Source organism: Chryseosolibacter indicum (genome assembly GCF_018598585.1).
GTDB lineage: Bacteria > Bacteroidota > Bacteroidia > Cytophagales > Cyclobacteriaceae > Chryseosolibacter > Chryseosolibacter indicus.
The window spans coordinates 1-57,671 of the sequence record NZ_JAHESD010000004.1 but is presented as its reverse complement, the minus strand read 5'-3'; the positions used below and the strand labels follow the sequence as shown (position 1 = coordinate 57,671).

Here is a 57,671-nt window from a genome sequence, read left to right as displayed (position 1 = left end):
ACCGGCACCAACTACAGTTACTTTCATAGGTTTACTGGATTTTTGTTAATAAAATCGAAGAATTGGAGATGGTTTATTTTAAAACCGGGCGTGAATTTATCAATATCAACGGATTTTGAAAAAAAAATCGTTAGTAGTTATATAGTTTCGACTTTAAGTAACAGAACACGTTTGGTGGTCCCGGTAACTTTAAACCTGTCATGAATCCGCATTCCCACAACCCAAACAATTTCCCCTCTTGATTCGATCACTGTTATTTTCTCTTTGTCAGGAAGCGCAATCTTAGAATCTATTAATAGATCACTGATCTTTTTACTGTTTTCCATACCTAGTGGAATCAATGCATCGCCTGGTTTCCAGGGTCTCCAAACTAAAGGAAAGGTTACTTTCTCAGCATCAAGCTGGGCTATTGCAGCATTCTTAATCAAAGTAAAATCGGCAAAATCTATTTGTTTTAACACCAGGGTGTCACCAGCTCTATACACGCTTGTACTTTGCGCGTTTACGATTATCTCTTCCTTTACAGCATCGGCATGGCGATCAAGCAAAAAAGAATCCCTGTCTACTGTTATCCTGTAATCAGCGCTCCAAAACCTTTTCCCCGAAGTCTCACAGGTAGCAAGATCTTTACATTGCGTGTAGTTGAATCCATAATCCTTCAACAACTCCCATAAAACTACCTCCGAGCTTCCCACCCCGCTGAGTTTCCTTTTATCGATAGCTATCCTGTTACCAGATTTCAGGAAAATATCATTTTGAATACTTTCCAATTGCTTCTTAGCCAATGCCTGGGCCGAAACAATTCTTTCATGGGTGTCTTTAAACGTTTCTTCAAGGGCAGGATTTACTTTTTTCAGTAGTGGTACAACATGATGTCTTATGAAGTTTCTCTGGTAATCATCTTTCTGGTTACTGGAATCTTCTCGCCATAACAGATTATTTTTTTTAGCGTAGGCTTTCAAATTATCTCTCGAAGCAAAGAGCATGGGCCTTATAATATTCTGTGTTTTTACAGGGATACCTGCAAGACCGTCAATACCCGTGCCCCTGGTAATATTGAGAAGTACGGTTTCAAGAACATCGTTTAAATGATGTGCAGTAGCTATAGCAAAGAAATTATTTTCTTTAAGAACCTGCTGAAAGAACGCATACCGAAGTTCTCTTGCTACTACCTGAATGGATTGCTTTTTTTCAGAAGCAATGGCTGCTGTATCGAAAACTTTTGTAAAAAGTGGGATGTTAAGAGCAGAACATACTTGTGATGCGAACTCCTGGTCGCCTGCCGACTCTTCACCCCTTAATTGAAAGTTGCAGTGTGCTACAGCAATATTGAAGCCTTGTTGGTGAAAGAGATGGAGCATAACCATAGAATCGAGGCCCCCACTAACCGCAAGAAGTATTTTATCACTAGTTTTGCAAAGGTTATGGTGCTGAATATGGTTTAAGAATTGCTGTATCACGCCCAAATTTACAATTTATAATGGTTGATTATCGAGATTCTTTTTTAAAGACGGCCACTGGTGTTTTTAGCCTTATTCTCATTTTCCTTTTCATGGCAGTAGGTTCAGCCAGCTATGGGCAGAAAAAAGTAAAACTTCAGAAAGCAGATTTCGCGAAAGGTGGAAGAATGAAGGGCGAACGGTACGAGAGATTACTTGGTAATGTTGTTTTCACGCAAAACAAAACAACAATATATTGTGACTCAGCCCATTTTTTCAAAAAGCAAAACTCACTTGATGCTTATGGACAGGTGCGGGTAACTGAAGGCGATTCTGTTACCATAACAGGAAAAAAACTCGAGTACGATGGTGACGAGAAGTTGGCAAAAATGAGGAACAATGTTGTTTTCACGAAGCTCAATTCTGCAACCTTATATACTGATAACCTCGATTACAGGCGCAATACCAACACGGCTTACTATTTTAACGGAGGTAAATTGGTAGATAGTGCTAACGTACTCACCAGTAGAACGGGATACTACAACGTAAACAACAACATAGCAACCTTCAAGAAAGACGTAAAAGTGGTTAATCCTGATTATACCATGTATGCGGACAGCTTACGGTATAATTCGCGAACGAAGATTATCTATTTCATTACGAAAACAAAAGTAATCAGGAAAGACAGCGTTAACTCTATTTTTGAAAGTGGTATATATAACACTGTTACACGCGTATCAGATTTAAAACAAGGAACTGGCGAATCACAGGACTATTCTATTAAAAGTAAATCTTATGATCTTGATGCTGTACAAAATGTGGGTAAGGCACGGGGTGATGTTGTAATGACACATAAGAAAGAGAACCTTCTCATTTACGGACAAGCTTCAGATTTCTTTAAGAACGCTGGCATTACCAAAGTATATAACAACGCCTACATGGCGAAAATAACAGATGACAATGATACGTTGTTTATGCGGGCTGATACCCTTGTATCTATTGATAATCCCGATCCGAAGAAACGAAAGTTGTTAGCCTACAATAATGTAAGGATATTTAAAAAAGATCTTCAGGGAATAGCCGATTCTTTAGAGTACCGATCAGCAGACTCTATGATTTTCTTTTACAACAAGCCTATACTATGGGCAGAAGGAAATCAACTAACAGCTGACTCCATCAGCATGCTTATCAAGAATAACTCCATCAACAAGATCTTCCTGAAAGTAAATGCATTCGTAATCTCTACTGATACGCTATTGAACTTTAATCAGATAAAGGGACGGAAGATGACTGCCAACATTGCTCAGAGCAAGATAAGCCAGGTGTACGTTGAAGGTAACGGAGAGAGTTTGTACTTTGCACTTGATGATAAAAACAAGATTATGATGGGTATGAATAAAATCATATGCAGTAACATTATGATCAGGTTTAAAGAGGGTCGCGTAAACAACTTAAGCTTTTACGTAAGGCCGGAAGCCGACTTCATCCCGCCGCACGAATTGCAGAAGGATCAGCTTACTTTAAAAGGATTTGCATGGAAGGGAGATGATAAACCAACCAGGGATGAAGTAGTAAAGGGCATCAGTAAAGAAAAGAAGGAACAGGAAAAGAAACCTGAAATAAAAAGATCTCCATCCAAGCCCTCAACACCTAAGAGTGGTGGCACCAAGAAAAAAGCTGCATAAATAGTGCTTCCTGTTTACAAGCAGTTCGATTGATATAAAAAGTAAAAGTTGTCCATTGGACAACTTTTACTTTTTAAAGGGAGAGAATGTTTATTTCTTTCCTCCGCCTATAGCTACACCAATTCTCACACCTATGTAACTATTTTTAAACTCAAATTTTTCAGGCACAAACTCGTTAGCTACTTCATCATAAGCAAGCCCATCAACTTTAGTTTTAGGGATAAGATTATAATCCAACGAAAGCTGGAAATGGCCTGCGTCAAAACCGATACGCGGATAAACTCCGAATTTAGATTCTGCGGCAGCTGCCTCTCCGTCACCCTCAACTTTAATTGCGGCTAAAGAGTAAAGTCCAAAACCTAAACCTACAAAGGGTCTAAAACCACTGCTCTTTAAATAATATTGTCCGTTAAAGGTATAAGAACCGATAGCAGCAATGTCAAGACTAGCATCATCTTCTAAATCTTGAGAAAGGCCACGAGTAACTAAAGCAGTTTCAATACGAAGACCTACCTGAATAGCATCTGTTACTCTATACGCAGGTTCTAAATATAGGAGTACGCCGCCACTTGCTCCGCTACCGCTTGCAGATGCGTATCCAAGGCCAAGGCCTACTTTAAATTTCTTATACTGCTGGGCCTGTGCACCATAAGAAATAGCTACCATTAAGAGAGCTAGAAATAAAAATTGTTTTTTCATGGGGTTTAAAAAATTAGTTTATTTATAATGCAAGATCGCCAATCGCTTTCTTACATAACCAGCTATTATTCCCCTATTCATACACCTATAATGCTACTCCAAAAGTGCGGGCATTCAAGACAGAACATACATTTACACTATCTACTTAAAGTATCTCCGGATGAATGGGCTAGTAATAAAATTTAAAGCTGGAAAAATCATACAACGTTTTCCATTTTAAGTAATAAAGTTTATATTGTCGTTAATAACTCGTTTTCCTGGGCCTCAACCGAATAAAGTGGTGCAAAGAAAGGCTACCCTACCCTAGGATATACTGACAGTACAGGCAGGATACAGTTAGGGTACAGCTAGAGTCAGGCTCCAAATCATACCAGCCATTTTGTCATAAATTTAATGCGGTATGGAAACTAAGACCTTGCAGCCGTATTATTCAGGAGAAAATACATACGTACCTTCCCCTAAAGGATGAATGACAGAGCTTACAAAATTTTTGCAAGCCCTGTCTTATACAATTCCTTGATAAAAAGCACGTTTTAATGCGGTGTTATATTATATTTGCGGGCTTATGCGAAAAGTACCTGATTTTATCGTTTACGTGATCCTGATCCTGGTTGCGGCATCCTGCAGTAAATTCAGGAAAATTGAAAAAAGCGAGGATTGGCGGGTAAAGTACGAGGCCGGATTAAATTATTATAACAAAAAGGACTACTACAGGGCTTCCGTTCTTTTTGAACAAATACTACCGATTGTTCGCGGTTTGCCTGAAGGTGAGAAAGTGCAGTTTTACCTGGCTTACTGCCAGTATCATGATAGACTTTATTTATTGGCCTCTGAACAGTTCAAGACGTTTTTTGAAACCTATGGCAGAAGTCAGTTTGCCGAAGAAGCAAGATACATGTACGCATACTCGCTCTTCGCATCATCCCCAGGACCTAATCTTGATCAAACCAGCAGCGTCAATGCAATGACAGCCATGCAGGAGTTTTTAAACCGGTATCCGAACAGCAAGTTCAGAGACCAGTCTATTGAGGTTATAAATACCTGTCAGGTTAAGCTGGAGAAAAAAGGATTTGAGAATGCGTATCAGTATTATCACATGCGAATGTATAAGGCAGCTATAGCCGCTCTTAATAATTTTAAGAATAACTTCCCTGACTCAAAATACCTTGAAGAAGCTTACTTCCTGGTAATTGATGCGGAGTATCGCTTGGCTAATCAAAGTATATCATCAAAACAAAATGACCGCTATAAAGAAGTGGTAGAACTTTACAAAGAATTTTTGGATCGTTATCCGGATAGTAATTTCCTTAAAGAAGCAGAGAAATTATATTCAGAGAGTCTTGAAAAAATAAATAAATCGAAGAACTCAAATTCATAAAATATATGGCAGTACAATCATCAGTTATCACACGCGACTTGGATAAAATTGCTGAACAAACAGGCAATGTTTACGAATCTGTTGTGGTAATCTCTAAACGTGCAAGACAAATTGCAGTTAATATCAAAGAAGAGTTAAATAACAAACTTGCCGAATTTGCCACAACGGTTGACAATCTTGAAGAGGTTTTTGAAAACCGTGAACAAATAGAAATTTCTAGATTTTATGAGCGTTTGCCTAAGCCTACTACTACAGCAACTGAAGAGTTTCTGGAAGGTAAGCTCTCACACCGCTTACGCTCTGAAGTAGAAGAAAAGCAGGATTAATACCTGCTTTTTCTTTTTTCTGAATGTCTATTCAGAAGAATCAATTACTACCTTTACTGTCATGCTCAATGGCAAAAAAATAATACTAGGTGTTTGTAGTAGTATCGCGGCGTATAAAGCTGCTTTTTTAACCAGGCTTCTTGTAAAAGAAGGTGCTGAAGTAAAAATTATCATGAGTTCTGCTGCTCATGATTTTATCACTCCCCTTACGCTTTCTACCCTGTCTAAGAATCCGGTTTATTCTGATTTTATTAAAGACAAATCAGGCCAATGGAACAACCATGTCGACTTGGGATTATGGGCCGATGTCATGGTTATTGCTCCTGCATCAGCCAATACAATTGCAAAGATGGCAAATGGTTTATGCGACAACCTCTTGTTAGCCGTTTACCTTTCTGCCCGATGCCCGGTATGGCTGGCCCCTGCTATGGACCTTGATATGTTGCAGCATCCTTCAACACAGGCCAACTTACATCGTTTAAAATCTTACAGTAACCACATTATAGAACCAGGGTATGGAGAGCTTGCCAGTGGTTTAGTTGGTTCTGGCCGAATGGCTGAACCTGAAGAAATAGTACAGAGACTTATATCTCATTTTAAGACTCAGCAAAGATTGAAAGGTAAAAAGGTACTGGTAACTGCAGGCCCTACGCACGAGGCTATTGATCCTGTTCGTTTTATTGGAAACCACAGCAGCGGCAAAATGGGATTTGCAATTGCTGAAGCGCTTGCCCACGAAGGCGCCAGCGTAAATTTAATAACAGGACCTACGCAGCAACATACTTCGCATCCTAACATCAGCGTTAAACCTGTAGTATCAGCAGAAGAGATGTTTAACGCCTGCAACGAATTCTTTTCAACATCAGACATAACAGTATTGTCCGCAGCTGTTGCTGATTACAAACCCGCAGTTAAGGCGGAGCAAAAGATCAAAAAAACCAATGAGAACCTTGTATTGGAGCTCACTAAAACCCATGATATAGCCGCCTCTCTAGGGAAGCTTAAGCATAATGGCCAGGTAATTGTCGGCTTTGCGCTTGAAACGGAAAATGAACAGAATAATGCGTTAAAGAAATTAGAAACGAAAAACTTCGATCTTATTGTACTTAACTCCTTAAACGACAAAGGCGCAGGCTTTGGACATGATACTAATAAAATCACCATTATAGATAAAAGCCTCCAACGAAAGACATTTAACTTAAAGAGTAAAACTGAAGTTGCGAGAGATATTGTTGAAGCTATTATAGAGAAAGTGCATGCGTAAAATCTATCTTCTTTTGGTTTTTGTAAGTCTGGTGATATCCACCCAGGCACAGGAGCTGAATTGTTCTGTAAGCATTAATGCCACACAAATAGCCACTTCTGAACAAGGGGTATTTAAGGATATGAAAAACGCCATTGAGCAATTTATGAATGGGCGTAAATGGACTAATGATGGGTTTAAAACGCATGAGAAGATCCGGTGTAATTTATTGCTTACAATATCAAGTATGCCAACCATAGGAAGGTTTATAGCTTCAGTGCAAATACAATCAGCAAGACCTATTTATAATACGAACTACACAAGCCTACTCTTTAATTTTGCTGATCGCGAGTGGGACTTTGAGTACCTTGAATCACAGCCATTACAGTATAACGATAATACATATACCAGCAATCTCACCTCGATGCTTGCCGCTTATGCATACCTGATTATAGGGCTCGATTATGACTCATTTAGTGAACTGGGAGGAACACCCTACTTTCAAAGAGCTTTAAATGTTGTTAACAATGCACAACAAACAGCTTTGCCGGGATGGCAGCCTATGGGCAGCAACCGAAGCCGTTACTGGTTGGTAGAAAACTTTAACAACCCACAGATGGTTGATTTAAGAAAAGCAATATACGCTTATCATCGATTAGGTTTGGATACTTTTGAAAAGACACCAGATAAAAGCAGAGAGGTTATTTTGAAAGGACTTCGCGACATTAAAAAGGTAAGAGATGTAAATCCTAATGCCGTTCTTGTTGTGAGCTTCTTAGATGCAAAGGGTAAAGAACTCGCAAATATCTTTTCTGATGGAAATATTCAGGTAAGACGCGAAGCCTACGATATCATTACTGCTATTGATCCATCGAACAGAAGTGCTTACGAAAAGATAATTAAGAACTAACGTGATTACATGTCCGTCTTCTGAAAAAGCTATTTATCCCTAACATCGTAAATCTTAATGAACTGAATGAGTACCCGGCAATTACGACTGACCAGTCAAGATCAGATACGCCAAAGAATGAAAGATTTTACAGGTAAAAAAATTAATATTGTACTTAATGATGGTACCGCTGTGCTCGTAATCATAAAACACTATGACGATAATGGTATATCCGCGCTGAATATGCGCTTAAAGGACATAACAATTCCTTTTGAGAAAATTAACGAGGTTTACTTCGACACTAAAGAATAATGCTTAAGCATCTTACTATAAAAAATTACGCACTCATTAAGCACCTTGAGCTTCAACCGTCGTCACACCTGAACGTTATTACAGGAGAAACCGGCGCAGGAAAATCAATTATGCTCGGCGCAATTGGTTTACTGATGGGAAACAGAGCAGATACAAAAGTGCTTTGGAATGAGGATGAGAAATGTATTATTGAAGGCTCTTTCGATATAAGAGATTATAAATTGAAACCGGTTTTTAAATCAGAAGACCTGGATTATGAAGATGTGTCAGTCATAAGAAGAGAGATAAGTCCTGGAGGTAAATCCCGTGCTTTCATTAATGATACGCCTGTTACGTTAGAAGTAATGCGTAGAATAGGCACCCTTCTCATGGATATACACTCGCAACATGAAACACTGGAATTAGGCAATCAAAATTTCCAGCTTAATCTTATAGATGCTTTTGCCGGAAACGCCTCTATTCGGGAAGATTATGCAGAAGCATGGACCTCTTACACCAAAGCAAAAAGGGACTATGACAAGCTAACAAAAGAAGCTGCAAGCCTTCGCGAGGAGTCTGATTACATCAAATTTCAGCTTGAAGAACTCGTTAAAGCAAACCTAAACGAGAATGAACAAGAATCTCTTGAGTCGGAATTAAAAATGATGGAGCATTCCGAGGAGATAAAGAACCGATTTAATACCGCCCTTCAGTTATTATCTCTTTCAGAATACAACGTTCAGAGTGCTTTATCAGACGTTAAAAATGAACTACAGCACCTTGCCGGATTTTCAAATACTTATGAAGCATTATATCAACGCCTTGAAAGCAGCCGGATAGAACTAGAAGATATTATAAGTGAAATTGAAAAGGAAGAAAGCAACATCGATTTTGATGCCGAGCGAATCGAGTTTGTAAAGGAGAGGTTGAGTAACATTTACAGACTTGAGAAGAAGCATCGGGTAAACAGCGTTAAAGAACTCATCACAATACAAGAATCACTACAAGAAAAAGCGGATCTCACCTCAAACCTGGATGAAGAATTGGAGAACAGCAGAAAGGCTTTCAAAGAAAGCTTTGAGAAAGTTCAATCAATTGCTTCTAAGTTAAGTGAGTCGAGGAAGAAAACCTTTAATCCGCTTACAAAACAAATTACCAGACTATTGCATGAATTAGGAATGCCCAATGCTTCATTGGCAATAGACATAAAACATATAGAACCCACACCATCAGGTATTGATCAGATTGACATTTTATTCAGTGCAAATAAAGGTATAGCCCCAAGATCGCTTGTACAAGTAGCTTCCGGTGGCGAATTCTCCCGATTGATGTTTTCAGTTAAATACGTAATGGCGGAGAAAACAGCAATGCCTACCCTTATTTTAGATGAAATAGATAATGGAATCTCTGGTGAAATTGCTATAAAGCTGGGAGCACTTATGCAGGAGATGTCGCGTCAACACCAACTCATCACTATTACGCACTTGCCGCAAATTGCAGCGAAAGGTGATGCGCACTTCTATGTATTTAAAGACAATACAGAAAAGAAAACGGTGAGCAGCATCAAGAAATTAGGTGAGACGGAGCGTGTAGAAGAAATTGCAAAAATGATTGGCGGTGCAAACCCTTCAAAAATAGCATTAGAGAATGCCCAAGAACTTCTTGCGAAGTGATTGTGCGGTAAAATAGAAGCAAAAGGATATTAATTATTTTGGAGTAGCTATGTTCAACCTCCATAAGCTATCATAAGCAATTACGCCTTCATCAACAAGCTCTCTTACTACATCCACAAACAGTTCGCTGTCTTTGTAGGCAATACGTTGCTCAAGTTCTTCAATAGGCATTGCCTGCAATTTTAAAGTATTTAATATCTCCCGTCTTAGGCCTTCAAAAGCTTCCATGTTATTTTTCTTTCGTTTAGATATGCACACATCGCAGATCATACAATTCTCTAAGGTTATCTCACCAAAGTACTCCTGGATCATCTGCATTCGGCATCTATGCTCATTTCGAACATAACCAATCATAGAATTTACCTTTCCGATTATCAGCTCCCTTCTGTCTTTTAGCCTTTGAATATTCAATGGAAGACGATCCGCATCCTGCCTGGACAAAACAAATGTTACCTGCGGTTGGTCTTTAACAGGAGCATAGATAAGAACTTTCAAAGCGTGAAGATGATTAAGTATCGAAACCACTTCACTTTCGTTCAGATTTAATGCTTTGGCGATAAGGGATTCCGAAATCTTAACAAATCCACTGTAAAGTTCGCCACCATAAAGGCGCTGTAGCATCTTTATTGGTTCATCAAACTTGGCATTGGCAATCTGGAATTTATAGATGTTGGTATGATCAAGTAGAAAATACAACTGTGATGGCGCATAAAAACTTTCTGTAAACTGTATGAGTCCCTCCTCCTCCAGCTTTTTTAACGCATTATAAACTTCAACAGGGTTTAAACTGAAACGGTCAGAAAAAGTGTGCAGATCAAAATTATAACTTACGCCACCATTACTACCCAGTGCCAGTTGATAATAGTTAGCAAGGCATTGATAAACCTTTTTCAGATAGTCTACTCCGGGTTGAGACTGCTCTACTTTTGTAAGCGCGTTATCAATATCAATATTCTGATAAAGAATTACAGCATATGCTCTTAGTCCATCACGCCCTGCCCTACCTGCCTCCTGATAATAAGATTCAAGGTTTTCCGGTAGATCAATATGAATAACGATTCTTACGTCCGGCTTATCGATACCCATGCCAAACGCATTTGTCGCTACCATAATGCGCGTCTTATTCTTAATCCATTCATCCTGCCGTTGTGATCGCTCGTCAAATGTCAACCCTGCATGATAGTAAGATGCCTTAATCCCTCTTTTCATTAATACCTTTGTCAGATCCAAGGTTGCCTTTCGCGACCGAACATAAACTATTGCTGATCCTTTTACCTTTTGCAATATTTCAAGAAGGGCTTTCTCCTTGTTTTCTGTTTTACGTACAACAAAAGAAAGATTATCTCTCGAAAAAGATTTTCTGAATACAGAATATCCTTCTCTGAATTTTAACTTCTCTGCAATATCATGTTGTACTTCTTTCGTAGCGGATGCAGTCAGTGCTATAATGAGCACATTAGGCTTTATTTCTCTAAGTGAGGCAATCTCCAGGTACGGTGGACGAAAATCGTATCCCCATTGCGAAATGCAATGCGCTTCATCTACAGCAATTAGACCAACATTCATTAGCCTAAAGCGCTCGATAAATATTTCTGTTTTTAATCTCTCAGGAGAGAGATACAGGAATTTTACATTACCATATACCGCGTTGTCTAACTGAACATCTATTTGCTCGCGACTCATACCTGAATGGATGGCTACGGCATTTATTTGTCGGTACCTCAATTGCTCTACCTGGTCTTTCATGAGAGCAATAAGCGGTGTAATGACAATACAAACTCCCTCTTTTATTAAGGCGGGCACCTGGAAACAAATGGATTTACCTCCCCCCGTAGGTAATAGCGCTAGCGTATCTTTACTTTCAAGAACGGAGGAAATAATATCCTCCTGCATCGGCCTAAAGGTGGCGTGCTTCCAGTATTTCTGAAGTATGGAGAGCGGTGTTTCCAAAATAGCAACCTACAAAAGCTAAATATAATGCTTCTGACTACTAGGTTACTAAAAATCCCGTAATGATTCACAGCGAGGAATGGTAATATTCGAAAAGATCGCTGAAAAGAATAAAGGGTGAACTATCCTATTAATAGTCCACCCTTAAATTTAACCCCTTATACTTTTAGTCTTTTGCAAACTCTATATTTGCTTCAATAGCCACCTCATCACTTAACATTACAGATGGTGTATCTTTCGAGATACCGAAGTCCGTACGCTTAATTGTACCTGTAATCTTAAATCCGGCTATGGTTTTCTTGCTCATTGGATTTGTACCAATATTAACTTTTGCGTCTAATTCAACGGGCTTTGTCACACCATGAAGCGTTAAATTACCTTTAACCTTATAAGTCTTTTCACCTGTTTTTTTGAAGGACGTGCTTTCAAAGGTTATGGTAGGATACTTTTCAGCATCAAAGAAATCAGGCTTCTTTAGGTGTGCATCACGATCTTCATTATCAGTATCAATTGAGTTTACATCAGCAGTCATTGTAACTTTTGCATCAGAAAAATCATCTTTAGTCGCTACAATTGTTGCATCAACTTTCTTAAATGATCCTTCAACTTCTGATACTGAAAGGTGAGTGATGGAAAAACCCAGTTTAGAATGTGCAGCATCCAACTTCCATGTGGATGGAGGAATTGTATTAAACGAGAATAGCGCAAGCGTTGCCGCTAATGCAATAACTGACATGTTTTTCATATGTTGGCTTTATTTGTATATATTACAAACTTAGGTATATTTACTTTACAAAAGATAGTACTATCCAAAAGTATAGCACTATCCAAAAGTATAGCTAACTACCAAGTTTATGGTAAAAGAAAAAAAGAAAGAGAGTTGCTTTAAGGGAGAAGAACTTGAGCACGGTAAGTGTATGGGCATGATTATGCCTGTAAGGGATGCACTGGACATTTTAAGTGGCAAATGGAAATTACCAATAATCATATCGCTAACCTTCGGTAACAAGCGCTTTAGCCAGATAGCGAAAGAAATTCCTGGAATTACTGATAAAATGTTATCCAAAGAATTGCGCGATCTCGAGATGAATGAGCTTGTTAAAAGAACTGTATACGATTCGGTGCCAGTAGTGGTAGAGTATTCCATGACAGCTTATGGCAAAAGCTTGAATAAAGTTATTGAAGAACTAAGAAAATGGGGCGCTCAGCACCGGCAGCGAATAATGAAGAAATAAGTTTCAAGGAACGGATTTAGTTATATACCACAAAAAACGAATGCTATGCTAGACCAACTCATAAAACTTGTACAACGAAACGCGGAAAATGATATTAATAACAACTCCGCTATTCCTGATCAATATAATAAAGAGGCAGTGAATATTGTTGGTCACGAAATTTTTACAGGCCTGCAAAACGAAGGAAAAAAGGGTAATCTAACAGGGTTAACTGATCTCTTTAAAGGGAACAATATAACAGGAAACAACCCAATTATTTCTGCCATAATATCAGGCGTTACCACAAAATTCGCCTCAAAGTTCGGTATCTCACCACAAATAGCAACACAGGTGGCATCTGTATTAATCCCTAAAGTGATGAACCAATTTGTTAACAAGGCTAAAGATCCCAATGACAAAGAATTTGATTTGCAGGATATATTAAAAGACCTTGGCGGAGCAGGTAATATCGGGAACCTTATCGGTCAGTTTACGGGTGGTGGAAAAGGCGGAGGATTGGGAAGTCTTGGAGGTCTTTTTGGTAAATAGTAAACTTAAAATATTATCTTAGTAAGAGCTTTAGAACCGTTTGCCTACCTCCCCGGTCATCATATTCTATGGAAAAAATTAAGCTCTTACTATTACTTACTTTAGTAATTAACGCTTGCAACAACACCAAAGAAGCAGCAATTGATTACTCAAATGAAGTTTACGAGCGCTCTATTGTAAATGCAGTATATGAAGGACGTATTCCCGTAGGCGAGGACCGCTTTTTATATTTAGAGCTGGCGCTTTTTCCTGGAAGCGTGGATGGAGAAGGGACATATTCACTTGAAGAAGTACTGGAAGACAAGGCGCTGCGAGACCAACCCCTTCATTTAAGTAAAGGTATGTATACCATTTCTTATGGATACGGTGAGAAAAAAGAAGACTATATCATTCAATTACATAACTCGAGCCATAGTGCGGGCCTTAAGAGAGTTTACAGCGCCTCAAACAAGATTTACGAGGAGACTTTCAGGAAGACAGATTTAGTACTGCTAAGTGAAGGAAACAAAAGGCTACTAGTACTCGACAAAGAGTCTAATCCCATTACCAGAGAACGTGAATATAACTTAACCCAACGCGCTTCTAAACTATTTACCGTCGAGGGATATTTTACTTACAAAAGTGACACCGCAGATTTTTACGAAGTCAACACAAGAGAAAATATGGCCATAACTAGGCTGGGCGCATATTACGAAGCATGCAGACAATACCATGAGCTGACAGAAAAGAAAGCAGAGCCGATATATCTGAAAGCCGTTGGATTTATGATAAAAACCGTTGACGCAAAAGGAAAAGAAACGGAAGCGCTTGTACTTAAAAGAATCATTCAAACGTCATCAGTGGCACCATCACCATAAAACGTAACCTCTTATTCCCGTGACTTTATTTTCAATAACACTCGATCCGGTCTTAAGGTAACAAGAGGTTTCAACTGCGGTGTCTGGCCTGTAGCCCAGATGTCAAACATATGGATGAAAGAATGAAGAAACAGAGTCATTTCTGCTAAAGCAAAATTATTCCCAATGCACAGCCTTGGTCCTGATCCAAATGGATAAAAAGCTCTTATTTTATCTTTCTCTGTAGCGGCATTAAGAAATCTACCTGGCTTGAATTCAAGCGGATTGTTCCAATATCGAGGATCACGATGGAGACCGTAGTAAAACACCGCTATTATGGTATCTTTTGGAATTTTGAATTGGTCATATACATCATCATCTACTGCTACCCTATCGCTGATCCATGCAGGAGGATAAAGCCTCATGCTTTCGTTAATTGCTGCTAATATATTCGCATTCTTTATACTTTCATGAAAGCCAACATTCTTTGTAGTCTCTCTTAATCTTTCTAATTCATGTTGATGATTTGCCAAGAGGTACAATGTAAATGAAAGTGCATTTGCCGTAGTTTCATGTCCTGCAATTAACAATACCAGAATCTCATCAATGATTTGTTCCTCTTGCATGCCTAACCCCGAATCTTCATAACGTGCGTCAAGCAGCATATCCAGTAAATCGTTAAACTGCCTGCCAGCTGCCATCCTTTGGTCTATCATGTTTTTAATGATTGTTCGGACCTCTTGAGCATATATTAAATTCTTTTTCAATTCGCCATTTAATCTAAACCACCAGCTTTTATGAGGCTGCCTGATGTCTTTCATTACAAAACCCTGAGTTTCCGTAATGAACGTACTTAACTGTTTTCTAACCTGACCGGGAATTGTAACATTAAATAATGTATTAATAACAAGTTCAAAAGCGAGGGAATGCATTAATGGATAAACATCTACATTTAACCCTGTCTGCATCTTTGAAAGAAACTCATCAATAGTTCTTTTCATTATAAGATACAGGTCTTTTAATCGATCGATATGAAAACCAGGCTGTATTAATCTTCTTTGGCGAAGCCAATAATCACCATTGGAGGTCAAAAGACCTTTGCCCAAAAACCGGCCTAGATGCTCTGTCAGCATTTCGGATTTAAAATAATTCCTTTGATTCACTCTCAGCACATGCTCTATAAAACCTGGATTTTGTGTCGCAATTAAACGCTTAAGCCCAAGATTAACAGTATAAGTACCGTTATATATTCTCATACTTTCTTCCATCGTACCGATAGGGTCTTTTATTTGTTTTAGCGTACGACCTATTGATTGGAACACATTATAACCTGGAGGAAGTATTGTATTGTTCATTTTGAAACATTCGAGTTCGTTGACAAAACCTTTGTTTTATTGATTAGCCAATATTAATCCAACCAAGGATGCTTTTAATTACATTTAATAAAGCCGCTAGTTTTCATAGCCCTGGCATAAATTTTATTTAAGGTTTATGAACTAATCTTAATATATACCTTTAGCAAGATAATCTTACTAAAGCCAACAAAAAAAGAGGATAAGCCCGTAAGCCTATCCTCTTTTTTTAAAGATTTATCTCTATTGCTAAAAAGAGTATTTCTGAAATATCATGTCAATTTCAGAATAAAACAGTTCCTTCTCTTTCTCTGAAAGAACCGGGATGTTTGTTTCTTTAATGTGTGTAATAAGTTTAGAATAATGAACAAGATCAACCGGGGAAATGAGTAAATCTTTCAGGTCTCTTTTAAGAAATTCCTTTTTTACTGTTGTCACCTCTTTGCCGTATTTTTGTTTATAACTAAACATCAACACTTCGTCTTTAAGATATTCTTTGATAAGATCATTTCTTGTTGATCTTACAAGATCAATAATCTTTTCAACTGAAAGTATTACTGAATCTTTTTCTGAATCAGTGTTTTGCATGAAGCTTAATGGGTTAATACAAAGTAATTATCGATAGAAAAGAGAAAAAATTTTAATTGTTTATTTAAAATATTCTTAAGTAGATAATTTTCAGCAAGATATGTTATCCACAAGTCTAAAACTAATCAAAACCTTTATCAACCATTTACTATAGTTTATTGCTAATAGTTAAACCAAAGAAATATCTAAACAGATAATTCTGCAAATTCTCCAAATCCATCAGGCGTAGAATGAAGTTTTTCAAGGAATGCAGACATATCTTCTTCATGACTCATCCCTAATCTCTTTCTAAGCCTATAACGCGCAGTTTCAATGCCTCTAACTGACAAGTTCAAGATAGATGCTATTTCCTTGTTTGTTAAATTCATTCTTACAAAGGCGCAAAGCTGAAGCTCTTTCTGCGTAAGATCTGGAAAATTTGCTTTAAGCTTAGTAAAGAAATCGTGGTGAACGCGTTCAAAATTTGCCTCAAACACTTTAATATGTTCTTCATTTTGAAGGTTACCATTTATTTTCTTTAACAACTCCCTAACCGATTGCCTTGAAGATTCATTTTTAACTGCGTCTTTCAGCTCCTTAAGTTGGTCTTGCATTTCTATTAGCAGTTCCCTTTTTTTAACAAGAAGGGTGGTATAATTAACAAGCTCTTTACTTTTATAGATAACGTCCTCTTCCAATTGCTCCTTATCCTTAAGTATTTTTTCTTTTTCGCCTGCAAGCTTCATTCGTTCGATCTCAAGCTCCAACACACGCCTCTTTTCCCGTTCCTCTCTCAATGTCTTTTCCTTTTCCCTTCGTATCCTTCGTTTAACCAATAGAATAGTAAAGAAAATCGTTGCGCCACCTATTATAATATAAAAAGCAATAGCCCACGAACTCTGATACCATGCAGGCAAGATTTCAAATCTGTAAATAGCTTCTGTTCCTTTTTCACCTAAAAGACTTCTAGACTTTACATGAAAAATATAACTACCAGCGCTTAAAAGGTTGTATTCACGAAAAGAAGCTTCACTCCAATCTGACCATTTGTTATCAGCACCCTCCAGCCAATAGCTATATTGAACATTTAACTTATTTTGAAAAGCCGGAGTTGAAAAGTGAAATATAATATTGTTTGATTTATGTGGCAGCTTGGTTACGTGTGTAGTTGCAATATCTAACATGGAAGTATTTTCTGACTGATCTTCTTTAAAACTCGCCGAGGTAATCATTGTTTTCGCATTCCTCGCGGAAGCATTATAGGATAGATCAAATGCATATAGGCCCGTCGTAGTTCCTACAAGTATATTCTTTTGATTTAATGGAACAATACATTCCATACTTGGATTAAATGATCCCTTTAGTTGAAGAAAAAGATCTTTCTGAAGTTCCGGTTTCTCCTCATTTGTCTTGAAGTATCCTACTTCGTTATCATGCGCAAACCATGTTTTATCGCTATACTGAAATAACCTTCTTACGTTTAGTTCCTTTCCAAACAGGCTCGTCAGGAAATGATGTAGCAGGAACTTGTTTTTAGCGGCATCGTAAGTATAAATGCCTGCATTCGTAGTAAACACTATCTCATCATTCCACCGCGTAACATTAATATTAAACGGTGAAGGAAGACCATTTTGATCTTTAAAATGTTCAACACCAACAATACGTTTTAAAGCAGCATCAATTTTTATTTTAAATACTCCCTTATATCCATGGCAAACCCAAAACACACCAGGCGCTTCACTTTGTAAAATATCCCTACAAGACTCATCAAAACCTTCTATTTTATGAACGACTTTAAAGCCAGCTTTGCTATCGTAACTTAACAGGAAAAGGCCGTGATAGGAACATGCCAGGTACTGATTCGTTTCTCCTTTTATAGGAATAATTTTCCATATACCCTGTACACCTGGAAGTTTGCTCACTCCTTTGTCAGAAATTACAAAAATTCCTTTATCGTGACTACATAGTAATTGATCTTCAAACTTCTGTAGAGACCAAGCCTGCCCGCGCAAACTATTTAAATTTACAAAACGCTCTTTTGTAAGAACAGTTTTACCTGACACAGGAGTTGATACAAAGACGCCCTGGTTAGTCGCAATGTAGATTTTGTTCTTATAAGGAAGTACATCATAAATTGATGCATCCTCGAAAAGAAGTGAAACAGGTGACTTAACATCAATACAATCAATACCATTATTAAGAACAGCCCATATATTCCCTTCGCTACTTTCAAATAAATTATGAACAGTATTATCCTGAAGTCCACTAAACGTTGCCCCTGTGCTAATCCTATACCCATTCGCATCAAGCGAAATAACTTTTGATCGTAAAGTTCCTATATAAATGCTACCTGAAGAGGAACGGATTGCACAAGTAACGAGGTCATTAGATTTTTCTGTTAATAACTTTTGCCACAATGTGGTACTTCTATTGTTAAGATTAATCCGATAGAATGATCCTTGCTTAGTAATTGCTAACACTTCATCTAAAGCGACGCCCGGAATAAGCGTAATAAGTTCTTCACCATTAAACTGATCTTGATTAAATAGATGGGTAAATGATAAAGACCGAAGGTCCAACGACTTAATTCCTTCCTCATCCTGAACAAAAAGCTTATTATCAAAAGAAATTGAGAAGGTATATGAGCGGTTAGCAGGAAGTGTTTTTGCTGTATTGTTAGCAATCGCAATAAGCATTTTGAAGCTTCTGAATACCATGTGCCCCTGTGCTTCGTGAATCTGCCAAATGTTTTCAAAATTTCGATCTTCAATAGGAATTAGGTTTAATAGGGACTCGTAAAAGTATTTACCAAACGAATCTTTTTTTATAACACCTAATTCATTGAAGCCGCCTGCATAAACTATTCCCCTACTGCTTACTTTCAAACTCCTGATCGAGGAATTATTAGGTAACGACACTTTATGCCAAATCTGGCCGTCAAAGACAAGGGCACCGTCGTTGTTTCCAAAATACAACACTCCTTCTTCATCCTGACAGACAGTCCAGAATTGCGTACTACCCTGAAAGTCCTTTTTAGTGTAATGAATTACCCTTGGGATTCCTTTAATAAACAATGAATCAGTTTGGGCATTTAGATTATAAAAAGTGTTACTGAGTAAAAGTACCAGCAGCAATAACATGAATTTAAAACGCATTGGACTAGAACATTTCAAAGTCAACATAGTTCAATCAATTTCTCTAATCATTTGAAAGCCAACATCTCAAGACAAACTGAAGTATTGTAGACGTACTATTTTTTCCTTTTGAAGTATCAGAAATGTATACCATCCTGGAAATAATAGGATTTGAAAAAAGGATATTTAAATCGTTTTCTAAAATTACATAAAAGTAAAGAATTGCACTTAAAAAGTATGATGAACAACACCCTACGTGCCTTTTGTGGCTTCCTCCTTTTGTTTTTGATCATTATAAATGAAAGTTTTTCTCAATTTCTTCATCGCAGCGGGAAACAAATTGTTGATGCAAATGGCAAAGAAGTGATTTTAAGAGGTATGGGATTGGGCGGCTGGATGCTACAAGAAGGTTATATGCTCGAAACTAATGGATTTGCAAATCCTCAACATCAAATCAGGGCCAGAATTGCTGAATTAGTAGGAGAAGCAAGCACAAATGAATTTTATGAAGCATGGCTGAAAAACCATTGCACAAAAAGAGATATAGATTCATTAGCCTCCTGGGGGTTTAACTCAGTCAGATTGCCGATGCACTATAACCTTTTCACTTTACCAATTGAAAAAGAACCGGTAAAAGGACAACATACATGGCTGGAGAAGGGATTTCAATTAACCGATAATTTATTGGAATGGTGTAAAGCCAATAACATGTATCTGATCCTCGACCTACATGCAGCACCCGGAGGACAAGGAAATGATGCGGCCATTTCCGACTATGACGTTACAAAACCTTCATTATGGCAGAGCGAAGAAAACAAACAAAAGACAATAGCATTATGGCGCAAACTGGCAGAGCGCTACGCAAATGAAAAGTGGATAGGTGGCTATGATCTGATTAATGAAACCAACTGGCCCTTTGAAGGCAATAACAAAAATGGTTGCGATGAACAAAATAACGCTCCTCTAAAAAAATTGCTTATTGATATAACTACAGCGATTCGTGAAGTTGATAAGAACCATCTTATTTTTATTGAAGGCAATTGCTGGGCAAATAACCATAACGGACTTCTTCCTTACTGGGATGACAACATAGCACTTAGCTTCCATAAATATTGGAATTATAATGACCAAAACTCTTTACAGAATTTCATAAATCTCAGAGACCAGTACAATGTACCACTTTGGTTAGGTGAGTCCGGAGAGAATTCAAACGTATGGTTCAGAAACGCAATTGCGTTAATGGAAAACAACCATGTTGGCTGGGCCTGGTGGCCTATGAAAAAGGTAAACTCTGTTGTTAATCCGCTTACTATTGTAAAGAATGAGGGATATGAAAAGCTTTTAAACTATTGGAAAAACGGAGGCGTTAAACCCTCTCCTCAGGAAGCAAAAGGTGCTTTAATGCAATTAGCAGAAAACTTGAAAATTGAAAATAATATTTATCGTAAGGATGTAGTTGATGCGATGTTCAGACAAGTCCATGATAACAGCACGATTCCTTTTAAGCATCACAAAATTCCAGGAATTGTAAATGCTTCAGACTATGATTTAGGTCGTTACGGTAAAGCCTATGTTGACATTGACACTGCAACTTACCACGTCTCTACAGGTAGTGGCTATTCAAACTGGAATAATGGTTGGAGCTATCGAAATGATGGTGTCGACATTCAACCTACTTCTGATAATGGAGGAAATGGATTTCAGGTTGGATGGACCGCTGATGGCGAGTGGCTTCAATATACTGTTGACGTCGACTCCTCCGCAGCCTACAACGTTAACATCCGTTACGCTTCACCAAATGCAAACCCTGCAATCAGAATCTTTGTAAATAATATTGAAAAGACTCCTATAAAAACTTTACCATCAACCGGAGGCTATACAAATTTTACAGATCTTGTTATAAGTGATCTTATTCTTTACAAAGGGCAACAAAAAATTAAAGTATACTTTCAAAAGGGAGGAGCAAATGTTACCTATTTAAAATTTGCCATTTCCAAAAAGGCAGCTGAAATATCACTACGCGCTGTTTCAGCACATACAGAAAGCGAGCAAGGTATTGTACGTATAGCCCTTAATAAGAGCGTTAACCCTGCTACTGTTTCATCAGATGAATTTACTTTGATGGTTAATGGAAAGACTTCAGCGATTCAGCAGGTAACAACGGATGTAACAAACGAAAACTTACTAATTACCATTGGCAGTAAAATTTCCGATGCGGACGTATTAAAAATTAATTACAGTGGAAGTAAGGTTAAGGGAATTGATGGTACTTCATTGGAAAAGTTCTCAGATCTTCAAGTATTAAATACGTTACCATTTCATTGGCCGGTACCGGGAAAACTGGAAGCCGAAAATTATATTATTAATCAAGGCCTTCAATTTGAAATTACGAGCGATACAGGAGGAGGACAAAATGCAGGCTACACTAGTGCAGGAGATTATTTGGAGTATAACGTCAGGGTAGATAGAGACGGCTTGTACAAACTAGAAGCAAGAATAGCATGTAACAATCAGGCTGGAAAAATAGAAATCAAACAACTTTCAAAAGACAACAAAGTTCTAAACACCGCTACCTTGGAGGTACCTGTAACGGGAGGCTGGCAATTATGGAAAACAATTAGCACTACGATGAAGTTAGATTCGGGAGCCTCTGTTCTACGTGTAACCATATTACAGCCAGAATTTAATATAAACTGGTTTAATTTTACAACGGCAGTGATCAACAGCATCGAAAAAACAGATAAAGAATCACTTAACATATTCCCTAACCCTGTAGATGGAGTTTTGAGTATACAGCTACCTGAGAAATATTATAAAAAAGACAACACACTGACTATCCGCGATAGTAGTGGACGGGTGATAAAAAAGTTTGAGAAAATCAGCAAAGAAGCATTGAAGAAAATTGATATTACCAGCTTCACACCGGGCCTCTATCTTGTTGAGTTTAAAACAGGCGACCAAACTTTAACAAATAAATTTACTATCAAATAATATTGATGGTAAATTTATTAATGTAACTGTCCATTAAGCTTATACCGCTTTCCTTTGACGGCATCCATCTCTTTAATTTGAGAGCCATATCGGATACGGAAAACGCCTCCCGTTTTAGATAAAATAGAAACCTGGTCGAGCTTTCCTTGCTTCCAATCAAGGTCAACAACAAGACCACCTCGTGCGCAAATACCGTAAATGCTTCCATTCTCCCATGCTTTAGGAAGAGCAGGAAGTAATAAAATCTCATCATTGTGACTTTGCAATAACATTTCAGTAATACCTGCAGTTGCACCAAAATTACCATCAATTTGAAACGGTGGATGCGTATCAAAAAGGTTCGGCAATGTTGATTTTTGAAGGAGAGCCATTAGGTTTTCATAAGCCAATTCTCCGTCGTGAAGACGTGCAAAGAAATTAATAATCCAAGCCCTACTCCAACCTGTATGTCCACCTCCATGTGCTAATCTGTAATCTATAGTTTTACGTGCTGCCTTTAACAATAATGAATCTTTTGTTAATTCCTTGCCTGGATGCAGTCCATATAAATGCGAGATGTGTCTATGCCCAGGTTCAGGTTCTTCAAATTCTTTTGTCCATTCAAGTATCCTTCCATCCTTGCCGACACGAGTCGGTGTGAGCCTTTCTCTTACCTGCCGGAGAGATTCTCTAAATTTTTCGTCAACTTTAAGAATCTCAGCTGCGTCAATTGTATTCGTAAGCAATTCACGAATGATCATATGATCCATTGTCGGCCCCATTACCATAGTGGCTACCTTTCCTTCTGGTGTCTTAAACGTGTTCTCAGGAGAAATAGAAGGACCTGAAACAAGATATCCTGATGAGGGATCTTCGACTAGCCAATTTTTACAAAACTCTGCAGCATCTTTCATTGCTGGGTACGCAAGCTCCCGCAAATATTTTAAGTCCTTTGTAAAAAGATAGTGCTCCCATAGATGCTGCGCACTCCATGCAAGGCCCATTGGCCACATCGCCCACTTTGGTTCGCCATATGTCTCTGTAAAACGCCAAGCATCGGTTGTAAAGTGTGCCACAGCTCCTTCTATGCCGTACATTTCCTTCGCTGTCTTTCTTCCATCTTCACGCAGTGCATCGATAAACTTTAAAAATGGTTCGTGTAGTTCAGAAAGATTGGTTAATTCAGACAACCAGTAGTTCATCTGTATATTAATGTTAATATGGTAATCAGCACTCCATGGGGGGTTAAGACCATCAGCCCATATACCCTGTAAGTTAGCAGGCAACCCGCCGGGCCTTGAACTGCTGATAAGCAGATAACGACCAAATTGATAGTATAAGGTAATGAGACCAGGATCAGTATGGCCTTTTTTCACTCGTGATAACCTTACGTCTGTAGGCACATTGACTGTATCATTTGCCCCAAGGGAAAACGAAACCCTGTTAAAGTATTTTTGATAATCTGTTATATGCCTTTCCTTCAACTTTAAATAAGAAAGCTTTGCGGCATTATTAAGATATCTTAACGCATATTCTTCATAATCCTTCTGTTTATAATTAGTAGCAGCAGAAATAAGTATTGTTACATTGTCAGCTTCCTTAACCTGGATCGAATCTCCAAGATAATTTACTACTCCTCCCTCGTTAATCACCTTCAATGCGCTTACCAGCTTAACACCCGATCCACTATTAACGTGCTCTCGCATGTACAAGATTTTATTATCTATTGTAAACTTTGCTTTATCTCCTGTCCGGGACTGGGAGAGTATAAACGAAATTGATTTCTGTTTGCTCGCACTCAGTCGTACTACTATTACCTGATCAGGAGCACTTGAAAACACTTCTCTCGTATATGTGACATCGTCTATTGAATAGTTCACACTTGCGATCGCGTTACTTATATTTAAATTCCGTTTGTAATCAGCAAGAGCACTACTTGCGTATTTAAAATTCAATTTCAAATCACCTAATGTCTGATAAGAACTCTCTACACGCTTATCCCCCATCATCGCGTTTGATGCAAGCTCATCAGCTTCTACATATTTTTCTTCGAAAAGCAGCCTTCTGATCTCGCTCAGCGATTCCTTAGCCTTAGGGTTGACAAAATCTGCGGGAGAGCCGCTCCACACAGAACTCTCGTTGAGCTGAAGTCTTTCAGAATGTACATCACCAAAGACCATTGCGCCTAATCTTCCATTACCTACAGGTAAGGCTTCATTCCATTCGCTTGCAGGTCGCTTAAACCACAATTCAAGAGGTCTATCTTTTATAGGTTGTGTGAAACCTGTTGTTGTAAAAAAAGAAATAAACAGATAAATCTTTATGGATGATAATCTCATGATACTTTTCTAAAATACTCACTTATTCAACTTTGATTTGAATGGATGCTCCCTCTAAACCAGCAGCAGATGCTGAAAATGTTAACATGTTCTTTTCTTTAGAAGATTGAACAACTGCTAAAGCCAATCCGTTAAAAGCTTTCCTTTCCCTTGCCTTAAATGATTCATGACTTACAGGATTACCATTATCAACACCTATAATATTTCCTCCTCCTGTAAGATTAAACTTAATAAGATTGTCGGCATGAGGTACGATATTGCCATCCTTATCCAATACCTGGACTGTAATAAACGAAAGATCTTTACCACCTGCAGCTACAGATGATCGATCCGCAATGAGCTTTAAAGCCCATGGCTCTCCTGCGGTTCTTATTTCCTTCACCATTATCTCTTTTCCATTCTTACGAGATATTGCCTTTAAAACTCCAGGCTTGAACGCAAGGTGCCACATTACATATAAGTCCTCCCCTGTCTTCTTCTTAACACCTTGACTCTCGTCATTGACAAACAATTCAACCTCATCAGCCTGGTTATAATATGCCCAAACGTCTACAAGCTGACCTCGCTTCCAGGTCCAATGAGGGAACACATGAAGAACAGGTTTTTCCGTCCATTCGGATTGGTACATGTAATAGGCATCTTTTGGAAATCCAGCCAGGTCTACTACTCCGAAGTATGAACTTCGTGAGGGCCAGATATAAGGGGTGGGTTCTCCTAAGTAATCAAAACCAGTCCAAATGAACATACCCGAAAGAAAACCATGCTTCTTTACAATTTTCCATGTTTCTTCGTGAGTCGAACCCCATGGTGCGCTTACGTTATCATAAGCTGACACAGTATTATCAGGATTACCTTTAGTAAAGACTTCATCCCACCTTATAGGCCATCTTCTGATACTATCAGAAGGCATATCATAATGACCGCGTGTTGCGAGTGCAGAAGTAGTCTCGGCGGCAATAAACTTCTTACCCGGATAATCTTTTGGAAAATCCTCATATTGCGAGTGATGGTAGTTATATCCAATCAAATCAAGTGAACCCGATTTTATAATGTAATTATTCTTCGTCTGATTATTAGCTGCGGTAATAGGTCTTGTTCTATCGAGTGCTCTTACTATACCTGCAAGTTCTGTGGCTATGGCAGTTCCTGTCGAATCATATTGTTCGCCAATCTCATTACCAATACTCCATATCATAACAGAAGGATGGTTCCTATCACGCTTCACAAAATCTTCAAGGTCTTTTTTATGCCAATCATCCCAGTTTAAACTATAATCATAATCAGTCTTTTTCTTCTTCCACATGTCAAACATCTCATCCATGACAATAAAACCCATGCTATCGCACAACTCAAGAAGCCCAGGCGCAGGTGGATTGTGAGAAGTTCGTATTGCATTTACGCCCATCTCCCTCATAATTTCGAGTTGTCTTTGTGCGGCACGTACATGGAAAGCAGCACCAAGGCATCCAAGGTCGTGATGTAAGCATACACCCTTAATCTTAAGGGGTTTGCTATTCAGGGTAAATCCTTTGGCTGAATCAAAAGAGAAGGTGCGAATGCCAAACGTAGTTACATACTCATCCAACAATTTGCCGTTATTTTCAATTTGCGTAATCGCTTTGTATCTGTTCGGTGATTCTATAGACCATAACTTTGGTCGATCGATATTTCCTTCCTGGCTAATGGTAATTATTTTATTAGCTTGAATAGTATATTCACTTTTAACTTTAGTTATTTCTTTATTATCGAATGAATAAAAAGAGGTAGTAACGTCAACCTGTTTCTCTGCTCCTGATGCATTAAAAGCCTCGATATCTATTTTAACCTTTGCGGATTGTTCTGTTACTTCAGGTGTTGTTATAAAAGTTCCGTGATATGGAATGTACACTTCGTCTGTAATTACCAGCCTCACATCACGATAAATACCTGAACCCGAGTACCATCTTGAATTAGGTTGTTGTGCATTATCTACTTTTACTGCAACTACATTTGAAGCATCACCAAACTTCACGTGAGGAGTTACATCATATTCGAAAGAAATGTAACCGTTTGGTCTCTTGCCTAAATAGTTACCATTAATCCAAACTTCACTGTTATGATAAATACCATCGAATTGCAGGAAGACTTTCTTGCCTTTCAGATCTTGTTGTAAAACAAAGTTCTTCCTATACCACCCAGTCCCGCCGGTTAATGCTCCACCTCCAACACCCGCCGGACTATTCTCGTCAAAACTTCCTTCTATGCTCCAATCATGAGGAAGGTCTAACATCCTCCATTGGTCATCGTTAAAGTTCGTGTCTTTTGCTTCCTGAAGATCGCCTAAATAGAATTTCCAGTTATCGCTAAAATCATATATGCTTCGCGTAGACGAATGTTCTCTATTGCAGGAGAACATGCAAAGTAAAAAGGAAGAGACGACCAAGACGCGTACTAAAACAAATACACTTAACATTTAGAAAGATTTGAAATTAAAATGTAATCACAATTGTGATTAAGAGGAATATACTAAAAAAAGAAAGAGCCAACTTTTGACTCTTTCTTTTTTTTATTTTCAGCGCTGAACAAAATGGAATACCATGTATTCATCTTTTGCAGGATCTCTTTTACCAAACCAGATTCCCGTGACCACATCATTTACTTCATTGCGTTCAACTTTAACAATTTTCCATTGGTTTTCCTCGGTAGTAGTTACTGAAACCCAGCCAGCAACAGGTATTGAAGGCATGATATCTTTAAAGGTAATTAAGTTTTTACGCTCATCAATTACATAAGTGCCAGTTTGCGTTGTGCCATTATCCTGCTTTACAATGAATGTTCCATTCGCATCAAATGTGATAGACGCTTCATCAATATTTTGAACATCAGCATCTCCATAGGGAGCCCATCCAGTAGCCATAATATCCGAACGCGTTGACCAGTTATTGAGCATTTTCCCAGAAAGATCAGACCAGTTATAAGGAACTTCAAGATCGAGCTTCCAGGTTTTCGAATGACTTACTGTTAATATATCCCCCTGATTTCCATGATTGAAGTTAGGATCAGGTTTATCTTCAGGAACATAATTCTCTGCATATTCTTTTGAAACATAATTAAGGACATACCACCAAGGTCCTTCGTTATTTGTTCTATATACAGCTATACGCAGCTGATTTCCCGTAAGCTCAAGAATATTAAGGTTTGAAGTCCAATTGCTCGCGTTGGTAATAAATGCTTTAGGACGTATGATGGTAGCATTGGTGGTTGTTAAGGTATGATTGTTGGCATCCAGAAAATAAGTACCACTTTCATTTACACCTTCATTTGGCTTTTTCGTTGTAAGAAAGGGACCACCTGCCAGACTAAAGGTCATTTCGGAGGCCATATCATCTGCTGTCTGTCCGACATCAGCAGGCTCATAATTAATTTGGTAATCACCCCAAAGTTGTTTTCTTGAAGGATCAGCGTATGAAAGCGGTCCGGTTGCAAATCCATATTCACCGTTATCAAGAATCCAGGTCTTCGAATTTCCTACTCCTCCGGAGAGCGCTGTCCATAAAGGATCATTTACATAATTCAAATTATCCTCTGTTACTTTAACTGTAACCGGATCTAATTCTACAATACCACCCCGTGTAACAGCAGAGAATTTAATAACATAATCACCCTTAAAGGCAAAGTGAACCGTGTCTTGAACCCTGTTTGATTTCCCTGTCCCATAATCCCATATCGAAACTGTGCCCGGCGTATTATTTTTCAGGATTACCGTATTTCCACCTGGATCTTTTGCATAGTCCTGCACCACCTCAAAGTCTATTTCCGAGGCTGAGAGCTCACTTCCTAATCCAGGAGCTTCATCTTCGCATGATGTCATTGCGATCACGCCTAAGATTATCAACAATAAGAATTTAATATTTTTCATAACCATTTTTAGTTTGTGATAAACAGGAGTTAGAAACCTTCCCATCCAGGATTTTGATTCATCTTTTTGTTAGAAAGATTAATTTGTGTCTCAGGGATTTTGAATAAACCTTTTGTCTCAGGCCGGAATGTCACTCTTAGTTCTTCTACAGCATCATCTCTATCAATTGCTGCCTTTGCTACATCCATACCTTGACGTAATAAATCCCAATAACGGATTCCTTCCAATGCAAATTCCAATCTTCTTTCTTCCATTATAGAAGCTTTCGTTACTGCTACAGAAGGAGCACTTCCTGCAAAAGCACGATCTCTTACTCTTTGCAAAGGTGTTAAGGCATCTCCCCCTTCTGCAAGACGTAATTCAGCCTGCATTAACAAGACATCTGAAAAACGAATTATAACCCAATCATCAAACCAATCAATCTGATCATTTCCTCCCATGGTTACGACGGTTGGCTGTACTACCTCGGCTCCATCTTTCATAACAAGGTCTGATGTAGGAGCATATTTCTTAGGCGCATATCCAGAATATTGACGCTGGTCACCAGCATCAAACTCCGGAGTTTCTGTTTTAATATCGATAATGGTTGCCGTTCTTCTTGTATCATTTGCATCATAGGCATTCCATAACTCCGGTGTTACAGTACAAAAGCCCCAACCCCCTCCATATGGATAAATGTTTTGATTACGAAGTCCCAGGAATTTCTGCCATCTGTTACCACTGTTAAGGTTCCAGTTGTTAAGACCTTTGAAAGTGTATTTAATTGCAAATACTGTTTCAATATTATCCTCACCAACGTAGTCCTTATCTATCCAGCTTGCAGCCCTCCATAATCTTCTAAATTCGGGAACAAGGTCATGTCCGCTATTATTGACTACATCATCTACATAAGTGAGGATTTGAGCACGTGTTAATACGCCCTCAATATCAGACTTCTCGTAGTAACCGGTGTAATACAGAAACACACGCGCAAGCAAAGATTCAGCTGCCCATTTTGTTACACGTCCATATTCTGTCGAAGGAATTGAGGTAAACGGAGTGGCCGGAAGATTATCAGCTGCAAATTTTAAGTCTTCTGCTATTTGCTTATATACTTGCTCAGGCGTTGCCTGCGGTTGTTCGTATTCTCCTGGCTCCAATGGTGCAGTAATCAATGGTACATTACCAAACATTCGTACCAGGTCGAAATAAAAGAAAGCGCGCAAAAATCTAGCTTCTGATTCATACCTTGTTTTTAATGACTGCTGGCTACCCCACTGAACTTTTTCAAGGTTTGCTAGAATAACATTCGCTCTATAAATCCCACGATAATACTTTGCCCAAGCATTTGCATTAAGGTCGTTCTCAGAGCGAAACCAGTCCCAGTAATTTTGGCCAAAGCCATCACTTTTCCCGGCTCCTCCAAACGTATTATCAGAGGCAATTTCAGAAACCATGAGAATATGACCATAATCGCCCGATTGTAATACATCATATGCTGCTACAAGTCCTTCTAAAGCATCTTGAGGTGTAGCATAAAAAGTTTCTACTGCTTTTTGTGTGAGCGGTTCTCTTTCCAGAAAATCATCACTGCATGACATTGCTGTTACAAGGCTTAATGCAGCAAATATTTTATATGTTTTCATTTTGATATCAATTAAAAGTGAGCATTTAAACCTACCATGAATGTTCTTGGCTGAGGATAATACCCTAAGTCCATACCTGAAGTCATGTTATATCTGTTATTAGTTCTGTCACCAAAACCTACTTCAGGATCCATGCCCTTATATTTGGTAATCGTAAAGAGATTGTTTGCAGAAACATATAATCTTAGTTTCTGCAGCGGAATTTCTCTGAACAACGTTTTGAAATCATACCCGATGTTTATTGTTTTCAATCTGAAGAAAGACGCATCTTGGATATATAACTCTGAAAAATTTGTGTAATTCTTATTAGGTTCATCGCCCAACGTCACACGAGGCGTAGAATTTGAAGTACCTTCACCCAACCACCTGCCAAGAATTTCTTTTGGATAGTTATTATACCAGCGTTCGATGCTTCTTACGCCGAACAGGTTCTGCTGACCACCCATGCCGTAAGTATATACTGAAAGATCAAAACCTTTATAAGATGCATTGAAATTTAGGCCATAAGTGACATTCGGATTAGGATCTCCAATCATCGTCTTGTCAAGATCACTTATAACCCCGTCATTATTTCTATCAACAAACTTAACATCGCCAGGTTTAGCACTTGGTTGAATTAAACTTTCTCCCTTTCTGTAGGACAATACCTCTGCTTCGTTCTGGAAGATACCTGCTACCTGGTAACCCCAGAAGTATCCTACCGGATAGCCTACCTGTGCGCGGTTTATTTCACCTATACCCTGGATCAGATTAGCATCACCATGTATAATGCCTTCACTGTTATTTATTCTTGTTACTTCATTTTTATTGAATGCTGCATTGGCATTTATGCCTAAACGAACTTCTCCTATGGTTGTATTGTAGCCGACCTGCACCTCAACACCTTTGTTTGTAATGGTACCACCATTGATAAAAGGAGGATTTGTTCCAACAATAGCAGGCACTGGCGCCACTAACAACCAGTCTTTTGTTGTTTTTCTGTAATAGTCTAAAGTAACAGAGAACTTCTCAAACAACTCAGCTTCAATTCCAATATCTATTTGTTCCGATGTTTCCCATTTAAGGTCGGGGTTTGCAAGTTTATCAGGAGAAGTACCTAAATACTTGGTGTCGCCACTTCCAAAATAATAATCTCTGTCAATAGAAGAGAGGGTGGCCATGTAGGCAAACTGCTCAATTCTGTCGTTACCATTCTGCCCCCAGCTAGCACGCAGTTTTAACATGTTTAAAGGTCTAATACCTTTCAAGAACTCCTCTTCTGTTAATACCCAACCTGCAGAAACTGAAGGGAATATACCATAGCGATTATTAGGACCGAAGTTAGATGAGCCATCCCTTCTTACTGTTGCACTAAAAAGGTACTTCTCTCGGTAGTTATAATTTACCCTGCCGAATTGTGAGAATAAAGCATACTCGGTGCGTGCACCTGTTGCTGTAACTGTCGTGTCAATGGTTCCGTTATCAAGCCATGCATGATCAAAGTCACTGAAAGTAAGACCTTGTTTAGTGGCATCCATTCTTGTTGTTGTATACTCCTGTGCCGTTACTCCAACTAGCAACTCCAGGTTATGATCCTGAAAAGTTTTTGAATACCTAATTGTATTATCCCAATTCCACCGAACATTTCTGTTCGAACCCTGTGTAGCACTTGAAATGTTATTGTATGTACTAGCAGATAAATTGTAAATCGGATTGAATGATCTACGGTTTTCAAAACCTAGATCTACACCAATATCAGATCTGAAAACTAAACCTTTAACCGGTTGAATCTCGGTGTAGATATTGCCTAACAAACGGTCTTGATAGTTTCTGTTAAAATCCTGATAGTACATGGAAGCAATTGGATTAACTTCATCAGCACTAACTGTTGATTTTCCGAATTCACCATTTGCATCATAAACAGGAAAAAGTGGTGATGTATTAAATAAACCACGAAGCGAGTTATTGTAAATACCTCCTACCCTTAAACCTTGACGGGTAACACTTGAATAAGATAAGTTTTGTCCTATGGTTACTACGTCTTTTATAGCTTTATGATTCGAGTTGATGGTAAAGGTGAAACGTTCGAAATTAGATTTGTTTTGATTACCAGCTAAGATACCTTCCTGCTGGAAGTAAGAAGCGCTTGTTGAAAATACAGAACGCTCATTACCGCCAGAAACAGTAATTGAATGGTTCTGAATGGGAGCGTTTTTGTTTGTTGCTTCGTCAAGCCAATTTGTTCCTTTGCCCATCGCAGCAATCTCTTCACTTGTAAATACTGGATTCTGTCCCGAATTAACATGCGCTTCATTCATTATGGTTGCATATTCGGTAGCGTCTAGCATGTCCAGCTTTTTGTAGAAGTTCTGAATGCCGTAATAACTATCAACTGCGACCTGAATTCCACCGCTCTTACCCTTTTTTGTTGTGATTAATACTACGCCATTTGCAGCGCGGGCACCATATATCGCAGCAGATGCAGCATCTTTAAGGACATCTATTCTTTCAATACTTGCCGGATTCAAGTAAGATATATCGCCTGTAGGAACACCATCAACAACGTATAAAGGATCTGACTCCCCGAGTGTGCCCGTACCACGAACGCGAACCTTCAATGCCTCCCCGGGCTGACCAGATGTAGCACTTATCTGAACGCCAGGAGTTTGGCCCTGAAGTGCCTGTTCAAGGCGAAGACTATTCGTATTTGCTATATCTTCACCTTTTACATTAACAGTAGCCGCCGTTACAACTTTTTTCTCTTGCGTACCATAGCCAACTACAACTACTTCGTTAAGCGTTTGCAAATCCTCTGTCAAAGTAAGATCAACAGTTGTTTGGGTACCTACTGGTACCTCTTCTGTATTATACCCTATAAAAGAGATTACAAGTACTTCTTCAGGAGTAGCACTTATCGAAAAATTTCCTTCAGTATCAGTAGTGGTACCTCGTGTGGTACCCTTTATCAAGATATTTACACCAGGTAGTCCCATACCCGATACATCTTTAATTGTTCCCGATACGAGATGCTCCTGTGCATAACTTGTTATGCACATGAACATCATCACCGCGGAAACAACCAGGTTTCGGTAAAACTTGTTCATACGTGTTAATTTGGGTTTGTTAGTTTATTTTTATTCTATTTCATCGTAATAGTTATCGCCTGACCATTGTAATCAATAGCCTGTTCGGGATGCACATCGAAGTTCATCCCTACAGGCTTATTGATATCAACCCAAACAATTTTTAATTTTCTGGCAGAAAGCATTCCTTTAAAAGATCCCTTTCTATCACCTATCTGCAATGCCTTTGTCTTATCGTCGTAGTGCATAGGTATCGTTGAATACGAACCATCTTCGTAGTTATAGTTGACACCTTCATCTTCATACAAGGTGAAGTCACCATCTTTTCCGGTGTATACAAAAATGGTAAGCGCATCGGCCGGCTTTTCATTTGTATACTGCAACGCAGGGCCTGTTGGTATTATTGATCCTGCTCTTACATACACTGGCATTTTATCCAAAGGAGCATCAGCTTTTACCTTCTCGCCTCCTTTAAAGTATTTTCCGGTATAAAGGTCGTACCATCCTGCATCGGCTGGCAAATACACTTCACGACTTCTTGCTTTGAACTTATAAACAGGGTTCACTAAAAATGCAGGACCAAACATGTATTGATCGCCGATGTTCACTACATTTTCATCAGCGGGAAAATCCATTACAAGACCGCGCATTATTGTATAGTCATTATGATATGCATGACCCGCCAGTGAATAGAGGTAAGGCAGAAGTCTGTAACGCAGCTTGTTGTAAGACACCATGCTGTTATAAACTTCATGACCTTCTGGTGCTATGTTGTAGATCTCACGGAATGGATACTGGCCGTGCGAACGGAATACAGGGCAGAACGCACCAAACTGGAACCACCTGTTATTAAGTTCGCGCCACTCGTTAAGCGTCTCTCCTTTCGCGTTGTAATATCTTGTTTCAACAGCAAAGCCACCGATATCCATTGTCCAGTAAGGAATGCCTGACAAGGAGAAGTTGATGCCTGTTGCTATCTGATCTTTAAAGTCGCTCCAGCGGGAAACAATGTCTCCGCTCCAGGTAGTGGCACCGTAGCGTTGCTGACCTGCATAGGCAGAACGTGTCAAGATGAAGACTCTTTTATCAGGACTTGACTGACGTTGGCCTTCATACACAGCTTTTGAATTCAACAACGAGTATGCATTGAAGTATTTTACACCTGGGCCCATAGCTGTTGGCGTCATGTTCAACTTTCGCTCTTCAATAGAGATGTTTGAGTGCATGTCAGGCTCTGTAGCATCGAGCCACCAGGCATCTACTCCTAGACTATTGAGTTTAGTATCGATCTGTTTCCAAAAAAGTTTTCCTGCTTCAGGGTTGAAGGGATCGTAAAATGTGTTTTCGTAACCAATACCCACCCAATCTTTTCTTTTCATTTCGATATTACGCGTGAAAAGAAATCCTTTCTCATTCAATTCGTCATAGTGCTTTGTTCCCTTATTGAACTTCGGCCATACTGAAATCATCAGATTAGCATGAAGATCGTTGTGAAGGGTGTTGATCATTCCCTGCGGATCAGGGAAACGTGAGGCATCAAACTCATGAGATCCCCATTCCGGATCCTTCCAATACTGCCAGTCGAGCACGATGTTATCGAGAGGAATATTTCGCTTTCTGTATTCTTTCACAACATCCAACATCTCCTGCTGGGTTTTATAGCGCTCGCGACTTTGCCAGAAGCCCATAGCCCATGAAGGAATGATAGGTGCTTTACCAGTAAGTTTTCTGTAACCGCTGATTACACCATCAGCATTGTCTGCTTTAATAAAGTAATAGTTGATTTCGTCTCCTACTTCTGATGTAAGCGTGATCTTTGATTGCTGTTCGGGAGAGAACGGATCGAGGTGCTTTACAGCAATGTAACCACCCTCACCATTCCATTCGATTTTCAGCTTATGCTTCTCTCCTTTTTTAAGATCAACATTAAACTTGTCTGTCCATGGATTCCAGTTCTGGCGCCACTTATCAATAATCAATTTTCCATCAACCCACAGCTTGGTATAACCTGAAGCGTAAACAAGAAACTTGTGTATGCCTTCAATCTCAGAAGAGAAAGATCCTTCCCAAATCACTTTACCTTTCTGTGCTACATCTTTAGGGAAATTATCAACCTGAGGAGTTTCGAGAAATTCGTATGTGATATTATCTTCAGTAGCACTCTTAACCACTTTATTTCCTACGTAATAATCTGCTGTAAGACCACCAGCCTTTTCGTTGCGATCGAATAACTGAAGTGATGACAACGGCTGATAAGGGCGTGGATCACCAAAATGAGAAATGGAATAATTATCCCACAGTAGCCCGTAATTTTTATTGGAATACAGAAAGGGAACAATATCAATAATGTTGTGCTGGGTAAGCTCAACGTCTTCTCCTTTGTAATTTATCTGACCATTCTGGTGACCACCAAGACCATAGAGGGCTTCGTCATCAGGCGATTCAAAGATTTGTGTTATCTCAAATCCTTTAACACCTTCTATCTTCAATGAATCCAGCTTCTTACCTCCACCTTTTTGCTCCTGAAAGATTACGTTTCCTGAGGCATCTTTAAAAACCACCTCACCTGTTTCAAAAGTTACTTCTGCTTTCAGGTTTTTAGTGGCTATAATGGCTTTGCCATTTTCATCCGTCACTTTAAAATCACTGAATTTAGGTTGCGGAAGTACCATGAGGCTTGTATCAGTGCTGAAGGCATCAGCAGCGGTGGCAGTAACCTTAATAATATTATCTGCTACTACCTGCAGTTTTACCTGTTTAACATTGCCCTGAGCGTTTGAAGGAAACACTACAAGCCCATCATCTAACTTTTTATAAGCCTTGTTTTTGTCTGAGGCACATCCAAAAAGAAGTGCGGCGAAAATTAACGTAAGTAGAATCTGTTTCATCTTGGTTTAGAAGCGATTGTTCGAAATCGGTTGCGATAAAGGTATGGGCGAGCGGGTTTAAACGAGGGTATCAATTTGTCTGATCGTGCTCCTGCAATCGTCTCCGGAGGGTATCAAAATGTTGCAAAGAGGGTAATGTTTTGGCTACAAAATCTTTTCTTATTCAACAAAAAAGGCATTTCTAAGAAACGGGAGATTTTCAAGAATAAAGGGGGTATAATGGTGCCATTAAGCCATACATCGGTAACATTCTCTGTGAATACCGGTTCAAGTTTTCTTCGGTAGCAGTTTTTTCCAAAACAGAATTAACGTATTGCCTAGCAATAGAATAGCATTAGAATGCCTTAGAAATGCCTCCTGGGTGCCTGCGGTGAGGTTGGGTCAGGAGCATTTTGACCGAAGAATACCAGGGGTTAACCGTAGGCACTTCCCAGGCACTCTAATGGGTTACTAATGGCTGATTGGGGCTAAATGCTTGTGTCCGGCGCCAGAATCCGGTATATGTAGGAATCCCAGCACCAGGTACAGGAAATCTATTTTAAACATCAAATCAGATTGTCAAAAAATAGGCAATGGAAAGGGCAATAACCGCATACATAACAAACTCAATAAAGAGCATCATTCGAATGGATCTTCTGGCTTTTTTAGACATCACGATTTTTAAAGCGGTGCAAATCTAAAAGTATCAGCCCAGTGAAAAGGTTATTCAAATTGCTCGTAGATAGGTAGCATTTGTCTTTTCGGCCAGTTTTACCTTATTTTTTTGCTTTAGATGCATATACCGAAGGCAAAACTTTGTACTCCTCCTTAAAGTATCGCGCAAAGTACTTTGGATTGTTAAATCCTACTTTGTAAGCAATTTCGGCCACCGTTAGCTGACTCTTCTTTAAAAGCTGCGCCGCCTGTTGCAAGCGAATCATTCTTATAAACTCCAACGGTGTTTTTCCTGTAAGCGACATTACCTTTTTATAGAAATGGGCTCGGCTAATACCCAGCTCATGGCTGAGGTCTTCAACCGAAAAATCAGGATCGGCAATATGATCTTCAACACATTTCACCGCTTTTTGAATAAACTTCTCGTCCAGCGAGGTAATCTTAAGCTCTGATGCTTTTACATGAAGCTGTGACGGGAAAGCCCGATGTAACTTCTCTCTTTTGGCTATCAGGTTTCTGATTCGTGAAACAAGAATCTCGAAATTGAAAGGTTTGGTAATGTAATCATCTGCACCGCTTTCGAAGCCCTCCAGCTTTTGCTCTTCGCTCGACCGGGCTGTAAGCAGAATAACAGGTGTATGTGAAACGCGCTGATCTGCCTTTATCTTGCGGCAAAGTTCTATCCCGTTCATCTCCGGCATCATAATATCGCTAACAATAAGGTCAGGCAACGTATCGAGTACTTGCTTCCAACCATCGTTACCATTTTTTGCTTCAACAATTCTGTAGTCTGCTTTAAGATTATCTTTCAGATAAAACCTGAAATCTTCGCTATCTTCTACAAGAAGAATAACAGGTTTTTTAGAATCAAGTGCGTCATCGCTTATAAGTATTTGTTTCAAATCTTCATTTGCAATTTCTTCCGGATGGTGGAGTACTTCCGTTACAGGAATTGTAACTGTAAAACAAGTTCCTTTTCCTAACTCGCTTTTAACATCAATTGTACCGCCATGTATCTTTACAAACTCTTTTGTAATACTGAGACCAATACCACTTCCCTGATTTACCATTGTTTTTGGCAATTCATTTTGGAAGAAACGGTCGAATATCTTATCCAGCTTATCTTCTTCTATTCCTATTCCTGTATCCTGAACTTTTATTTCAAGTGTTTTACCGGATTGATTTTCCTTTACTTCTGCAATCACCGATACACTGCCATGTTCTGGTGTAAACTTGAACGCATTGGAGAGTAGATTAAAAAGTACCTTCTCCAGCTTATCCTGATCAAATAATGTTTCCAGTGAGGGAACAGATGTGACAAAAGAAAGCTTGATGTCTTTTTTCTCTGAGAGATCAGAAAATGAGTAGACCGTTTCTTCGATAAACTTAATGATGTCTCCTTCAGAGGAATTGAGTTTCATCTCCTGAACCTCCAGCTTGCGGAAGTCGAGCAACTGGTTAACCAGGTTTAAGAGGCGCTTAGCATTGCGCTGTATCAACTGGTACTGCTGAAGTTGTTCCGGTTCCTTCGCTTGCCTTATCATCTTCTCAAGCGGTGTGAGTATCAGTGTTAGCGGTGTTCTAAATTCATGACTTACATTTGTGAAGAACCGTATCTTCATCAAATCTAGCTCGTGCATACGGATAGCCTCTTTACGCTCCTGCTCACGATCAAACTTAAGGCGTTCACCTTTTTGTATCAGCTTTCGGGTGATCAGCAACGCACTAATAATGGCAAGGGTATAAAGAACAAAGGCGGTTCTCGTTTTCCAGAAAGGAGGAAGCACATTAATTCTCACACTAACACCTTCTTTATTCCAGATGCCGTCGTTGTTAGAAGCTTTTACTACAAATGTATATGCTCCGGGATTGAGGTTAGTAAAAGTTACTTTCCTTGACTTAGAATCGGCTTCCAGCCATTGCGTATGAAATCCCTTAAGGATGTATTCGTATTTATTCTTTTCTGGATTAAAGAAATTAAGACCAGTGAACTCAATAGAAAATACGTTTTGTCCTGGTGGTAATGTTATTTCCTGAATATCGGTAATGGAAACAGGCAGCAACACGTTTCCATTAATCTTCTCCCCTACCTTTATGCTTCTGTTATAAACCTGGAAATCGGATAAGATAACCTTTGGCGGATTTTTATTCACACCAAACTTTGCGGGATCAAATATATTAAAACCATTTGCGCCCCCAAATATCAATTCGCCGTTACTGGTTTTAAATGCTGCGTTCTCGTTAAACTGTTTACCCTGTAAACCATCGGCCTCATCATAATTTCTGAATTGAAACTTCGTAGTATCACTCTCTGTTACATTGATAATGCGCGATAATCCATTGGACGTGCTAACCCACACGCTACCGTAATCATCCTCTAGAATGGTGAGGACAGTATTATGTGGTAGTCCCTGCTTTTCCCTGAAGGCGCCGAAGGTCTTTGTCTTTTTATCAAACAGGTTTAAGCCATTACGCGTTGCTACCCAAATTCTTCCCTCCTTGTCTTCTTTAATATCAAAAACATTGTTATCTGTTAGGCTTCCTTGGGATGCAGGATTGCGTGCATAATGAAAAAACCTTCCGCTAGCGCGCTCAAGCATATCGATGCCATCTGATGTACCAAACCACAGGTTACCATCTCTGTCTTCGCTGATTGATGCAATGTAGTTGGATTGAACGGAGTTAACATCATCTTTGCGGTAATGCGAAAACGTATTGGTAGCCCTGTCGTATAAGTTTAAGCCTCCATGTATGGTACCGATCCAGATACGGTTGCGTGAATCTTCAAAAATCTCCCATATATTCTGATCCGAAATACTCTCAGGGTTAGAAGGATCATGTTTGTAATGAATAAACTTCTTTCCATCATAAACATTTAACCCACCGTAGTATGTACCAATCCATAATTTTTTCTGATGATCCATGCAGAGACTTACAATAACGTTACTGCTAATGCTATTGGGATCATTGGGATCGTGAAGAAATTGCCTGTAAGTATTTCTTTTTCGATCGAAGTATATGAGCCCTCCGCCATTCGTGCCTATCCATAGGTTACCATGCTCGTCTTCTGCAAATCGATTAACATCACCATAAGGAAGGCCGGTAGTTGATAAGGGATAGTGTTTGAATAAAGGAAAACGGATTAAATTTTCATGATAATAGCTGATGCCCTTCTTGAAAGTTCCTAACCAAATTATGCCTTCATTATCGCGATATATTGTATTGACGCTGTTTTGTGAAATGCTGCGGTCATCTTCAGGATGGTTAAGAACATAACTAACGGAAAATGTTTCTCTGTTGATAATATTTACGCCACCATGATCGGTACTTAACCACATTGATCCGTCAGGTCCTTCTACAATACCGCTTACAAAATTTGAAGTTAATTTTCCTTCACGGGAAGTTTGTTGAAAATGACGGTACTCGTTACTGTGAGGGTTAAAAAAATATAGGCCTTGAGGATCGTCTCTTATGTAAATCCATAAACCGCCCTTGCTATCAGCCAACAGCTGATAGTCATATATCTTATTTTTATTCAGCTTATTTAAAAAATCGTTTCTGAACGTTACTTGCAGGTCCTGCTCGTGCAATTGTATTTTTTCAAGTATTCCGTTCTTATGAATGATCCAATGTGAGTTGTCTCCTGTTTTTGCATAAGCAGAAACAGAATCGGTACTAATGGATTTCGAATTTTTGCCATGCCTGAAAAAGGATGTTGTTTGATCTGTCGCATTATACCTTGCTAACCCTGCCTCATAGGAAAACCAGATATTTTTATTTCCGTCAGTGAATACATTTGTTATTATCCCCTCAGGCAACTGGTATTTCTGGTAGAACGTTGTAAGATCGGTGCTAAAAGATTCTGAATTGGGATCAAAGATATTCAAGCCCGCCGCTGTAAAGACCCCTATTTCACCCTTCGGCATTTCGAAGAGACTGGTTATAGAGTTATTACTAATAGACGTTGTATTTTGCGGATCGTTGAGATAATTTTTTATGGAATAGCCGTCAAACCGGTTAAGACCGAAGAATGTACCTATCCATAGGAATCCCTTCTTGTCTTTTAAAAAGCATGTGACCTGGTTATGCGACAGGCCATCGTCAACATCGAGCTGCCTGAATTGATAGTGTGCCGTTTGCGCAATTACCGTGTTTGCGGCAACAATGCAATAGATGAACAACCAAAATAAAAATCTTGCTATCATTCCTGTTTCACTCCAAGGTATACTTCTTTCACTCACATAAATAAAAAAAGAATCCCTTAAAACGAAGGATTCTTTCTCTCATTGTATGATATAAACATTTACCTACTGGTAACAATGATCAATTATGTAAGTAAATGTTATTTAAGGATAACTCAGGGATACCGATAATACATTGCGCTTCAGAAACTCCTACAAGGGAAGGGGACTGGCCTTATAAATATTCTTTCTAACAGCGGCGTCTAGTCTATAAATATCAGGATAGATAAGTAGTCTTCCGTTTACTATTTCACAAGTTAAGTATCGGATATATACAGGAACGGCAGGAACAACATTCAAAGTTCTACGCTTCTTCAGCAGGATACTCTCATCAATTTTCATTAACACTTCGGTCGGCTCATCCCGTATGAGGTACTTCGCCAATTCAAATGCTTTTTCAACACGTATACAGCCGTGACTAAGCGCTCTGTCGTTACACTTAAAAAGCGCCTTATTGTTTGTATCATGAAGGTATACGGCATACGGATTATCAAAATTAAACTTAATAACGCCAAGAGCATTGTCAATTCCCTCTCTTTGTCTTAATCTATAGGGAAAATTTCTTGCGGTATAACTACTCCATTCAACAGAAGATGGACTTACCACGTTACCCTTTTTATCGAGCACGTCAAACCTATTACGCAACAGAAACATCGTATCTTTTTGAATGGCCGGAAGGAACTCTTCTACAGTTATCTTTCGCGGCACATGCCAATAAGGATATAGTATAAAGCAGTCGATATTACTACTGAGTATGGGTGTTGGTGTTGATGGTTTTCCGACAATTACTTTAGAATTAAGCACCTCCTGCTCGCCATCTAAAACCTTCAGCTCATAAGAAGGAATATTGACCCATACACGAGGCGAGCCAAGTACTGTACGCTCAGCCCGCCATCGATCCATATTTATCTCTAAAGTTTGAATTACTTTAAATGTTTGAAGTGAATCTGTTGTGTTGCCCCCCAGCAACAGCTCATGTTGTGGTTCTGATAAAGACTGAAGCAGATTGTTAAGAGTCAGCTTTAACTGAAGGTATTGCTCATGCTGTGGTTCAAACGCCTCTATTGCCTTTCTTACACTTCCCCTTTTAAAAACTCCCTTCAATGTTATAATTGATACGCTATCCAATTTGTTATCGGACTTGGTTAGTCTGCCTTTATGAACGTCAGACACAATTTTTAAGAAAGCATCTGTCAACAATATATCGAAACGGATTTTAGATATACTATCATCTTTAGCATACAAGTTCGTTATATCTGCATGGTGATAATGCTGGCGCAGTAAACCTGCCCTGCGAATAGTTGTAATAAATTGAATTAAAGAATCACTTACTGCGAAAATGCTATCATCATTTCTCCATACAGCGAGAAAATTATTTTGCCTATAGAACTTAAAAACTGCTTTCCTGTTTTTCAGTCCTTTGTAAACATAATGCGTGGTATCTAACGGTAGAAATACAGGATAGCTTGAAAGCTTAAATGATGATGTTATTGATGTTACAGACTGACACGCAGTAGCAATAAAAAGCATTAGCAAAAACAGCAATAGCATTCTGCATGCTATCGAAGGTAAACACTGTTTCAGTATGCTCATTTAAATGTATAGTTTATTGAGCAAACGTACTGCCACTTACTGTTTCATGGTATGATACCCATCAACAGAATGTATGACAAAAGTCAGTTTTCGTTATTATAATTTAAGTTTTCGAATGCGGGCTTGCAAAGAAGGGATTTGTTCATGCCGTACGTGCTGCACCTCTTCTGCTAACTTATGCTCAAGTTCAGGGTATTGCTTTGCAAAATCATATAATCCCTGAAGTGCATTTACCCTTACTATTTTGCTTTCGTTAGGATTAAGTAGCCAATAAGAAAGGGTGTGCCATACATCTGCAGCTTCGTCAATTGTAAGCTTAACACGCGGAATGAGTTGAGCTATGTGCCACTTAAGTTCTTTATGTACTGATCCATGTAGCAAACTAAGTAATTGTGTTTTGTGGGGCTCAAGAAATTCCGGTCTGTGCCTGGTGATTTTCTCCACCGCATCAGCCGCGCGAATGATCAGAAGTCTTTCGTGATGGAATAAAAGGCCAAACAATTCGTCAAAGCTTGCCTGATCATATACCAAGCCAATTACTTCTTTGCTTCTCGAGATAGAGCGAAGATCTTTGCCCAGCAATAATTCTGTGAAGGCGGTGGTCATGATGTTATTACTTACATTGGATTAGTTCAACGAAGTAATTACAGGGTAACAACTACCTTTCCTACCACTCTGCCTGACTCAACCTCCAGATGAGCGTCACGCATCTGATTGAAAGTAAAAGTCTTAGATACATGAGAACGAAGAATTCCGCGTGCCATTAAGTCCGCAAGTGCTTCCATGTCATTGCCATTAGAAGAAACCAGAAAAGGCTTGCCGTTTACCCCTTTATTTTTTGCCTCATCTTTCAAATGTTCTGCAAATCCAAGAATGCTTACAACGGTGCCCCCTTTGCGTGTTACTGTAATAGACTTTTTAAGATTATCCGGCCCGAGCGAATCCAATACGACATCAACATCGGCAACTGACTCTTCAAATGGCTTTGTTTGATAGTCTAAATGCTCGTCAGCCCCCAGGTTTAACACAAAATCTCTGTTCTTCGCTGATGAAGTTCCAATTACATAGGCACCGAAGTGTTTTGCAAGCTGAACAGCATAATGACCCACACCTCCGGAAGCTGCATGGATAAGAACTTTGTCACCTTTGGTTACTTTAGCATGCACAGTGAAAGCTTGCCATGCTGTGAGCGCTGCGAGGGTAGCGGCAGCTGCTTCTTCAAAAGAAATATTTGCAGGTTTATGAGTAAGGTGTGAGGCAGGGGCCGTTACAAACTCCGCATAGGCTTTGGCGTGTCCTGGAAAGTTAACCATTCCAAATACTGAATCACCCTTCTTAAAATTTTTGACTTGACCACCAACCTCAACAACAATGCCTGCTATATCCCAGCCGAGTATAAGGGGTCTTTCTGTAATCGTGCGCAAAACACCTCCGCTTGCCCTTGACTTTACATCAACCGGATTTATACTTATTGCTTTTACCTGCACCAGAACTTCATCATTTTTAATTGACGGCGTGGTCACATCCGTTGTCACTAACTTATCTACACCACCAAAATCTTGAATAATAATTGCTTTCATTGTGAATCTGCTTATACTACAACTAATGTAGATGCAAACAAAAGCTGTTCCCGATTCTTATGATAGTATTACTACCTGCTTTCAAAAAAGAAAGTTGATATCAGATTTTAAAAGGTAATATCATTCTTTTCTGTAAGAATAACTGGATGTGTATCTGTAATTAGAATTGTGTGTTCGTGCTGAGCAACAAAACTTCCATCTCTGGTAATATATGTCCAACCATCACCTTTTTCTGCTGCATAAGAAGCTCCTGTAGATATAAAAGTTTCGATGGCCACAACCGAGTTCTTTTTAAAACGCCTCATATTATTCCTGTCGTGAAAGCATGGAATTTCAGAAGGTTCTTCATGAAGGCTTCTACCGATTCCATGACCTACCAGGTTTTTTATCACTTTAAACCCGGAGCGCCTTGCTTCTGTTTCAATATGTCTTCCAATCTCTGATATTCTTACTCCTCCTCTTATACAACCTATTGCCTCCATCAACAAGCGTTTGGAAGTTTCAATTAGCGGGGAAAGGTTGCGCTTGTCGTTTCCCAAGATAAATGAGCCACCATTATCAGCAAAGAAACCATCGAGTTCAGCTGAAACATCAATGTTAACAAGGTCACCTTCCTTTAGAATTACCTTTGCGGAAGGAATGCCGTGAGCAACTTCGTTGTTGATGCTAATGCATGTCCAACCTGGAAAACCATACATTAATTTGGGTGCAGACTGTGCTCCATATTTTTGTAATAGAGATCTCCCAAAGTCGTCAAGCTCTTTGGTTGACATTCCAGGGCGTGCATACTCACGCATTTGTTTTAATGTATCACCTACTACATCACTTACTCTTGTTATTCCCAGAAGTTCTGCATGAGTTGTTATAGACATGTTAATTCGTTTTAACTACAACAATAATACGGCAATATTTCTATTGAGAAAATAAAAAAGGAAGTACCCTGTTTGTCCATCCTTCAACTGGTGAGCATTTAATATACTATTTACTTTCCTGCAAGCTCGGCTAAAGAAATATGGCCATCTTTCACTACCGTTTCCTTGTAATTTGTTTTATCCACGACAATAGGTTCAAGTAAAATAGCATCAACTTCAATCCCGTTAAATTTTAGTTTTGTACCTTGTGCATGCTCACCCTTAGCAAGCTGTATAGCTATTTCAGCTGCTTTGGTAGCAAGCGGTTTTATGGGTTTGTAGATTGTCATTGACTGCTTACCTGCTATGATATTTTTCAATGAAGTACGATCAGCATCCTGACCAGTAACGATTACCTTAGAGACAAGCTCCTCGGGCAAAGCCTGAATTGCACCAGTGGCAACTGCGTCATTAGCTGCAATAATTACGTTAGGTATTGCTTTATTATTAGTGAGGTATTCATCAGTTTTCATCATTGCCTCCAATTCGCTCCATCCATGTAAAACAAAATCAGCAACAATCCTTATCTTTTTTGAATCAACGTAAGGCTTCAATACACTTAGCTGCCCATTATGAAAAGCTATGCTGTTATTATCTGAAACAGGTCCGTTAATAAGAATATAATTTCCAGAAGGCATTTTCCTCAAAGCATACTGCGCCTGGAGCTTTCCTACCTTTTCATTATCAAAGGAGATATAAAATGAAACATCCTGGCTTGCGATAAAACGGTCATACGAAATTACAGGAATACCTGCCTGCTTTGCGGCCTCAACAATTGCCACTGCCTTTTGTCCATCAACCGGCACCACTACCAATACGTCAACCTTATCTTCAATAAGTTTCTTTGCCAAACGAAGCTGCTCATCCGCATCTCCGTGGGGTACTTCAACAACACATTCTCCTCCCAACTCTTTTACCTTACTTGTAAAAAGCTTTTCATCAATATACCATCTGTCAATGATATAACTATCCATAAGGAGACCTACTTTTTGAGCATTCAGCAGGCTTGGAACACCTGACCAGAAAACGAAAAAGAGAAAGATAAATTTAAAAGGTATCATACGATTGGGCTTTATAATAGTCAAAGGTGGACAATGTAAACGATTGAAACACCTTTAAAAACGCACTTTTATTGCATTTCACAATATTACAGGTTTTCTTATCTGAGAGGCACTTTACATCAAAACAAGCTTTTAAACGACGGGTAAAAAAGACTATTAGTACCAGCTAAGAGTATGCGCTTATTTTCTGACTAAGAATTTAACAACTTTCTTACATGCAGTAAATACACTTTACTAAAGTATCTTCATAGATCTAACCCACAGATGGTATAAAAATCAGACAAAGTGAAGCTGGTAAAAGCCTAATTAAACTTGAAGTATTTGCACAATTTGGAATTGGGTAGGCTTATATTGAGATATATTATGGTACTAAACAATCACACTTGTTCTTTGTTATTTCGTTATGAAAATTGGCACTACAAGAGTTGAGACTTTCAGTGATAGCGTAATGGCGATTATTATCACTATTATGGTAATGGAATTGATACCAGATTTTTCAGCCAAAGAAGTCACTCCTCATTCCTACTTCTACAACAAGGAGACCTTGGCAAAATCAATAGCATATCTTTTGAGTTTTACCATGATTGGTATTTTTTGGTTAAACCACCACAACTTCTTTCACATCTTAAAAAAGACAAATGAACAATTGCTTATACAGAATCTCGGTTTCCTTTTTATAATAAGCATAATTCCTGTAACAACCACTATGATTGGAGCAAACCCATCTGATCCCCTATCAGTAGCTCTTTATGGCGGAGTTATGCTATTAACAACGATTTTACTATCGGTAATGCGCGTGTATGCGGAAAGAAAGGCTTTAATACATAAAGAAGATGATAAAAATCTAAACTCAAAGATATTTAGAATGACATCCAAGGCCAGAAAGAAAAACTATATAGGGATTGTCGCATATCTTATCTCGATTCCTTTAGCCTTTATAAGTGTGTACATTTCTTTTGCCTGTTTCGTTATTCCACCTATAATATTCTTTATTCCAGACGGCGTTGACGACGAAAAGCTTGCGGAAAAAATAGCAGAGAAGGAATAACTTATTGGTATTGTATACGACTATGAGCTTTTAGAAAAATATAATTCAACATCTTTTAAAATATTTTGAGTTCCAGAAGCGTCTACATTCACATGAGGCTCATAAAATATTTTCTCATAGTTATAATTTTCCTGGCAACAATTACCTTTTTATTTATGCAACAATCTTCTTTTGGCAAATTGCCTTCCGGAGAAAGACTTAGTAGAATCAAAGAATCCAAAAACTATAAGGATGGCAAGTTTCAAAATCTGGCAGTTACCTCAACAATTGCTGAGGATGCTTCCTACATCAAACTATTCATTAAATTTTTCGGAAAAGGTATTGGACGAGAACCTGAAAGACCGTTGCCTTCCATTAGAACGGATTTAAAGAAAAATACAAACGGTATACCTTCCGTGATTTGGTTCGGCCATTCAACATATTTACTGGAAGTTAACGACAAGCGGATTTTAGTAGATCCAATATTTAGCAACAGACCATCGCCAGTTCAGTATGCAGGTTCAAAGAGTTATCCAGGCACGAGGATTTACAACGAAGCGGATTTACCTGAACTTGATGTAATTGTCATTTCTCATGATCATTATGATCATCTTGATTACAATACAATTTCCAATCTAAAAGAAAAGGCAAAGTTGTTTTGTGTTCCACTTGGTGTAGGTGCACATTTAGAAGAATGGGGAGTAGATAAGCGTAAGATTACAGAATTAGATTGGTGGGAAGGTATAACCATAGCTGATGGGTTTAGTTTAGTGGCTACTCCTGCGAGGCATTTTTCGGGTCGTGGTTTTAGTCGTGATAAAACACTGTGGGCTTCTTACGTTCTTCGGGTAGACCAACACAACATCTTTATTGGAGGTGATTCAGGTTACGATGAAGTGTTTAAAGTTATAGGAGAAAAGTATGGTCCATTTGACATTGCTATGCTTGAATGTGGGCAGTATGACAAGCAATGGCCTAACATTCATATGATGCCAGAGCAAACAGTACAAGCAAGTATTGATCTTAAAGCTCGGGTATTAATGCCGGTACATTGGGGCAAATTTACTTTAGCACTGCATCCCTGGAAAGAACCAATACAACGAGCAAAGCGAGAAGCAGAGAGACTGAATGTAAAAGTAACTACACCTTTACTTGGTGAGAGAGTTGCATTTGCAGCAGTTGACTCCGCAGCAACTGAATGGTGGAAGGAATACTAACGTAAAGAACTTGTTAAAAACTTGGTAGAAGCTGGATTATAACCATACTTCTACCTGTAGAGGGATTAGCAAGCTTTACGTAAATCAAATTGGAATTGTAACCCCATGTAAATGCTTCTTTAAATCACCATCGTTAGCAACAGAAATTCGCATTACCTTTTTTTCCACAGGATGATAATAGACTTCTACAAAAGAGGCGTTTAAAGAAAAGAGCTTCACTTTTGATCCATAGAAATCAGTGGTAAGAACATACCGGCCATTAGTCCAAAGAAATTTCCTTTTTTCAGTAATCGGCAATGAATTGAAATACTCCATAGAAGCGTGAGGTTTATGACATCAAAGATAATGGATGAAGAGCGGCAGAGCCTAATAATGAGGCAGGCATATCGCCCGCTGTATTGCGCATGTAAAGAAAACTATAAAAAGATAGAATTTTCCGTTAATTAAGCGGCAGTATAATACTCACTGTTGGTGGTATAATTTTTTCAGATTGTTTTAACAGGTAATAAATTATGACTATGAAAACTGTGAATATATCTCCCGAAGAAAATTCCATCTATAGAACCTTCCAAGAAGGCCATCCTGTACAGGTAAGAGTTTCTGTCTCTCCCGGAGATGAATCAGAATATGATAAAGGGAGACGCGTAAGGGTAGTTTATCAAAACGAAGAAGTTGAAGGAAAAATAGTTTCTGACCCACTGGAGGTTGAACCACAGCAGGAAGGCGGACAAAAAACATTATCACTGGTTTTAGAAAAACCTTAGTGATTAGCGTTTTACTAGCCCTTACATTCTTAAGCTTTTATATCTAAAGGATTTTAAGCATTCTTTATATAAAAAAAATAAAGAGAGGCACCCTATTTTGGGTGCTTTTTTATCTCAATACATCTACTATTGATACTACCTATTAACAAAATGTGTTTTTACTTTAGCCACCTCAAAAGCGTATCTTGATAATTAATGATTGAATTAAAGGAAGTAACACTCGTACGTTCAGGCCTTACCTTATTTCAAAATTTAAACATAGCAATAGCCAGCAATGAACATTGGGTTATTACCGGACCTTCCGGTGCAGGTAAAACACTTTTCCTTGGCATACTTGCAGGTGCCATCCACCCAACCAAAGGCAGCATTCACTTTGATTTTATACACAGCAAAGATTACGAAGGAATATATGCTGAGCGGAAAAGTAAAATACACTACATAAAGGCACATGCATTACAAACATTTCTATCCGATAACACTGCCTTCTACCAACAACGCTATTACACGATAGGAGATGAAAGAACCCGATTGGTAAAAGACTTAATCGGTGAGATTAATACCCTAAACATTGAGTTTCCTTCCAGCTTTAATATTACTGCACTGCTTAACTTACCTATAACAAAGCTTTCAAATGGACAACTTAAAAAGGTACTTATTCTTAAAAACCTTTCTGCTTCAATACCCCGCGTATTACTACTTGATTATCCCTACGAGGGCCTTGACCATGAAAGCAGAGCAGACTTAAATAATTTCATAACATTTATTGCGAATGAGTTCCTCATCCAAATTATTATTGTTGATCATGACCATGAGTTACCAACAATCATAAATAAAAGGATGGTAATTAATAATTTCACTATTGTAGAGACTTCAGATTATTCTGTAAAGAAAGAGATCACACAACAAAACAACAACAATACCAAGACACTCCAACAATTAAACATTACAAACGAACCCGTTGTAGAATTTAAAGACGTTACAATACAATACGGATCGCGGATTATTATTGACAATTTTAACTGGACCGTTCGAAAGGGAGAACGATGGGCACTTGTCGGGAGAAATGGCTCTGGGAAGACAACTTTGTTCAGCATTATATATGCTGATCATCCCTTTGCTTATAGCCAAAAGGTGTTTCTTTTCGGAAAAAGAAGAGGTAGCGGAGAGTCTATCTGGGATATAAAAAAAAGGATAAGTTATCTTGGGCCGGAATTGTTGAGCTATCTAAATCCACAATACATTACTGAAAGTGCTAACCAGTACCTATTGAAAGACCAAACAATTAAGGCAGATAAGCTAAGCGGTTTAATCACATACTTTAAAGCAGAACACTTTTTCGACTGCCCCATTAAACAACTATCATCATCACAGCTCCAGCTCATGCTTTTGATCCAGTTCTTTACAAAAGAAGCAGATCTATTACTACTGGATGAGCCGTTTCAGTTCCTGGACACAGAACAAAAACAGCTTGTATCAGACTACCTGGTAAAGTATCTAAAACCAGAAACCACACTTATACTTATAAGTCATTATAAAAAAGATATAGCACTATGGACCGGCTTAAAAATGGTGCTTTAATGGTCTCGAATCAGAAATACTTTTCCATAGTTAAACCGTAGTTCAGCAGCAAATTCTCCCGCTTTGTAAGATTCAATTTGTTATAGTTAACAGCAATTGTAAAGCTAAGCCACTTACGCAACTTAACAGACACATTGGTATTGCTCCTGAAAATGTAGTCGTCCCCATCTTTAAAGGAGTGTTGTAAAAAATCAGTATTATCTAATACTATGATATCCTTTAGTATCCACCTGAATTTAATCCTAAAGGAATTTCTTATTGTTTGATAGTTATTATTACCAGCCTCTGAGTCGTATAAATCGCTTTTCTCGTAAAGAAGACCATCACTTACCTGCAACACGAAATTCTTGTTATCTATAATATAATAACCCACTCCTGCTCCTGACTGTAATCGATGATTAATTTTTAAAGAGTAACTCCTTTCAAAAGTTGTAAGTGCCCAATAGTATATATGCCTTTTTGTTTTAAAGAGGTTAAGATCAAGATTTGATACATAGTCGTTATTGGTGAGATTGTCTTGTTGTTCACCATAAATCCAACTATTGGCAGTATTGAGCGAAATGCTCTTTTTATAAATGTTAAACTTTATATTATTATTCAGAACGTATGCATTTCCCTCGTTAGTCTTATTAATGATTCCGGTAGAGGTATAATTAATATAATAATTTGTTGTATCGTTAAATTGGGAAAATACGTGATGGGAAATAACCAGAAAAAGTAGTTTCAAAAGAACCTTCATAGCATTGGTTTCCAATGCTGCTAAAAACAAGATGCCAAATAATAAGAACAAGCGTTCTTAATTTATAACGCTTGTCTATCCCCTCTTCAATTATAATGTTGTTTCTACCAGTGATTTTATTTTTGGAAGCACCTCGAAGTCCAACATCTCGACTACCTGGTCTGCAATGGCATCACTTCCACCCAGATTATCCACAGTAACTAAAAGCTCGGTAAAGTCGCGCTTCTGGATAATTTCATAGGTGATGTGCATATATTGTTCAATTTTATCCTCTAAATGTATTTCAGGATCATACAAAGCATAACTTAACAGCTTTCCAGGTACAATTCTAAGAACCTCACCCTTTTGCTGTACTTCCTTTCCATGCTCATTATTGGCTTTCCAGAAGATTTTACTCCCTTCTTGCCAATCACAACTCACTTCACCATACATGTATTGTTTAGTCATTCCAGGATGCGTAAGCGCTTCCCAAACACGTTCGGGTGATGCATTTAACGTGATACTTCTTGTAACTATAAGATCCTTAACCATAAATTCCAAATTAATTATTATTCCTTCGTGTGAACATGATCTTCATGCTCCTGGTAGTCCCCGTCTGTATTACCTGTTGCGGCATCAATTCTATCACGTTCTTCTATTGATGGCCCATGTGTAATATGACTACGGCCCTCCTGTTCGCCGCTTGGACGCATCTTCTTCTCCATGGTAGATGCCAATGCACTGTCAGGCATTACACCACTCATGACTGCAAACACTTTGTTCTTGATACCTGATACTATACGGCTTTCTCCATTCATTAATGCCTCAAAGCCATCCCTCGCTACTACTGCAGGGTTTGACAGATCTTCTTCTTTATAAGTAACAGTCTCTTCAGCACCTGCCTTGTGAAAGAAATCGGTATCTGAGGGCCCTGGGAGTAATGCAGTTACCGTAACCTGTGTACCCTTAAGTTCATTAATCAATCCTTCTGTAAAAATTACCACGAAGGCTTTAGACGCAGCATACACGCTCATGTAAGGAGTTGGATATTTACCCAACAGGGATGCTACCTGAAGGATCTTTCCTTCGTTGCGAGCAATCATTTCTTTCAAATATAGTTTTGTGAGACACACCAGTGAAGTGATATTCAATTGAATCATATCGACATCCCGATCAGAATCATATTCAGCGAACAGACCATATGTTCCTTGTCCCGCGTTATTTACCAACGCGTCTATTACGATTCCCTTTGCCTGTGTTTCACTATAGATTTCTGCTGCCGCGGAAGGATTAAAAAGATCTTTTGCGATAGGTAGAACTTCGATCAGAAAAGTTTGCGTAAGGTCAGCGGCAAGCTCCTGAAGTTTTTCGTCGTTTCTTGCAACGAGAACCAAATTATATCCATCTTTTGCAAAGAGCTTTGCAAATTCATAACCGAAGCCGCTGGTTGCTCCTGTAATTAAAGCATATTTACGAGATACATTGCTAGCCGCCATTACATGTAATTTTAAGTAAGGCGAAAAAATCTGTGCCTCTTCGATCCTGTAAATAAGAAAGGGCTATGAAATCATAACCCTTTCCATGCGGTACTATCGGTAGCACAGTTTACTGCAGTCCAATCATCATAAATGCTCCCCAATGAATAGGATCAGGATATTCAACACGCAGTTCCTTTTTTGCTTCTATAAAACTCTCGCGCAAATTTCCGCTATTCAGCCACTTCTGGTAGAATTTTAACATTAACTTTTGTGTAGCTTCATCGTCTACTTTAAACATGCTCATAATAAGTACTTTTGCACCGGCAACAAGAAAGGCCCGTTGTAAGCCGTAAACCCCCTCTCCTGCTTGCAAATCACCTAAACCAGTTTCGCAAGCACTGAGAACGACCAAATCAGTTTTATCCAGATTCAAACTCATTGCCTCATAGGCTGTAAGAATCCCATTTTCCATGTTGTAGTTATAGCTGGTTTTATCTAATAAATCGCCAGCCCCTTTTAATAATAAGCCAGTTCGAAGTAGCGGATTCTGTGCCAACACTGCTTCATTTCCTTCCATCTCCTTTTCTAAGGTAACTTGTTCTGTAGGCTTATATAAGCCATGTGTCGCTATATGAAAAATCTTAGGGCTACTGAGTTCCTTTATTTTTTCTTCTGCGGCAGCATCTTCAAGGTATTCGGATGTTAACCATCCTTTTTCCTTCAGCATCAATTGAAGCTGGTCTACTTCCTTTTGTGTACCAGGAAGCGCAGAAATATTTTTCGCAACATCGGCAGAAGCAGTAAGGTAAAACGTTGGATTACCAAACATAGATGCCGTGTTCACTTTATCATTTGATGCAGGCCTTGACTTCCTCAAAAAGATGTCTTTGGTATTGCTGACCAACACAATGTTTGAGTTATCAATGATATATCTTCCATCTGGTGCTGGTATAGCCTCCAGGTTGATTTGATTGTAAATACCATCCGCAGATAAATAAACAGTTGATGTCTGTCCCAATTCATCGCTTATTGCTTTCCAATAAACGTTGTAAGAGACATTATCAGGAATACGACCAGTGATTGCATTTCGATAGAACTTGAAATAACGAGTCTCCATCTTTGAGCCGTCTTTTAAAATGATGGCTTTCGGTTTTGACGTTTCAGCAGTGAGATACAAGGCTGCATATATTACAGAATCTGTAAAGGTATGGTTGAAGTACCTGTATCTAACCATTTCCATTGCTACTTCATTCGGTTTTAAAGACTTTCGGATATCATCAAAACTGATTCGTTTATTCTCAAAACTTTGTCCAAATATCTCTGACTTTTGACTTAGCTCTTTTTCAATTCTTTCTACATCATCCTGAAGAGATGCCGGGTTAATATCATTTTCCGTGAGCTGAGCAGGACTCATTGATAATGCTAATGTTAACTTTTCTTTCTTCGCTACCCAGTTGTTATATTTACTCTTCAATTCCTCATCATTACTATCCATTATTCTTTGGCGAATTTTTATTGAAGAGCTGAGTAATAATGCTTTCGTTAGGAGCTGATAGTTATACACTTTTGCAGTAAGGTCTCTGAAGTCTTCAAGGTTACTAAAAGCAAGTGTATTGTAAAATTCAAAATCCCCACGAATTGTATTCCAGTATTTAGCCTTCTCACGCTCGCTCAGCGCCGGGAAGTATTGTTTTATAAAATTTTCATAGTTAGTCAATGATTCTTCAATTAACCGTTTAGACTTCTTAAAGTCCTTTTCCATATAATAAACCTTACTAAGCTTTGATAGTACTTTTACATACTCCGGGTGCCTGGTGCTAAAGAACTTTTCATATAGGTCTCTGGCTCGGTTATAAAATTCTTCAGACTTCCTGTAATTTTTAAGCTGATAGTAAACATCACCTGTCAACGTATAAATACTTGCGGCATTGATATTATTCTTTGTTCCTGTTTTTGTTCGCCATATCATTTCTGCTACTGTTAATGAGTTAAAGGCAGCATCATACTTACCTTCTGAAATGTATAGCACCGCAAGATTTTTCAGCATCTCGGCGTACTGAGGATTTTCATTACCGAGCTTTTGAAGAATGATATCTCTTGCCTCCAGCATTAATTTTTCAATTCCATCGTTGGCGTCACCTTTGTAGAATTTAATAAGTGCCAGTTGGGAAACAGATTTTGCAACTTCAATGTGAGAACGGCCAAATTGATTCTCCTGGCTTACGATTGCCTTTAAAGAATTTCCCTCTGCCTTATCATAATCACCAAGGGTATAGTAGATGTCCGCAAGGAGTTTTTGTGTTGGTGCTGTCTTTGTAGAATGGTCACCGTATATTTTTAAAGCAAGTTGATTTGCGCGCAAAGCTACTCTTTCCGCTTCCGTGTAATCACCTTTTGATAGTAAAATGCGCCCTTTATAAACGAGAGGTTCTATAAGCCGAAGGGAATTGACACCATAAAGTCTTTCATAAGATGGTATCTGATCGTTTAGCACTTTGTCTGCTTCTGAGAACCGGCCCAATTGAATTAACAGTGAGGATAATTCCTCTGCAGACGAAACTTCGCCACCTAGCGCTATTTTTGCCTTAGAAATTAATTTTCTTGATCTATCCAGATTACTTTCAGCTTCATCAAACAATCCCTTTATACCAAACAACTTTGCCTGCGTTTCTATTGTGTGGACATACGCTCCTAAAAAAGCTTCGTCTTTACGATAATTTTCAAGGATATTCAATGCTTTATTAATTGACTCCTCAGCTTTCTCATACTGACCTATGCGTAATTGCAACTGAGCCAGATAGTCTTGTTCTATGGCAAAATCAGGATCATTTGAATCATATTTTGATCTCGCAACATCGGAGGCCTTGTCCAAAATAGTAGCTGCAAGAGCGTACTTATCCATCACTTCATAATATCTGGCAAGGTGGTTAAGTATATTTAAATGATCTTTGTGCCATGCTTCTATTTCTTTGGACACAACCTTCGAATAGCTTTCTTCATAAATTTTACCGGCCCGTTCGATGTTATTTGTATAATCAAGATAGAAGTTTGCTAACTGGATTTGGGAAAGATGATATTCAGGAGAGCTCTCACCGCATAACTCCTTTTTTATTTCACTGATCTGAAGCAGATAATTTTCAGCATTTAAATATCGTTTCTCTAAAAGAGCGACTTCTGTTAGAAATGCGAGGATACGCTCTGTGGTACGATAGTATTTGGGAACAGATTTGGAATCAAGCATGTTAATTGCATTTGTTTCCAGGTTTTTTGTATGTTCCTTCTCGAATTTTGCTGTAAACTCAACTGCGTTGAAATTTAAACGAACCAAACTTGTCTTGGGAAAGTACTTAATCAAGCTGCGTTCGTATTCAAGCTTCGTGGTATTGTATTTACTCTTGGCTCCCCGTTCAATAAGTTCCTTCAAATAATCAAGATAGATATTCTGCGCCAGGGTGTGTGTAGGTGCTACCCGCTTCTTTAACCCATCAAGGATATTATCAAGCTCTAAAGACTTCTGCCCGCGCTGCTTGTTGCCGTTTTCTATGAGAGTAAGGGAATTTAGGTAATTGTTCTTAACATAGGCAACACTTGTTTCGTCCATATAACGTTGATTTTTTTTAATCCACGTAGCCGCTGCTGTAAAAGCGGAATCTGCACTAATCAGGTTTCCCTTCTTTCCGTATGCACGAGCTATTAATGTGAGTAAGCGCGCATAGGCTTCAAATCTTTGAGGTAATTCTTCGACAGCAATTCTTCTTGTTTTTATTATTCCACCTTCTACAACTGTTTCTTTTTCAACAGCTCTTACCAAGCAGTAGTTTTCTATGCTTCTGGCCACCGCTATAGCTTCATTATAAAAGCCTTGTCCTGTTAAAGTTTCTGCTCGCACAAGATTCATGCGTGCCCTTAAACCCTCATCAACTTCAGCCAACTTCTCTATAATCCCCCTAGCCTTTTCGATATATCCGATACTAATTCTATAATTTCCATATTCGTTATACAACTCAGCGATATCTATTAAAGTAGAAACGTGACTTTTATTTGATGAGCCATGAACCCTCTCGCTTGTGGCAAGTGCATTATTGATACTGGCCTCAAATCCTGCAATAATACCTGAGGCAAGATTAATTCGAGCTTCACGAATGTAATACTGAACCATGTAGTCATTTTCAGTACCTAGCTTTAAAGCTCCGCCTTTAAACTTTCTTAGGGATTTTAATGCTTTTGGGAAATAACCACCGTTATAATAGTTGTCAACCTTTTTGAGTGTTTTATCCAGCTTTTTGTTCTGACTCAACGCTGTCTGAGAAATTAATAATAAAACAACAGCGGCAGTAATAAGATACCGTAAGTGGTGCATAACCAGGGGGTTTTAACAAGTTATTCCAAAATTAATCAAAATCATTTGAATTTTATTGATAATTAAGCAGTTGCTAATTTATCTATGTATAGAACTTATCGATGCAGACTTATAACTTGCGGTGTTATTCGTTATCGAAAACCAACTTTATACTTGAATTTTAATACCATCTTTGGATAAGATCTTTTCAATATATCGAAGCTCTGCAGGGAGCGGAAAAACGCGCACGTTAGCAAAAGAATACCTAAAACTGGCGCTTCGCTTCCGCTCTGATTATTACAAGTTCATTCTTGCGGTAACTTTTACCAATAAGGCATCGCAGGAAATGAAAGATCGAATTCTTTACTACTTAAATGAATTTGCGAACGGAAAACCAAATGAATTAGCAGAGGAACTTAAGGCTGAACTGCAACTCGATGATCAAACCTTTCAACAAAACAGTCAGGAAACTCAAGCGGCCGTACTTCATAACTATACGAAGT

The 57,671-nt window shown here is 38.7% G+C and carries 41 protein-coding genes (1 of these 41 running past the window's edge); 16 read left to right on the top strand and 25 right to left on the bottom strand.

Annotation, left to right across the window (positions count from 1 at the left end):
- On the bottom strand, positions 1 to 27 hold the 5' portion of the coding sequence (gene mdh, locus KK060_RS02840; RefSeq protein WP_254151968.1) for a malate dehydrogenase. Its footprint begins 903 nt before the window's first position; the window shows 27 of its 930 coding nt (coding positions 1-27); the start codon lies at positions 25 to 27; its stop codon lies off the left edge, out of view.
- A 110-nt stretch (positions 28 to 137) separates the two neighbouring features.
- The gene (gene tilS / locus KK060_RS02835) at positions 138 to 1,460 is read right to left on the bottom strand and encodes a tRNA lysidine(34) synthetase TilS (protein WP_254151967.1); all 1,323 of its coding nucleotides are present in this window, start codon (positions 1,458 to 1,460) and stop codon (positions 138 to 140) included.
- A 20-nt stretch (positions 1,461 to 1,480) separates the two neighbouring features.
- On the opposite strand from tilS, the gene KK060_RS02830 reads away from it, so the two are divergent.
- Entirely contained in the window at positions 1,481 to 3,124 is a 1,644-nt protein-coding gene (locus tag KK060_RS02830) for an OstA-like protein (protein ID WP_254151965.1), read from the top strand.
- Positions 3,125 to 3,214: 90 nt separating this feature from the next.
- On the opposite strand, the gene KK060_RS02825 is transcribed toward KK060_RS02830, so the two are convergent.
- Complete coding sequence (locus KK060_RS02825; protein WP_254151963.1) at positions 3,215 to 3,823, bottom strand: outer membrane beta-barrel protein; 609 nt, start codon at positions 3,821 to 3,823, stop codon at positions 3,215 to 3,217.
- A 565-nt stretch (positions 3,824 to 4,388) separates the two neighbouring features.
- Here KK060_RS02825 and KK060_RS02820 point away from each other — a divergent pair.
- From KK060_RS02820 to recN, 6 genes are all read left to right on the top strand, one after another.
- The gene (locus KK060_RS02820) at positions 4,389 to 5,201 is read left to right on the top strand and encodes an outer membrane protein assembly factor BamD (RefSeq protein ID WP_254151961.1); all 813 of its coding nucleotides are present in this window, start codon (positions 4,389 to 4,391) and stop codon (positions 5,199 to 5,201) included.
- A 5-nt stretch (positions 5,202 to 5,206) separates the two neighbouring features.
- Entirely contained in the window at positions 5,207 to 5,527 is a 321-nt protein-coding gene (locus KK060_RS02815; protein ID WP_254151959.1) for a DNA-directed RNA polymerase subunit omega, read from the top strand.
- Between the two features lie 61 nt (positions 5,528 to 5,588).
- Positions 5,589 to 6,791, top strand: a complete 1,203-nt coding sequence (coaBC, locus tag KK060_RS02810; protein WP_254151958.1) for a bifunctional phosphopantothenoylcysteine decarboxylase/phosphopantothenate--cysteine ligase CoaBC — start codon at positions 5,589 to 5,591, stop codon at positions 6,789 to 6,791.
- Positions 6,784 to 7,680, top strand: coding sequence for a type IX secretion system protein PorD (gene porD, locus KK060_RS02805; RefSeq protein ID WP_254151956.1), 897 nt, complete (start codon positions 6,784 to 6,786; stop codon positions 7,678 to 7,680). The genes coaBC and porD overlap by 8 nt, the downstream gene beginning before the upstream one ends.
- A gap of 117 nt (positions 7,681 to 7,797) precedes the next feature.
- A complete protein-coding gene (locus KK060_RS02800) occupies positions 7,798 to 7,971 on the top strand; it encodes a hypothetical protein (RefSeq protein ID WP_254151954.1) in 174 nt (57 codons plus the stop codon).
- The gene (gene recN / locus KK060_RS02795) at positions 7,971 to 9,623 is read left to right on the top strand and encodes a DNA repair protein RecN (protein WP_254151953.1); all 1,653 of its coding nucleotides are present in this window, start codon (positions 7,971 to 7,973) and stop codon (positions 9,621 to 9,623) included. The genes KK060_RS02800 and recN overlap by 1 nt, the downstream gene beginning before the upstream one ends.
- 33 nt (positions 9,624 to 9,656) lie before the next feature.
- Here the strand turns inward: recN and KK060_RS02790 are convergent, their stop codons facing one another.
- Both KK060_RS02790 and KK060_RS02785 read right to left on the bottom strand, forming a co-directional pair.
- Complete coding sequence (locus KK060_RS02790) at positions 9,657 to 11,573, bottom strand: RecQ family ATP-dependent DNA helicase (protein ID WP_302179999.1); 1,917 nt, start codon at positions 11,571 to 11,573, stop codon at positions 9,657 to 9,659.
- Positions 11,574 to 11,739: 166 nt separating this feature from the next.
- Complete coding sequence (locus KK060_RS02785) at positions 11,740 to 12,318, bottom strand: YceI family protein (RefSeq protein WP_254151951.1); 579 nt, start codon at positions 12,316 to 12,318, stop codon at positions 11,740 to 11,742.
- 109 nt (positions 12,319 to 12,427) lie between these two features.
- Between KK060_RS02785 and KK060_RS02780 the strand changes: the two genes are divergently transcribed.
- From KK060_RS02780 to KK060_RS02770, 3 genes are all read left to right on the top strand, one after another.
- The gene (locus KK060_RS02780; RefSeq protein ID WP_437124567.1) at positions 12,428 to 12,808 is read left to right on the top strand and encodes a winged helix-turn-helix transcriptional regulator; all 381 of its coding nucleotides are present in this window, start codon (positions 12,428 to 12,430) and stop codon (positions 12,806 to 12,808) included.
- Between the two features lie 45 nt (positions 12,809 to 12,853).
- Entirely contained in the window at positions 12,854 to 13,336 is a 483-nt protein-coding gene (locus KK060_RS02775) for a hypothetical protein (protein WP_254151949.1), read from the top strand.
- Positions 13,337 to 13,404: 68 nt separating this feature from the next.
- A complete protein-coding gene (locus tag KK060_RS02770; RefSeq protein ID WP_254151947.1) occupies positions 13,405 to 14,193 on the top strand; it encodes a hypothetical protein in 789 nt (262 codons plus the stop codon).
- A gap of 11 nt (positions 14,194 to 14,204) precedes the next feature.
- On the opposite strand, the gene KK060_RS02765 is transcribed toward KK060_RS02770, so the two are convergent.
- From KK060_RS02765 to KK060_RS02755, 3 genes are all read right to left on the bottom strand, one after another.
- Positions 14,205 to 15,527, bottom strand: coding sequence for a cytochrome P450 (locus KK060_RS02765; protein ID WP_254151946.1), 1,323 nt, complete (start codon positions 15,525 to 15,527; stop codon positions 14,205 to 14,207).
- A 246-nt stretch (positions 15,528 to 15,773) separates the two neighbouring features.
- Positions 15,774 to 16,112: a hypothetical protein gene (locus tag KK060_RS02760; protein ID WP_254151944.1), complete on the bottom strand. Its 339-nt coding sequence runs from the start codon at positions 16,110 to 16,112 to the stop codon at positions 15,774 to 15,776.
- Positions 16,113 to 16,297: 185 nt separating this feature from the next.
- Positions 16,298 to 19,231 (bottom strand): triple tyrosine motif-containing protein, encoded by a 2,934-nt coding sequence (locus KK060_RS02755; protein ID WP_254151942.1) that lies wholly within the window; start codon positions 19,229 to 19,231, stop codon positions 16,298 to 16,300.
- Between the two features lie 231 nt (positions 19,232 to 19,462).
- Here KK060_RS02755 and KK060_RS02750 point away from each other — a divergent pair, with 231 nt between their 5' ends.
- Positions 19,463 to 22,216, top strand: a complete 2,754-nt coding sequence (locus KK060_RS02750) for a carbohydrate-binding protein (RefSeq protein WP_254151940.1) — start codon at positions 19,463 to 19,465, stop codon at positions 22,214 to 22,216.
- Positions 22,217 to 22,233: 17 nt separating this feature from the next.
- Here the strand turns inward: KK060_RS02750 and KK060_RS02745 are convergent, their stop codons facing one another.
- From KK060_RS02745 to KK060_RS02690, 12 genes are all read right to left on the bottom strand, one after another.
- The gene (locus KK060_RS02745; RefSeq protein WP_254151939.1) at positions 22,234 to 24,534 is read right to left on the bottom strand and encodes a glycoside hydrolase family 95 protein; all 2,301 of its coding nucleotides are present in this window, start codon (positions 24,532 to 24,534) and stop codon (positions 22,234 to 22,236) included.
- A gap of 22 nt (positions 24,535 to 24,556) precedes the next feature.
- Positions 24,557 to 26,929, bottom strand: coding sequence for a beta-galactosidase GalB (gene galB / locus KK060_RS02740; RefSeq protein ID WP_254151937.1), 2,373 nt, complete (start codon positions 26,927 to 26,929; stop codon positions 24,557 to 24,559).
- A 156-nt stretch (positions 26,930 to 27,085) separates the two neighbouring features.
- On the bottom strand, positions 27,086 to 28,432 hold the full coding sequence (locus tag KK060_RS02735) for a hypothetical protein (RefSeq protein ID WP_254151935.1): 1,347 nt from the start codon (positions 28,430 to 28,432) through the stop codon (positions 27,086 to 27,088).
- A gap of 29 nt (positions 28,433 to 28,461) precedes the next feature.
- The gene (locus KK060_RS02730) at positions 28,462 to 30,057 is read right to left on the bottom strand and encodes a RagB/SusD family nutrient uptake outer membrane protein (RefSeq protein WP_254151933.1); all 1,596 of its coding nucleotides are present in this window, start codon (positions 30,055 to 30,057) and stop codon (positions 28,462 to 28,464) included.
- 11 nt (positions 30,058 to 30,068) lie between these two features.
- A complete protein-coding gene (locus KK060_RS02725) occupies positions 30,069 to 33,140 on the bottom strand; it encodes a SusC/RagA family TonB-linked outer membrane protein (protein WP_254151931.1) in 3,072 nt (1,023 codons plus the stop codon).
- Positions 33,141 to 33,175: 35 nt separating this feature from the next.
- Positions 33,176 to 36,007, bottom strand: a complete 2,832-nt coding sequence (locus KK060_RS02720) for a TIM-barrel domain-containing protein (RefSeq protein WP_254151930.1) — start codon at positions 36,005 to 36,007, stop codon at positions 33,176 to 33,178.
- A gap of 755 nt (positions 36,008 to 36,762) precedes the next feature.
- Positions 36,763 to 40,866, bottom strand: a complete 4,104-nt coding sequence (locus KK060_RS02715) for a hybrid sensor histidine kinase/response regulator transcription factor (RefSeq protein WP_254151928.1) — start codon at positions 40,864 to 40,866, stop codon at positions 36,763 to 36,765.
- A gap of 189 nt (positions 40,867 to 41,055) precedes the next feature.
- Entirely contained in the window at positions 41,056 to 42,495 is a 1,440-nt protein-coding gene (locus tag KK060_RS02710) for a L,D-transpeptidase scaffold domain-containing protein (RefSeq protein WP_254151926.1), read from the bottom strand.
- Positions 42,496 to 42,591: 96 nt separating this feature from the next.
- Positions 42,592 to 43,101: a HEAT-like fold family protein gene (locus KK060_RS02705; protein WP_254151924.1), complete on the bottom strand. Its 510-nt coding sequence runs from the start codon at positions 43,099 to 43,101 to the stop codon at positions 42,592 to 42,594.
- A 38-nt stretch (positions 43,102 to 43,139) separates the two neighbouring features.
- On the bottom strand, positions 43,140 to 44,075 hold the full coding sequence (locus KK060_RS02700; protein WP_254151922.1) for an NADP-dependent oxidoreductase: 936 nt from the start codon (positions 44,073 to 44,075) through the stop codon (positions 43,140 to 43,142).
- A 107-nt stretch (positions 44,076 to 44,182) separates the two neighbouring features.
- The gene (gene map, locus KK060_RS02695; RefSeq protein ID WP_254151920.1) at positions 44,183 to 44,947 is read right to left on the bottom strand and encodes a type I methionyl aminopeptidase; all 765 of its coding nucleotides are present in this window, start codon (positions 44,945 to 44,947) and stop codon (positions 44,183 to 44,185) included.
- 110 nt (positions 44,948 to 45,057) lie between these two features.
- The gene (locus KK060_RS02690; RefSeq protein WP_254151918.1) at positions 45,058 to 46,047 is read right to left on the bottom strand and encodes a substrate-binding domain-containing protein; all 990 of its coding nucleotides are present in this window, start codon (positions 46,045 to 46,047) and stop codon (positions 45,058 to 45,060) included.
- Positions 46,048 to 46,450: 403 nt separating this feature from the next.
- Between KK060_RS02690 and KK060_RS02685 the strand changes: the two genes are divergently transcribed.
- Positions 46,451 to 47,095, top strand: a complete 645-nt coding sequence (locus KK060_RS02685) for a TMEM175 family protein (RefSeq protein WP_254151916.1) — start codon at positions 46,451 to 46,453, stop codon at positions 47,093 to 47,095.
- Positions 47,096 to 47,250: 155 nt separating this feature from the next.
- A complete protein-coding gene (locus KK060_RS02680) occupies positions 47,251 to 48,291 on the top strand; it encodes an MBL fold metallo-hydrolase (protein WP_254151914.1) in 1,041 nt (346 codons plus the stop codon).
- Positions 48,292 to 48,375: 84 nt separating this feature from the next.
- Here the strand turns inward: KK060_RS02680 and KK060_RS02675 are convergent, their stop codons facing one another.
- Positions 48,376 to 48,606 carry a hypothetical protein gene (locus KK060_RS02675; RefSeq protein ID WP_254151912.1) on the bottom strand — a complete coding sequence of 77 codons (231 nt, stop codon included), beginning with the start codon at positions 48,604 to 48,606 and terminating at the stop codon, positions 48,376 to 48,378.
- Positions 48,607 to 48,809: 203 nt separating this feature from the next.
- On the opposite strand from KK060_RS02675, the gene KK060_RS02670 reads away from it, so the two are divergent.
- Both KK060_RS02670 and KK060_RS02665 read left to right on the top strand, forming a co-directional pair.
- Positions 48,810 to 49,055, top strand: a complete 246-nt coding sequence (locus tag KK060_RS02670; RefSeq protein WP_254151911.1) for a hypothetical protein — start codon at positions 48,810 to 48,812, stop codon at positions 49,053 to 49,055.
- Positions 49,056 to 49,250: 195 nt separating this feature from the next.
- Entirely contained in the window at positions 49,251 to 50,633 is a 1,383-nt protein-coding gene (locus KK060_RS02665; protein WP_254151909.1) for an ATP-binding cassette domain-containing protein, read from the top strand.
- A gap of 10 nt (positions 50,634 to 50,643) precedes the next feature.
- Here the strand turns inward: KK060_RS02665 and KK060_RS02660 are convergent, their stop codons facing one another.
- The 4 genes from KK060_RS02660 to KK060_RS02645 all read right to left on the bottom strand — a co-directional run bounded on the left by KK060_RS02660 (position 50,644) and on the right by KK060_RS02645 (position 57,189).
- Positions 50,644 to 51,372 carry a DUF481 domain-containing protein gene (locus KK060_RS02660; protein ID WP_254151907.1) on the bottom strand — a complete coding sequence of 243 codons (729 nt, stop codon included), beginning with the start codon at positions 51,370 to 51,372 and terminating at the stop codon, positions 50,644 to 50,646.
- 90 nt (positions 51,373 to 51,462) lie between these two features.
- A complete protein-coding gene (locus KK060_RS02655) occupies positions 51,463 to 51,903 on the bottom strand; it encodes an SRPBCC domain-containing protein (protein ID WP_254151905.1) in 441 nt (146 codons plus the stop codon).
- Between the two features lie 17 nt (positions 51,904 to 51,920).
- Positions 51,921 to 52,847 (bottom strand): SDR family NAD(P)-dependent oxidoreductase, encoded by a 927-nt coding sequence (locus tag KK060_RS02650; RefSeq protein ID WP_254151903.1) that lies wholly within the window; start codon positions 52,845 to 52,847, stop codon positions 51,921 to 51,923.
- A 109-nt stretch (positions 52,848 to 52,956) separates the two neighbouring features.
- On the bottom strand, positions 52,957 to 57,189 hold the full coding sequence (locus KK060_RS02645; RefSeq protein WP_254151901.1) for a CHAT domain-containing protein: 4,233 nt from the start codon (positions 57,187 to 57,189) through the stop codon (positions 52,957 to 52,959).
- 172 nt (positions 57,190 to 57,361) lie between these two features.
- On the opposite strand from KK060_RS02645, the gene KK060_RS02640 reads away from it, so the two are divergent.
- Positions 57,362 to 57,671 (top strand): UvrD-helicase domain-containing protein (locus KK060_RS02640; RefSeq protein WP_254151900.1); only part of this gene is annotated, 310 nt, incomplete at its 3' end.

Bases quoted from the DNA above. Each gene is read 5' to 3' on its own strand.
- KK060_RS02660 (WP_254151907.1), bottom strand. From the start codon at position 51,372: ATGAAGGTTCTTTTGAAACTACTTTTTCTGGTTATTTCCCATCACGTA.
- map (WP_254151920.1), bottom strand. From the start codon at position 44,947: ATGTCTATAACAACTCATGCAGAACTTCTGGGAATAACAAGAGTAAGT.
- KK060_RS02690 (WP_254151918.1), bottom strand. From the start codon at position 46,047: ATGATACCTTTTAAATTTATCTTTCTCTTTTTCGTTTTCTGGTCAGGT.
- KK060_RS02700 (WP_254151922.1), bottom strand. From the start codon at position 44,075: ATGAAAGCAATTATTATTCAAGATTTTGGTGGTGTAGATAAGTTAGTG.
- KK060_RS02775 (WP_254151949.1), top strand. From the start codon at position 12,854: ATGCTAGACCAACTCATAAAACTTGTACAACGAAACGCGGAAAATGAT.
- KK060_RS02735 (WP_254151935.1), bottom strand. From the start codon at position 28,432: ATGAAAAATATTAAATTCTTATTGTTGATAATCTTAGGCGTGATCGCA.
- KK060_RS02780 (WP_437124567.1), top strand. From the start codon at position 12,428: ATGGTAAAAGAAAAAAAGAAAGAGAGTTGCTTTAAGGGAGAAGAACTT.
- KK060_RS02685 (WP_254151916.1), top strand. From the start codon at position 46,451: ATGAAAATTGGCACTACAAGAGTTGAGACTTTCAGTGATAGCGTAATG.
- KK060_RS02710 (WP_254151926.1), bottom strand. From the start codon at position 42,495: ATGAGCATACTGAAACAGTGTTTACCTTCGATAGCATGCAGAATGCTA.
- KK060_RS02825 (WP_254151963.1), bottom strand. From the start codon at position 3,823: ATGAAAAAACAATTTTTATTTCTAGCTCTCTTAATGGTAGCTATTTCT.
- KK060_RS02745 (WP_254151939.1), bottom strand. From the start codon at position 24,534: ATGAGATTATCATCCATAAAGATTTATCTGTTTATTTCTTTTTTTACA.
- KK060_RS02760 (WP_254151944.1), bottom strand. From the start codon at position 16,112: ATGCAAAACACTGATTCAGAAAAAGATTCAGTAATACTTTCAGTTGAA.
- KK060_RS02650 (WP_254151903.1), bottom strand. From the start codon at position 52,847: ATGGCGGCTAGCAATGTATCTCGTAAATATGCTTTAATTACAGGAGCA.
- KK060_RS02765 (WP_254151946.1), bottom strand. From the start codon at position 15,527: ATGAACAATACAATACTTCCTCCAGGTTATAATGTGTTCCAATCAATA.
- galB (WP_254151937.1), bottom strand. From the start codon at position 26,929: ATGTTCTCCTGCAATAGAGAACATTCGTCTACGCGAAGCATATATGAT.
- KK060_RS02830 (WP_254151965.1), top strand. From the start codon at position 1,481: ATGGTTGATTATCGAGATTCTTTTTTAAAGACGGCCACTGGTGTTTTT.
- KK060_RS02675 (WP_254151912.1), bottom strand. From the start codon at position 48,606: ATGGAGTATTTCAATTCATTGCCGATTACTGAAAAAAGGAAATTTCTT.
- recN (WP_254151953.1), top strand. From the start codon at position 7,971: ATGCTTAAGCATCTTACTATAAAAAATTACGCACTCATTAAGCACCTT.
- KK060_RS02770 (WP_254151947.1), top strand. From the start codon at position 13,405: ATGGAAAAAATTAAGCTCTTACTATTACTTACTTTAGTAATTAACGCT.
- KK060_RS02665 (WP_254151909.1), top strand. From the start codon at position 49,251: ATGATTGAATTAAAGGAAGTAACACTCGTACGTTCAGGCCTTACCTTA.
- KK060_RS02670 (WP_254151911.1), top strand. From the start codon at position 48,810: ATGAAAACTGTGAATATATCTCCCGAAGAAAATTCCATCTATAGAACC.
- KK060_RS02755 (WP_254151942.1), bottom strand. From the start codon at position 19,231: ATGTTATTGCTGCTGGTACTTTTACTCAGTAACACTTTTTATAATCTA.
- coaBC (WP_254151958.1), top strand. From the start codon at position 5,589: ATGCTCAATGGCAAAAAAATAATACTAGGTGTTTGTAGTAGTATCGCG.
- KK060_RS02720 (WP_254151930.1), bottom strand. From the start codon at position 36,007: ATGAAACAGATTCTACTTACGTTAATTTTCGCCGCACTTCTTTTTGGA.
- KK060_RS02715 (WP_254151928.1), bottom strand. From the start codon at position 40,866: ATGATAGCAAGATTTTTATTTTGGTTGTTCATCTATTGCATTGTTGCC.
- KK060_RS02820 (WP_254151961.1), top strand. From the start codon at position 4,389: ATGCGAAAAGTACCTGATTTTATCGTTTACGTGATCCTGATCCTGGTT.
- KK060_RS02785 (WP_254151951.1), bottom strand. From the start codon at position 12,318: ATGAAAAACATGTCAGTTATTGCATTAGCGGCAACGCTTGCGCTATTC.
- porD (WP_254151956.1), top strand. From the start codon at position 6,784: ATGCGTAAAATCTATCTTCTTTTGGTTTTTGTAAGTCTGGTGATATCC.
- KK060_RS02800 (WP_254151954.1), top strand. From the start codon at position 7,798: ATGAAAGATTTTACAGGTAAAAAAATTAATATTGTACTTAATGATGGT.
- KK060_RS02815 (WP_254151959.1), top strand. From the start codon at position 5,207: ATGGCAGTACAATCATCAGTTATCACACGCGACTTGGATAAAATTGCT.
- KK060_RS02645 (WP_254151901.1), bottom strand. From the start codon at position 57,189: ATGCACCACTTACGGTATCTTATTACTGCCGCTGTTGTTTTATTATTA.
- KK060_RS02705 (WP_254151924.1), bottom strand. From the start codon at position 43,101: ATGACCACCGCCTTCACAGAATTATTGCTGGGCAAAGATCTTCGCTCT.
- KK060_RS02655 (WP_254151905.1), bottom strand. From the start codon at position 51,903: ATGGTTAAGGATCTTATAGTTACAAGAAGTATCACGTTAAATGCATCA.
- KK060_RS02680 (WP_254151914.1), top strand. From the start codon at position 47,251: ATGCAACAATCTTCTTTTGGCAAATTGCCTTCCGGAGAAAGACTTAGT.
- KK060_RS02730 (WP_254151933.1), bottom strand. From the start codon at position 30,057: ATGAAAACATATAAAATATTTGCTGCATTAAGCCTTGTAACAGCAATG.
- KK060_RS02725 (WP_254151931.1), bottom strand. From the start codon at position 33,140: ATGAACAAGTTTTACCGAAACCTGGTTGTTTCCGCGGTGATGATGTTC.
- KK060_RS02750 (WP_254151940.1), top strand. From the start codon at position 19,463: ATGATGAACAACACCCTACGTGCCTTTTGTGGCTTCCTCCTTTTGTTT.